Consider the following 57671-nt stretch of genomic DNA (forward strand, 5'->3'; position numbering starts at 1 on the left):
ATCACCATGACCTGGCAGGCATTCGTCAACGGCCAATGGCGAGATCAGGCAACCGGCGTTGAGTTCAGAGTGCCTGGTGCTATTCAGGGCGCACCGCTGCGTGTGGTAGCCAGCTTTAACGACCGCATGGGTGACGCTGAAACACTGGTGTCGGCACAAACTCAGGCGATCCTACCGCGAAATCAGGCCACGACCGGTGTGCCGGTAATTAACGACCTCACCCCAACTGAAAGCCTGACGCTGACCGCAGTGGTTTCAGGCATTGCTGACGCCGATGGTCTGAGCGGCGGTAATTTCACTTATCAATGGAGAATGAGTTCGCCAACCGGATTCGTCAACATTAACGGTGCGACTTCCGCCACCTATACGCCGGGTCAGGCTATGGTTGGCAGAACGTTGCAGGTGGTCGTTACCGTCGTCGACGATGAAGGCAACCCCCCTGTTGTCCTGACGTCGACCACCACCCAGCCCGTGGGCGATCTGATTGTGGGTACCAACGGGGCTAACACCCTCGTCGGTACTGCCTGGAGCGATATCCTACGCGGTGAAGGCGGTAATGACACCTTACTCGGCGGTGCAGGTGACGATCTGCTCATTGGCGGTGCGGGAAACGACAACCTCTCTGGTCAGGCGGGGCAAGATATTCTGCAAGGTGATGCCGGTAATGACACGCTTGATGGCGGGCTTGGTGCCGACAGTATGACCGGCGGCACGGGCGATGATACCTACATTGTTGATGATTTCGGTGATGTAGTTATCGAAGGTGTGAATGGTGGCACGGACGTTGTCCGAACCAACCTCAGCAGCTACGACCTCACCGATAACGTGGAAGAACTGGTATTTACCGGCAGCGGTAGTTTTATCGGTACCGGTAATGCCATTGCGAACACCATTACGGGAGGGACCGGTAACGATTATCTGTTCGGCATGGGCGGTAACGACCAGTTGTTTGGTGGTATCGGGAATGACTTCCTCGATGGCGGAGATGGCGCTGATAACCTGCAAGGTGGAGTTGGCAACGACGTCATGATTGGCGGCGCGGGCACGGATACCCTCTCCGGCGGTAGCGGGGACGATATTCTCAATGGTCAGGAAGGTAATGACATTCTGGACGGTGGTGCCGGTAGCGATATCTTTGCCTTTGGCGCCAACTTTGGGCAGGACCGAATTACCGGTTTTGACAGTAACCCCAACGGCGGGCAGGACTTCCTTGATCTCGTCTTGTTAGGTATCAACGCGGGTAATTTTGCCAGCAGCGTGTCTATCACCGGAAACAATGGCAACACCATTGTGACTATCGGTACAGATACCATCACATTGGTGGGCGTCAACTCAACCACCGTGAATATTGGTGACTTTTATCTGGAAATGCCCACTACCCTTGCCAGCAACAATGGCAATAGTTCATTGATCGTATAAGGAGAAGACTATGTCGCGCCAGCATACGCCAACAGAACTGAATGATGCATTAAAGGGAACGAAACCCACTTTTCTGATGCTGTTGTTTTTTAGTTGTGTGATTAATATGCTTATGCTGGCGCCGGCAATTTATATGCTACAGGTTTACGACCGTGTGCTGGTCAGTAAAAATACCACCACGCTGTTAATGTTAACCTTATTGATTGTCGGCTTGTACATCGTTATTGCCATGATTGAATCTGCCCGCGCGCAGGTTATGATCAGACTTGGCAACCGGCTTGATATAAAGCTAAGCCAGTTGGTCTTTAACGCAGCCTTTAAAAGAAAGATGGTTACCGGCGATAACAACCCGGCGCAATCTTTAGCCGAGCTGGATCAGGTTCGTCAGTTTCTTTCCGGGAATAGTTTATTCGCCTTACTGGATATTCCCTGGACGCCGATATATCTGTTCATCGCCTTTTTGGTCCATCCCCTGCTGGGATACCTTTCTCTCGGCGGAATAACGTTATTATTCATTCTGACGCTGGTATCTGAAATCTCTACCAAGCGCCCGATTCAGCAAGCGCACGCCTTAACCATTAACAATGCCAGCAAACTGAATAAACAGCTGCAAAACGCCGATGCCATTGAGGCGATGGGTATGCTCTCGACCCTGAAGTCCAACTGGCAGGAGCAACATAACAAAGTGCTGGCACTACAAACGCAGATTGCCGACAAAACGGCCGGGTTAAGTAGCCTCAGCCGCTTTGTGCGGGTGTTGCTGCAATCTATTGCGCTGGGTGCCGGGGCTTTACTGGTGATCGGCGGCCATATTACTCCGGGCTTGATGATCGCCGCCTCGATCATTCTTGGCCGCGTCCTCAACCCGGTAGAACAAGTTATTGGCAGCTGGAAGCAGTTCGTGCAGTTTCGTAGCGCGTGGCATCAGCTCTCAACCTTGCTGAAGGAGTATCCGGCACCGAAAGAGGTACTGACCCTGCCGCGTCCGAACGGCAACATCAGCGTCGAAAGCGTCTTCGCCGCAGCCCCCGGCCAGCCTTCCCCGCTACTGCGTAATATCTCATTCCAGCTGGAGCAAGGTGAAGTTCTGGGGATTATCGGCCCCTCAGCCTCAGGGAAAACCTCGCTGGCAAAGGTTCTGGTTGGCGTCTGGAAACCGTTATCAGGGAAAGTCAGATTAGACGGCGCAGATATTTGTCAGTGGGATAAAGCGCTGCTGGGCCCGTCTATTGGCTATCTGCCGCAGGATGTGGAACTGTTTGACGGTACCATCGCGCAAAACATTGCCCGCTTCGCGCAGAATGACAGTGAGCTTATTGTCGCCGCCGCATTACTGGCAGGCGTTCATGAGATGATCCTGCGCTTGCCACAAGGTTATGACACGCTGTTGGGCGCAGGCGGATACCAGCTCTCCGGCGGGCAGCGGCAGCGTATCGGGCTGGCACGCGCCGTGTATAACAATCCTGCGTTCATCGTGCTTGATGAACCGAATGCCAATCTTGACGACGCGGGCGAAATTGCACTCGTTAAAGCCATCAATACCCTGCGTACACAGGGACAAACTACCGTCATTATCTCACACCGCCCGACACTGCTCGGCGTGGTCAATAAGGTTTTGCTGCTTAACGATGGCGCCATACAGGAGTTTGGTACCCGCGATCAGGTTTTTGCCCATTTGCGTCAGGCCAACGTACTGAAACCGGTGGCTACGCCTTCTCCATCCACGACTGAACAGCAACGTGAGGCCTGATGATGAAAAAGAATCCCCACAACACGGCATCTGCTGGTGTAGATACCAATATCTGGTCGCCGATTATCCGGGGCGTGATCGTCATTGTGCTTGGTGTCGGTAGTTTTATCCTCTGGGCCGTGCAAGCTCCATTAGATGCGGGCGTGGTCGCTGATGGTACGGTAACCGTATCGAGTAACCGCAAAACTATTCAGCATCTGAGCGGCGGTCGGGTAACGGATATCTTTATCAAAGAAGGCGACTTCGTGAAGAAAAATCAGGTTCTCGTCCGGTTGGATAAAATGCAGCTCGAAATGCGTTTTAGCGCGTTAAATGCCCAGTATATTTCTGCAAAAAGTATCGAAGATCGCCTGTTGGCAGAACGCGATGGTCTGGATGCGATCGTCTTTAATACGACGCTGACGCAGCAATTCTCTGGCAATAAACGGCTGACAGAAGTCAGAAATCTGCAGGCCAAGCTTTTCGATACGCGTCGCAAAACGATTCAGGACGAACTGTCGATGATTGAGGAGACGCTCGATGGTCTGGTTGGGCAAACGGATAATCTCAATAAAATAAAAGGCTATCGCGACCACCAGTTTTCTCTGATTAACCGGGAGTTGGGGGCTATTCGCGCGCTGAGCGAAAAGAACTATTACCCCAAAGCGCAATTACTGGTGCTGGAGCGCGAGGCGGCTGAAATATCTGGCAGCGTTTCAGAAGATATTCTTAATATTGCCAAACTGAAATCGCAGCAAAACGAATTAAAAATTAAAGCCTACCAGGTGCGTCATCAATATTTACGTGAAGTTGAGTCTGAACTGACGGAAAACCAAAAAGAAGTGGCAATGCTGGAGGATGAACTGGTGTCCACCCGTCACGAGCTGGATAACACCGAGATCCGCTCACCGATTAACGGTATCGTGCTGGATGTTAAAGTCAGTACCGTGGGCGGCGTCATTCAACCCGGCGAACATCTTATGGATATTGTCGCCGCCGGACAACCCATGCAAATTGATGCCAAAATACCCGTGCATGCCATTGATAAACTGGTCCCCGGCTTAACCGTTGATGTGCTTTTCCCTGCCCTTAACCATGCCCTGTTGCCGTCGGTTCCGGCCCGGGTTCTGACTATCTCGGCGGACCGCTTAATTGATGAAACCACTCAGCAGCCATACTACCTTGCGGAAGTACAGGTTTCAGCAGAGGGCGCGCGTTTGCTGGGCGATTACAAAATTAAAGCGGGAATGCCCGCCAGCGTGACGATCAAGACCGGTGAACGAACCCTGATGAGTTACCTGTTTAAACCGTTGATTGCCCGTCTGGAACTGGCTTTTAAAGAGTATTGAGCCATCCATTGCCGGTATGGCGTACGGCTTGTCGCGCCATACCGCTTTCTGCCGTTGCTGGCAGCTTTGCTTTCTTGTAACCTTCTTCCCGTCACACTACTGACAAAATCTGGAACCACTGAACTGGACTTCATATGAATGCTCATATTTCTAAAGACCCTTTACATGGCGTAACGCTTGAAATGCAGGTCAATTCCCTGGTTGAACGTTATGGTTGGGCTGAACTGGCGCAACACATTAATATCAACTGCTTTAAAAATGAACCGAGCGTTAAATCCAGTCTGAAGTTTCTGCGCCGTACGCCGTGGGCGCGGGCAGAAGTTGAAGCGCTGTACCTTGATTCGCTGCATGACCTGGCCTCAAACAACACCCCCGAACCGGCCTTCGATCCCTGGGCTAACAGCCGCAATAAAAAGAAATAAGAGCAAAATCAGATGGCAGCATCCGGTTTCTTTTCAGGAAATTATCAGAAAAAACTGGCGAATATTCTCGCCCGTTCTCGTGCCAGACTACCGCTGACCAACATGAAATGGTTTGCTGTACTTGTGGGCAGTATGTTGTTACTTGGCAGCTGTTCTTCACAACCGCCCGGCCCCAAAACCACTCCGCTACCTCCGGTGAGCAAACCACAGCAGAGCAAGGAGCCAGTGCGCGGGATCTGGCTGGCCACGGTTTCTCGTCTTGACTGGCCGCCTATCTCATCCGTGAACATCAGTTCGCCTGCCGTACGCATCAGCCTGCAGCAAAAAGCGCTGACGGATAAGCTGGACAACCTGAAACGGCTTGGTATTAACACCGTTTTTTTCCAGGTTAAGCCCGATGGGACCGCATTGTGGAAGTCAAAGATCCTACCGTGGTCAGATACCCTGACCGGTACGATTGGCCAGGATCCGGGTTACGATCCGCTGCAGTTTATGCTCGATGAAGCGCATAAACGCGGAATGAAAGTTCATGCCTGGCTTAACCCCTACCGCGTGTCCGTAAACACCAAACCTTCGACGGTCACTGAGTTAAACAGCACGCTGTCACAGACACCGTCCAGCGTATACGTCCTGCATCGGGACTGGATCCGCACTGCGGGCGAGCGTTTTGTGTTAGACCCCGGTATTCCCGACGTGCGCGACTGGATCACCAGCATCGTGGCGGAAGTGGTTGAGAATTACCCGGTTGACGGCGTGCAGTTTGATGATTACTTCTATACCGAATCTCCCGGCTCTGCGCTCAACGACAGCCAGACCTTCAGAAGATACGGCCAGGGATTCGCCTCCAAGGCTGACTGGCGTCGCGATAACACGCAACGGCTGATTGCCCAGGTTTCGCGGACCATCAAGAAACTCAAGCCTGAGGTTGAATTCGGTGTCAGTCCTGCGGGCGTGTGGCGCAACCGTTCGCACGATCCAGCGGGCTCCGACACGCGCGGCGCGGCAGCGTATGATGAGTCGTATGCAGACACCCGCCGTTGGGTGCAACTAGGTTTGCTGGATTACATTGCACCGCAACTCTACTGGCCTTTTGCCCGCGACGCAGCGCGTTACGATGTACTGGCAAAATGGTGGGCAGATGTCGTGAAATCAACCAACACCCGCCTCTACATTGGTGTAGCGCTGTATAAAGTTGGTGAACCATCGAGAAAAGAGCCGGACTGGACGGTAAAAGGCGGTGTGCCGGAACTGAAAAAGCAGCTCGATTTAAACGAATCCGAACCGTACATCAACGGCACGATCCTGTTTCGCGAAGATTATCTTAATCAACCTCAAACGCAGGAAGCCGTGACCTATATTCGTAATCGTTGGGGACGTTAATAGTTGTCCTGAGTGGGAAGTCTGAGCCAGACGCTCACGTAGCGGGTAAATTTCCCCACAAAAACGCCGGCGAACATGCCGCCTGTAATGATAGCCAGAGCGCTCATTGCGGGTTGACGTAAAACGTCGGGAGCAATGGCGTTAAGTACGCCAAGAACGTACTTAACGCCGAATGCCAGCAGCATAAATGGCAATGCGGAATAATCTGCCGGACGATGAATACTCCGCGGTGCGCTACTGCGGCTCAAACGGTCTGGGTTAATTAATATGTAGCCAATTATCGCGCCGCTGATAATACCTATCGTCCACTGGATATAGGTAATGAGGGTCGGGTCGCGATAAGTGATTAAATCGTAGATATCCCAGAACAGAAAAATAGCCGGGATCAGCGCCAGCTTTTCCAGCGTGACGGTGGCGGGTGTTCTGGCTTTAATCCCTCTGTAAAGTAGAAAGGCAAACAGCAGATACACCCAAACTGGCGTGTGTTCCAGCATACCCAAGACAAATTCAGCCATAACATTGCCCCGCTCAGATTTAATTCTTCGCTAAGTGTAGCGGCTGTATCTGCGTTACCGGGACATTAACCGACGGACATTATCATCAATTTGTTTCTGAATCGTCTTCAGCGTGGATTGCGTTATCTGATCGTGGTATTTGTCCCTGGCGATAGCGCTCAATGCCGTGGCAAAGTGACAGACTTTTTCGATTATGCCGTTCACATGGTCAGCAGATAACTCAGCTTCCTGAACGCCAAGCGACTGAAGGTGCTTTCTTTCGATATCCAGCGCCTCTCCCAGTACGTCCATTTGGTGATACCCGCCAGGCCCTTCGCACCAGGTGACATCGTAAGCCGGAGCCAGAGTCCAGTTTCCATCGGCTGACATTAAATAGGCAAAATTCTTCGGATGATCGTCGCGGTTGTTAAAAGCCACGTTGAAAACCACGCGTTCGAACGCTTTTGCCTTTTCTCTGACATCATTGGTACAAATCTGCGTGGCGCGCAGAAAATCCCGGTAGTCTAAAGCGCCGGGTATCTGGTAATTTGCCCCGGTAAGTGCCGCCAGGCTCTGCATAGGAATACGTATCGACTGGTCACGGTCGAAACGGCGAGTGGCAAATGCCGCCTGTCCGCCGGGCAGATTGAAATACGCAGTATCGGGCGTGGTGATCCCACATTGGCGCAAGCATTCAGCATAAACCGCTTCGATGGCACATACCTCAGCATGCTCATGCCTGGCGGGAAATTTTATCAGCCAGCTTTCGCTCCCGGGTAGCGGCGCCGTGGTGAATTTAGGCGTGACAGTGTCACGATAAAGTAACGCCTTAGGCCTTGCTCCCTGTGGCGAACCGCCCATCTGGAGTAGTTTTTGCAAGAATTCCCCGCCTTCGCCGCTCAGGACTTCCTGAACCTCAGCGGCCAGTTGTGCGAGAGGAACATCCTCTTTTGACAGCGTCTCGGCATCTGACTGAACGGGCTGGAATGTCATGGCGCCCATCGCGTTGTTGCCGACCCAGGTTAAGCGCTCCAATGGACCAATGCGTGCTGCGTTGAGCCCGCGGCGTTTAAATAGTCGGTCCATCAACAGCATACCCCAGCCATCTGGAAGCGAATCATAGACTGGCCCAGGTAATCCCAGCTGATGAGCCGGGAAATCCCTGCGTAAACGGGGACCGTTCAGCGGTAACATCAGTCGGGACAGTTCCAGCCCCTTACGTAAGGCCTCTTCACTGTATTCAAAGGCGATCAACGGACGTCCGGTCAGGGCTGTGGAAGACACCAGTTTGCCCCACAGCCATTTCTCACCCCAGCCTTCATAGAAGACATCAACTTGCTCAGGCATCAGAATTTTTCCTTTTGATCCGCTGACGTGCCGCGCTCTTTTCGTAACGCAAAATATCATCCAGACTATCAATCCTGGGTTTGAATAACCCCTCCAGCGCATCGCCATAGCCTAACACCATCGCGACTTTGACCAGATTCTCAAATCCTACATTTTTCCCCGCTTCCAGATTCGACACGGTATTCACACCGACCCCTGAACGCGCGGCAACATCAGCCTGCGTCATTTGCCGGGCGAGTCGTTCTTTACGCAATCTGTCGCAAAGTAGTTTGACGATATCGGCTGCAGTATTTAGCGTTAAATCCATAATATTGGCTCTTATTGGGATAAAAACGACTTTACACCCAATATTATAGAGTTAAGTGGGGAATGATTCAAAGTCTTATAAGACACAATAAAAAGGAGTTAAACCGGAAAATCTTGCTTAAGGGACATTATACTGGAGTTATCCGGGCGCAAGGTCTGCACCCGGAAATGATGCCGTTATCAGGCAACGGAAGACTCAGGTAGTCTGAATGACGAAACCAGCATTGCCAGTTGTTCCGCCTCCTCTTTCAGCGCCTGCGTCCGTGCTGCGGCATCATCAATTAATGAGGCGTTTTGCTGAACGGTGCTGTCCATCTCGGTAACGGCCAGCGTAACTTCGGAAACGCCCTTACGTTGTTCTTCACCCGCAACGCGTATTTCCCCCATCAACTGGCGCACCTGACGCACATTGTTGACCAGTTCTCCCAGACGCTCACCGGCATTGTGAATTTGCTGACTTCCGCTACCAACATGAGAAACGGATTCATCAATCAACGTTTTAATTTCCTGGGCGGCGGTGGCACTGCGCTGAGCCAGCGTGCGCACTTCGGAGGCCACGACGGCAAACCCTCTGCCTGCATCGCCCGCTCTGGCGGCTTCAACCGCGGCATTCAGGGCGAGAATATTGGTCTGGAACGCAATGCTGTCGATGACCGCGACAATTTCCACCATTCTGCCGGATGAGGCGCTGACGTTATCCATTGTTGAGATCACGCCCTGCATCACATCGCCGCAGCGGTTGGCCGTTTGCGCGGTGCTATCGGATAGCTCATCCGCCAGTTGTGTATTACTGGTGTTTTGATGAACGGTCGCATTTAACTGCTCCATAGCCGCCGAACTCTCTTCCAGCGCAGCGGCCTGCTGCGTTACGCGAGATGAAAGCTCCATATTACTGTCAGCCAGGCTAACGGCGTTATTCGCTACCACTGTGCTACTGCTTCTGACGGTGATCAGGATGGCTGAGATTTTATCGACGAACAGGTTAAACGCCTCGGCGATAGCCGAAATCTCGTCTTTGCCACGAACATCCAGACGACGGGTAAGATCGCCTTCTCCCTGCGCGATGTCATCAAGTGCCTGACGGGTATCATCGAGACGCGAAATAAGTCGACGAACCACCAGCCATGATCCCACCAGCAACAGCGTCATGATAGGGATCAATACTTCCAGAACGTCCTGCATCATCACTTTGGCAAGACCGACAATACGAGATTCCGGGGTTGCAAGTCCTACGACCCAGCCGGTATCTGGCATCGGGAACAGCATTACCTGTGACGCGGTATTCAGGACGTTGTCGTTTGCCAGCGTGATAGTTTTCACCCCATCTGTCGGGCGCAAAGATTTCAGACCGTTTTGCACCGGGATAAGCCACTGCGCGCTTTGCGCCAAATCGTTAATGGTTTTATATTTTGCCAGGTCGGCCTGCGGGAAATAGAGAATTTGTCCCTGCTTGTCTACCACAAATGCGTAACCACCGGTGCTGTTTCCCTGCTGCTGCATGAAAGTGGCGACGTTATCCAGACGGATATCAGTGGTAGCGACACCGGCAAACTTGCCCGCCTGTTGATAAGGCACGCTGCATGTCACCATGTTGACGCCTGAACTGGCATCCTGGTAAACGTCAGACCATAAACAGCTGTTTTGTGAATGGCCTTTGGCCAGGTGATACCAGCTTTCATTGTGGTATCCACTCGATCCTTCGACGTTATAATCATTGGAATACACCAGCTTTCCTTCAGCATTACGCGCCCAGAAAAAGCTTCTTTTCTCCACACCTGGGGTGAAGGCGTCTGGTTCTGGCCAGATGCCGCCGCCGGTTATAATCGAGTCTTTACCTTCACCAATAAGATGCGGAACAACGCTTTGGTACAGAGATTCATCGTTAGGCAACACTTCAGCCAGTCGCGACAGGCTGACGGTCTCACCTTCAATTCGGGACAATACGGTACTCAACTGACGGGTTAAACCTTGCCCTGTTTCTTCGATCAGGGCGGTGTTGATTTCAACGACGCGCGGCTGACCGCGCCAGAGCATAATCACCACGATAACAAGGGTCGTTACTGCAAGCAGCAGAATGCCGCCGATGGTTAAACGCGTTGAAATACGAGTAGGATACCAGGCCATACAAACTCCTTCTGCAAAAGGCTAACTTTTATCCAGTATCGGCACAGGCGTTTATATCTTTATAAAGTTTTCTTAAGTATTGCAAAACAAATAAGTGACAGCGTCACAAATAACAAAACCCAGCACTTTGGCTGGGTTTTAATAACGGTTTAATCTTATTTAGATAATTCTTTTTTGATTTCGTCTTTTATTTTACTTAATTCACTCTGCGGATGTTTCTTACAAAGTTCAACGGTCAGAGGAACTGCAGTCGTAACGGTTTCGTTATAGTCGACGTAGTCACCACCTTTGAAGTCTTCGTCTTCATTGAGCACCCAGAAGGCCACCGGAGCCATAGTTTGTGGGTTTAAATCAATAAACTCCTGGCAGTTCATGCCTTTCGGAGTCACTTCAGTTTTAGCGTTATCTGTTGCTGCATTGACGCTGACACTGGTTAACAGCGCTGCGACCAGAATACCTGCTGTAGAAAGGGAGAATTTATTCATTGTAGTACTCCATTTATAATATAAATAATATCTACACTTGCGCTTAACACCGTTAATGTAGCTCGCGAAAAATAATACCCCTACCGTCATAAGAATAAAGATTGCTGTTATTGATATGGCTGAAATTTATATTTCCCATTACTGATTCTTATGTCTGAGGGATAAATGTTGCCCACAATGTGATCGTTCCGACGAAATCAGCAGATTCATACCCCTCTTCCTCTACCGTTGCACCAAAACTGAACTACGCTGCACAAATGTTGATCATTGGTTAATGAATATCGGTTGGTTTTTAACAAAAACAGCCGGCGTGCCGCTGTTACGCACATGGCACGCGTCCTGCATTGTTAATTCGCTAACAGAAATACAGTATCTGACAGGCAACTAACAGCGAGAAGGTAATGACAGCCAAACCAGAGTTATTTACCCGCATAGAGCAAACCTTTAGCCAGCTGACGCCCAGCGAAAAGCGCGTGGCCGGGTGGCTGTTAGCCCATGCTGTGCAGATCCCATTTGAAACCGCAGATGGCATCGCCAAAGCAACCGGAACCAGCGGCATTACCGTCGGACGTTATCTGCGTAAACTGGGTTTTCGTAACCTGGAGGATGCAAAAGCCAGTCTGCGTGAACTGCCCGTTGTTCCGTATCAGCCCTGGGGAATGAATGAACGACTGGATTCCTGGCACCAGCAACAAAGCCTGCCGGATCGGGCACAGCAGTCGCTGTTACTGGAGATCGACGCCATTACCCACGTCTATCAACTTGCCCAGGGTGAGACGTTTCAACGCATTGCGCAGCAGCTGGCGCATGCGGAAGCCGTATACATCCTCGGGATCCAGTCCACCCGCGGGATCGCCAACGCCTTTTTTAGTCACCTGGAATACCTGCGACCTAAAGTCAGCTACTCCGAAGGCCTGTCCGGCAGTTGGGTTGAGTCGCTGAACTCGGGATTCAGCCAGCCTTACGTGGTTATTACCGATATGCGCGCCTACTCCGCTATTTCGCGACAATATTGCCGTGTCGCCACAGAGCGCTGTATTCCGCTGGCGCTCATTACCGATGTGTGGTGCCCATGGGCCAGGGATTATTCCATTGATTTACTTCAGGTAAAAACTGACACCGGGCATTTCTGGGACTCACTGGCACCGGTGAGCTGTCTGTTCAACTTATTACTTTCTGCGGTGGTGGCGCAACTGGGTGACGCCCTCGCAGGACGCCTGCAAACCAATCGCCAGTTACAACAACAATTTGGTCAATTCGAACAATAAACAGGAAACGTGCTATGTCAGAACTCCCAGAACTGGTCGATCTGTCGGTGATATTTCCGTCGCTGCATATCGATCTTAAATACGCTACTGCCGATAACATTACCGGCGCACCTATCTACCGGGAAGCGCGTTGTCTGTTGCACACTGAGGCGGTAACCGCGCTGGCTAAAAGCATCAGCATTGCGCAACTGGCCGGCCTGCAGCTTGTGGTGTACGACGCGTATCGCCCCCAGCAGGCGCAGGCGATACTGTGGAATGCCTGTCCCGACCCGCAGTATGTTGTCGATGTCGCAATTGGTTCCAATCACAGTCGCGGAACGGCCATTGACGTTACGTTGATGGACGATCGCGGCCATCTCCTTGATATGGGGGCCGGTTTTGATGAAATGCACGACCGTTCCCATGCCTGGCACCCGTCTGTACCTCCGGCAGCGCAGCGTAACCGCCTGCTGCTCAATGCCATTATGTTTGGCGGTGGTTTTGTCGGTATTAACAGTGAATGGTGGCATTTTGAATTACCTGATGCCGCTCGCTATCCGCTGCTTGACGATCAAATAGATTGTTACACTGTCACGCCTATAACAACACAACATCCCCTTTAATTCTGGAGCCTGGTTATGAAGACTACACCTGCGTTAAACGCGTTTTTCCGCCCCGCTCTGATAGCCGTTGCGTTAGCATTTGCCCTGCCCGCCGCACAGGCTGCCGTTCCCAAAGATATGTTGGTGATTGGTAAAGCCGCCGATCCGCAGACGCTCGACCCCGCCGTGACCATCGATAACAATGACTGGACGGTTACCTATCCCTCTTACCAGCGGTTGGTTCAATACAAAACCGACGGAGGTAAAGGATCCACGGAAGTTGAAGGTGATTTAGCCAGCGGCTGGAAAGCCTCTGACGATCAGAAAGAGTGGACGTTTACCCTGAAAAACGATGCCAAATTCGCCGACGGAACGCCGGTAACGGCAGATGCGGTAAAGCAATCCTTTGAACGTTTGCTCAAAATTGGTCAGGGACCTGCGGAAGCTTTCCCGAAGGATCTGAAGGTCGACGTCATTGATAACACCACGGTGAAATTTACCCTCAGCCAGCCGTTTGCCCCGTTTCTGTATACGCTGGCAAATGATGGTGCCTCAATCATTAACCCGGCCATCTTAAAAGAGCATGCCGCAGATGATGCCCGCGGATTCCTGGCGCAGAACACGGCAGGCTCTGGTCCCTTCATGCTGAAGAGCTGGCAAAAGGGACAACAACTGGTGCTGGTGCCGAACCCGCATTATGCCGGGGCGAAACCGGCATTTAAGCGCGTCTCAGTCAAAATCATTGGTGAAAGCGCCTCTCGTCGCCTGCAACTGTCACGTGGTGATATCGACATTGCCGATGCGCTTCCTGTTGACCAGCTTGCTGCTTTAAAACAGGAGGGCAAAGTGAACGTGGCGGATTATCCCTCATTGCGCGTGACCTATTTGTATCTCAACAACAGTAAGGCCCCGCTTAATCAGGTGGATTTACGCCGCGCCATCTCGTGGGCCACTGATTATAAAGGCATGGTCAACGGGATCCTGAGCGGCAACGGAAAGCAAATGCGTGGCCCGATCCCTGAAGGCATGTGGGGTTTTGACGACAAGGCCATGCAGTACAGCTTTGATGAAGCCAAAGCCAAAGCAGCGTGGGACAAAGTTGCCACCAAACCTGAAAGCCTGAGCTTCCTGTACTCCGATAATGACCCTAACTGGGAGCCTATCGCGCTCGCCACCCAGGCAAGCCTTGGCAAACTGGGCATTAAGGTGAAACTGGAAAAACTGGCAAACGCCACCATGCGCGACCGCGTGGGCAAAGGCGATTACGACATTGCCATTGGCAACTGGAGTCCGGATTTTGCCGACCCGTACATGTTTATGAACTACTGGTTTGAGTCAGATAAGAAAGGCTTGCCGGGTAACCGTTCGTTCTATGAAAACGGTGAGGTCGATAAACTGCTGCGCAGCGCGTTGGCCACAACCGATCAGGTGGCCAGAACCAATGACTACCAGCAGGCGCAAACCATCGTGATTGATGAAGCGGCCTACGTCTATTTATTCCAGAAAAACTATCAGCTGGCGATGAACAAAGACGTCAAAGGATTTGTATTCAATCCCATGCTGGAACAGGTCTTCAATATCTCCACCATGAGTAAATAAGCCACGTTTATGCGGAGCCGCTCTGGCTCCGCAAGGGGAAGCTAATGACGTTCTGGAGTATTTTACGCCAGCGATGCTGGGGACTTATTCTGGTGGTTATCGGTGTTTGCGTAATCACCTTTATTATTTCACACCTGATACCTGGCGACCCCGCGCGGCTGCTGGCGGGCGATCGCGCCAGTGATGAAATTGTCGAAAATATTCGCCAACAGTTGGGGCTGAATCAGCCGCTGTATGTCCAGTTTTTTCGCTATGTCAGCGATATTTTTCACGGCGATTTAGGCATATCCATTCGCACCGGGCGTCCGGTACTGGATGAGCTGCGCATTTTCTTCCCCGCGACCCTTGAATTGGCTTTCTGCTCTTTGTTGCTGGCGCTGGTGATAGGTATCCCGCTGGGTATTTTATCTGCGGTCTGGCGTAACCGCTGGCTTGATCACCTTGTTCGGCTAATGGCAATTACCGGTATCTCCACGCCTGCATTCTGGCTGGGGCTGGGGGTTATCGTGCTGTTTTACGGTCATCTGCAAATTTTACCCGGCGGTGGGCGTTTAGACGACTGGCTGGATCCACCTGCTCACGTCACCGGTTTCTACCTGATTGATGCTCTGCTGGAAGGCAACGGCGAAGTCTTTTTCAATGCGCTTCAGCACCTGATTTTGCCATCGCTGACATTGGCTTTTGTACATCTTGGGATCGTTGCCCGTCAGATTCGTTCCGCCATGCTGGAGCAACTGAGTGAAGATTACATTCGCACCGCCCGCGCCAGCGGGCTGCCGGGCTGGTACATCGTGTTGTGCTATGCATTGCCTAACGCACTTATCCCATCAATCACCGTCCTCGGCCTGGCGCTGGGCGATCTGCTATACGGTGCGGTATTGACCGAAACGGTCTTTGCCTGGCCTGGCATGGGCGCCTGGGTGGTGACCTCAATTCAGGCACTCGACTTCCCGGCGGTAATGGGATTTGCGGTGGTGGTCTCGTTCGCCTATGTGCTGGTCAACCTGGTGGTGGATTTACTCTATCTGTGGGTAGACCCTCGAATTGGACGTGGAGGTGCTGAATGATGCTCACACAAGAAACACCGACCGCCCCTCAGACTGCACGCCGCCGCACGGACTGGGCCAAACTGTTCTGGATGATGAAAAGTAGCCCGCTGACGCTGGTTGGCGGGGTCATCATCGTATTGATACTGCTGCTGATGGTGCTGTCGCCGTGGATAACACCCCACGATCCGAATGCCATCAATTTGAGTGCGCGCCTGCTGCCCCCGTCAGCCGCTCACTGGTTTGGAACCGATGAAGTCGGTCGCGATCTGTTCAGCCGCGTTCTGGTAGGAAGTCAGCAATCTGTCGTTGCGGGTCTGGTGGTAGTGGGTATCGCCGGGGGATTGGGCTCACTGCTGGGTTGCTTGTCGGGTGTCATGGGCGGGCGTGCCGACGCGATAATTATGCGGATGATGGACATTATGCTGTCCATTCCTTCGCTGGTGCTGACGATGGCGTTGGCCGCCGCGCTGGGCCCCAGCCTGTTTAACGCCATGCTGGCGATTGCAATCGTCCGTATCCCATTCTATGTACGCCTCGCCCGTGGTCAGACGTTAGTGGTACGCCAGTTTACTTTTGTACAGGCTGCCCGGACCTACGGCGCTTCACGCTGGCATCTGATTAGCTGGCACATTTTACGCAATTCTCTGCCGCCGCTCATTGTGCAGGCATCACTGGATATCGGCAGCGCGATCCTGATGGCCGCCACGCTCGGGTTTATCGGTCTGGGCGCCCAGCAGCCCAGCGCTGAATGGGGGGCGATGGTCGCAATTGGCCGCAATTACGTGCTTGATCAGTGGTGGTATTGTGCTTTTCCCGGCGCCGCCATTCTGATTACCGCCGTGGGCTTTAATCTCTTTGGCGATGGTATTCGCGATCTGCTGGATCCGAAAGCCGGAGGAAAACAGTCATGACACAACCCGTACTGGAAATCGAAGATTTGCATCTGAGTTTCCCCGGCTATAAAGCTGACGTGCATGCGCTGAACCATGTATCACTGCACATCAACCGCGGAGAAATCGTTGGTGTGGTGGGTGAATCCGGTTCCGGTAAGTCCGTGACCGCCATGCTCACCATGCGTCTGCTACCGGAGGGGAGCTATCGTATTCACCAGGGACGCGTTTCGTTGCTGGGTGAAGATGTGCTCAACGCCAGTGAGAAACAAATGCGCCAATGGCGCGGCGCACGTGTCGCAATGATCTTTCAGGAGCCCATGACGGCACTGAATCCGACCCGCCGTATCGGCCAGCAAATGGTGGAGGTGATCCGCCATCATCAGGCGTTAAGCCGCACGGATGCCCGCCAGAAAGCCGTCGCTCTACTCGAAGAGATGCAAATCCCGGACGCGCCGGAGGTCATGAAACGATTTCCGTTTGAGCTTTCCGGCGGTATGCGCCAACGCGTGATGATTGCGCTAGCCTTTTCGTGCGAGCCGGAGCTTATCATTGCCGATGAACCGACCACTGCACTGGACGTCACGGTGCAACTGCAGGTGCTGCGTTTGCTGAAGTTAAAAGCGCGCGCCAGTGGAACAGCCGTGTTATTTATCAGCCATGATATGGCGGTGGTTTCACAGTTATGCGACCGGTTGTATGTCATGTATGCCGGGAGTGTGATTGAGAGTGGCCCGACGCAAACCGTTATTCAACGCCCGACACACCCCTATTCCATCGGCTTGCTGAAATGTGCACCGGAACACGGCGAACCGCGCACATTGCTGCCCGCCATTCCCGGCACCGTGCCGAACCTAACCTGCTTACCTGCCGGATGCGCGTTTCGCGACCGCTGCTTTGCCGCTGGTCCTCGTTGTGAAGAAACGCCGGCGTTAAGTAGTCAGGGAGGTGCAGATCAACAATCTGCCTGCTGGTATCCGCAACTGGAGACAACACATGTCTGATTTTTTACTGGCGCTGCAGGATGTTCATGTCAACTTTCCTGCGCGTAAAAACTGGCTTGGCAAGGTTACGGAACGGGTGCATGCGCTCAACGGTCTGGATTTACAGATTCGCCAGGGTGAAACGCTGGGGATTGTTGGCGAATCCGGCTGTGGAAAAAGTACGCTGGCGCAACTGTTGATGGGCATGTTGAAACCCAGCCAGGGAAGCTATTCTCGCCGTGGTGATAAGCAGCATAACGGTATGCAAATGGTCTTTCAGGACCCTCTTTCATCGCTCGATCCGCGCTTACCGGTGTGGCGGATAATTACCGAACCGGTGTGGATCCAAAAACGGAGCCCGGAGCGTGAACGACGCATGCTTGCCGAGGATTTGGCACGGCAGGTGGGCATTCGTCCTGAATATCTCGACCGCTTGCCGCACGCGTTTTCTGGTGGACAGCGCCAACGTATTGCTATTGCCCGGGCGCTATCGTCAGAGCCGGATGTTATCGTCCTTGATGAACCCACTTCAGCGCTGGATATCTCCGTGCAGGCGCAAATTCTCAACCTGCTGGTGTCGCTACAGGCGCGCAGAAACCTGACCTACGTATTGATATCGCATAACGTGTCGGTGGTCCGCCATATGAGCGACCGTGTGGCGGTGATGTACCTCGGGCAAATTGTTGAGCTGGGCGATGCCCAACAGGTTCTCACTCATCCCGCCCATCCGTACACACGATTATTGCTGGACTCGGTACCTAAAACGGGCGCACCGCTGGCGGAAGATTTGGTGTTACGTAAGACTGAGCTTCCGGGAAACCGAACGTTGCCCCAGGGCTGCTTTTTCCGTGACAGATGTCCATTGGCAACCCACGGTTGTGAGAAGAAACAGGCATTGCTGAAGAGTGATACCGGATGTGACGTTCGCTGCTGGCGGGCGGTTACATGACCTGAGCCGTTGAGAAAAGTCAGGTGCGATACGCCTTTTTCAGTGAATCCACCAGCACCTCGGAAGCGGTAGATAATTTATGATGCGCCGAACGCAAAACCCCGATCCGACGCTGGATCACCGGCGTATCCAGATCGATACAGGTTGCGCCTAACTCTGTCATTTGCGTGCGGCATAGTGCAGGTACGGCGCTACCGCCCAGACCGTTAGCCACCAGACGGCCAACGGTTACCAGCTGATGGCTCTCCAGCGCTACTTCCAGCGTATGTCCGCTTTGCACCAGTTGTTCTTCCAGCATCAGCCGCACGGCGGACGGGCGTTGCAGGGTGATAAAATCCAGCGTCAGCAGTTCGCGCCACGCAATACGATCCCTGTCTGCCAGTCGACAGGTTGGCGGCACAATCGCGATAAAACGATCCACGCCGAGCGGCGTGAAATGCAGATGTCCCGAATAGTCCGGCTCGAAGGCTATGCCCATCTCGACCCGCCCTTCACTGACCATTTCAATCACGTGTTCATTAATTACATCGTGAACCGTTACGTTGATACCGGAATAAGAATCACGAAATGTTTTCAGTACCGATGGCAGGACGTTAGCGGCAAATGAGGGCATGGCGGCGATCGATATTTTACCGCGCTGCAGCGTAAAGCGCTGGCGCATGGCTTCTTCCGTATTCTCCCAGTCCGCCAGCAGCTGTCGCCCCATATTCAGCAGCGTTTCTCCCTCCTGCGTCAGGGTCACTTTGCGAGTTGTTCTTAACAGTAACGCCCCGCCCAGCGAATCTTCCAGTCCTTTAATCGCCAGGCTTAACGCGGGTTGCGACATATTCAGTCTTTCGCTGGCATGAGCAAAATTCAGAGTGTGAGCTACCGCTAAAAACGCGCGTAACTGTTTGATGCTCATTCCCATTTCGCATTCCTTTAACTTGTTGAATACCTTTAATTAACATTAAATTGATAAAAAAACCCAATGAGTGAGTCACAAATTTAAAATTAACAAATCATTTTTCACCCCCAATGATGTCGGCAAGGACAACTGGGGAGGCAAGTGTATGGCTGGACTGGATAAACGTGTTGCCACTTATCAAGAGGCGCTGGAAGGACTGACCGACAACATGACGCTGCTGGCAGGTGGTTTTGGTCTATGTGGGATCCCTGAAAACCTGATTACCGAAGTACGCCGTCGGGAGGTTCAGGGACTTACCGTTGTATCAAACAACTGTGGCGTGGATGGCTTTGGCCTTGGCGTGCTGCTGGAAACGCGTCAGGTGCGCAAAGTGGTCGCGTCCTATGTGGGGGAAAACGCCCTGTTTGAGAAACAGGTGCTTAACGGCGAACTGGAAGCCATCCTGACGCCACAGGGTACGCTGGCAGAGCAGTTGCGCGCGGGCGGCGCGGGGATCCCGGCATTTTTTACCGCGACCGGATATGGAACCCCCGTGGCGGAAGGTAAAGAGGTTCGCGAGTTTGCCGGACGCCCTTACATCCTTGAGCAGGCGATAACCGGTGATTTTGCGTTGGTTAAAGGCTGGAAAGCCGACTGGTACGGCAACATCATCTATCGCCACACCGCACAGAATTTTAATCCGCTGATGGCCGCCGCCGGGCGCATTACCGTCGTGGAAGTCGAAGAGATTGTCCCTCCCGGAGAACTGGACCCTGCTGCGATTCACACTCCCGGAATTTTCGTTAACCGCATCATTCAGGGGCAGTTTGAAAAACGTATTGAACAACGCACCCTGCGCCAGAAAGGAGCCTGACCATGTTAACGCGTGAACAAATGGCGATGCGCGTCGCCCGCGAGCTGCGCGACGGATACTACGTCAACCTTGGGATCGGCATTCCCACGCTGGTGGCAAATTACATCCCTGATGGCATGGATGTGATGCTGCAATCAGAAAACGGTTTGCTGGGTATGGGCCCGTTTCCCACAGAAGACGAAATTGATGCCGACATGATCAACGCCGGGAAACAGACTGTGACGGCGCGCAAAGGCGCGGCGATTTTCGACTCGGCACAATCCTTCGCCATGATCCGCGGCGGCCACGTTGATCTGACGGTGCTCGGTGCGTTTGAAGTCGATGTTAACGGCAATATCGCCTCATGGATGATCCCCGGGAAAATGGTGAAAGGCATGGGCGGCGCGATGGACCTGGTTGCCGGAGCCGACAATATCATTGTGGTAATGACCCATGCTTCCAAAAGCGGTGAGTCCAAACTGCTTCCCGCCTGCACCCTGCCGCTAACCGGCGTGGCCTGCATCAAACGTGTGCTTACCGACCTGGCTCTGCTGGAAATTGCCGACGGTGCGTTCATTCTGCGTGAACGCGCACCGGGCATTAGCGTGGATGAGATTGTCGCCAGAACAGCAGGCAAGCTGATCGTTCCCGAAACTGTCCCCGAAATGCACTTTAGCTGAGGAGCTGACCATGCAGGATGTTGTCATTGTCGCGGCAACGCGCACCCCGATTGGCAGTTTTCATGGCGCGCTGGCACCACTTTCCGCGGTTGAGCTTGGTTCAGTGGTGATCCGTTCGCTGCTGGAAAAAACGGCTGTGGTGCCTGAGCAAATTGATGAGGTGATTTTAGGTCAGGTTTTGACTGCGGGCTGCGGCCAGAATCCAGCCAGACAAACGGCGTTACGGGCAGGACTGCCGGTCACCACGCCCGCGTTAACCATCAACCTGCTGTGTGGCTCAGGTTTGAAGGCGGTGCATCAGGCGGTACAGGCGATTCGCTGTGGCGATGCGCAAATCGTGATCGCCGGAGGCCAGGAGAGCATGAGCAATGCGCCCTATTTTCTCGACGGCGCGCGGGCCGGTTTGCGGTTGGGTCATGCCAGTATGAAAGACAGCGTGGTGCATGACGGCCTGTGGGATGCGTTCAACGACTATCACATGGGTATTACTGCCGAAAATCTGGCGGATAAGTTCGTAATCAGTCGTGAGCAGCAGGATGCTTTTGCCCTGCACTCCCAGCAAAAAGCCGCCGCCGCCATTGAAGCGGGTCGTTTTAACGCGGAAATCACGCCGGTTAGCGTCCCGCAGGGCAAAAAGCCGCCACGTGTGGTGGATCGTGACGAACAACCTCGTCCGGATACTCAGGCCGAAAAGCTGGCGCAGCTCAAGCCCGCGTTTCGTCCGGGTAACGGCACGGTGACCGCCGGAAATGCCTCATCCATCAATGATGGCGCCGCCGCGGTGATGTTGATGAGCGCCGCCAAAGCCGCAGAACTCAATTTGCCGGTGCTTGCCCGGGTGGCAGGCTACGCGGTTTCTGGCGTCGATCCCGCCATTATGGGGATTGGGCCGGTAGAAGCGTCACTCCAGTGCCTGAAGCGTGCTGGCTGGACGCTAAATGACGTGGATCTTATCGAAGCCAACGAAGCCTTTGCCGCGCAAGCGCTGGCGGTTGGTGAATCCCTGAACTGGGACAGCAACCGGGTAAACGTGAACGGCGGTGCGATTGCGCTGGGACACCCGATTGGCACATCAGGTTGCCGAATTCTGGTGACGCTGCTGCATGAAATGGCGCGTAGCAACGCAGCCAAAGGATTGGCCACGCTGTGCGTAGGTGGTGGTCATGGGGTGGCGCTGGCGGTAGAACGTCCGCAGGGAGTAGCTCATGCAAAGTAAGCCTATCTGCGTTCTGGGCGCGGGGTTAATGGGTGTCGGCATTGCTACCCACTTCGCCCGTTTTGGTTACGATGTCTGGTTATATGATACCGATAGCAGCCGAATTGCAGAAATAAGCGCCGTAGCCGGCGGTATTCTGGATGAGCTGATTGTCACCGATCAATTTGCAATTGGTGAAAAAACGTCGGTCGTAGCCCGCCTGCACGGCACAACCTCACTACAGGATATTGCCGCATGCCGGTTACTGATTGAAGCGATCCCGGAGCGGCTCGAACTCAAACACGCACTGTATGCGCAACTGGAAGCGCTGATCGCGCCGGAGGCCGTTATTGCCAGTAATACCAGCGGCCTGCCGCCGGATGCGCTGGCAGAAAAACTCGCCCATCCTGAACGGTTGCTGATCGCCCATTTCTGGCACCCGCCACATTTTATTCCGCTGGTCGAAATTGTACCTGGCACCGCAACGAAGCCGGAGTATCTCCATGAATTGCAACAAAAACTGATCGCGATGCAACTTGAGGCGGTGGTGCTCGACCGCGCAGCACCAGGATTTGTTGGCAATCGACTGCAGTTTGCCCTGCTGCGTGAAGCGCTACATATCGTTAAAAGCGGCATCGCCAGCGCAGAAGTGGTTGATCAGGTGATGCGCGCCTCGCTCGGACGTCGCTATGCAATGGTCGGTCCGCTGGAGGCTGCTGATATGACCGGACTTTCTACGGTGCAGGACATTTGTCGGCATCTGCTCCCGGAACTGGCAACCGGTAGCGACATGATGACGCTGGTCGCTGACAAGGTTGCCAACGGTAATACCGGTGTGCGCAGTGGTCAGGGTTTTTATCACTGGGATGATTCGCGCAAGGAATACATCCAGCAACGCAGAGAGCATCAGCTGCGATTTGCCCTGAAGCCATAACGTCACTTTCTGTACCCCAATATAATAATAAGGAGTCATGATGAGTGTATTAATCGCCCTGGCAGCGCTGGGCCTGCTGATGCTGGCAGCCTATCGCGGATACAGCGTCATTCTGTTTGCCCCCATCGCAGCATTAGGTGCTGTATTGCTTACCGAACCCAGCGCCGTCGGCCCTGCCTTCACCGGCCTGTTTATGGAAAAAATGGTCGGTTTTGTGAAGCTGTACTTCCCGGTGTTCTTGCTGGGGGCAGTGTTTGGCAAGTTAATCGAGTTATCTGGATTTTCACGTTCCATTGTTGCCGCCGCTATCAACATCCTCGGTCGTCGTCATGCCATCCCGGTGATTGTGCTGGTATGTGCGTTGTTGACCTACGGCGGCGTATCGCTGTTTGTGGTGGCCTTTGCGGTGTATCCGTTCGCGGCTGAACTGTTCCGTCAGAGCAATATTCCTAAACGCCTGATCCCGGCAACCGTTGCGCTGGGTGCCTTCTCCTTCACCATGGATGCCCTGCCAGGTACGCCGCAAATCCAGAACATTATTCCGACCAGCTTCTTCGGTACCAACGCCTGGGCCGCGCCGTGGCTGGGTTTGATAGGTTCCGTATTTATCATCATTGTTGGTCTGGTTTATCTCGAACGTCAGCGTCGTAAAGCACAGGCTAAGAATGAGGGGTATGGGACTGAACTGTTAAACGAGCCGGAAACGCCGGATAACATTAATCTGCCGAACCCGATCATCGCGATCTCTCCGCTGATCCTGGTTGGGGTATTTAACCTGCTGTTTACCCGCTGGATCCCACAATGGTATGGCGCCACGCATCAGCTTGAACTTCCGGGCCTTGCCAAGCCGATTACCACCGAAGTCGGTAAAATCACCGCTATCTGGGCAGTGGAAGCGGCGCTGATTTCTGGGATCCTGCTGGTGGTGCTCTTCGGCTACCGCAACATAAAAGGTCGCCTGGCGGAAGGCAGCAGAACGGCGGTTGGCGGCGCGATCCTCGCGGCGATGAACACCGCGTCAGAGTACGGTTTTGGCGCAGTGATCGCCGCCCTGCCAGGTTTCCTTGTACTGTCAAAAGCACTGGCGGCTATTCCTGACCCGCTGCTCAATGAAGCTATCAGTATTACTACGCTCGCCGGGATCACCGGTTCGGCGTCTGGTGGGATGAGTATTGCCCTTGCCGCCATGTCTGACACCTTTATCGCGGCCGCTCACGCTGCCAATATCCCACTTGAAGTCTTCCACCGCGTGGCGTCTATGGCCAGCGGCGGTATGGACACCCTGCCGCATAACGGCGCAGTCATTACCTTATTAGCTATCACCGGTCTCAGCCATCGTCAGGCGTATGGCGGAATTTTTGCTATTACCGTCATTAAAAGTCTGGCCGTACTGTTTGTCATCGGCGTCTTCTATACCACCGGAATTGTTTAAGGAGAATCATCATGAACTTAACGGGAAAAACCGCCCTGGTTACCGGCTCGACCAGCGGTATCGGATTAGGTATCGCACAGGTGCTGGCGCAAGCGGGCGCCACCCTGATCCTCAACGGGTTTGGTGATGTGGATGCCGCCAAAGACGCTGTTGCCCAATATGGCAAAACGCCAGGCTATCATGGCGCGGATCTGAGCGATGAAGCGCAAATTGCCGACATGATGCGCTATGCCGAGAGCGAATTCGGCGGTGTTGATATACTGGTCAATAACGCGGGGATCCAGCATGTATCCCCGGTGGAAACCTTCCCGGTTGATAAATGGAACGCGATTATCGCTATTAATCTCTCTTCCGTTTTTCACACCACGCGTCTGGCGCTTCCTGGTATGCGCGCGCGAAACTGGGGGCGCATCATTAATATCGCTTCTGTTCACGGCCTGGTGGCTTCAAAAGAGAAATCCGCCTACGTAGCGGCGAAGCACGGCGTGGTGGGATTCACCAAGACCATCGCACTGGAAACCGCGCAGACAGGTGTCACCTGCAATGCGCTGTGTCCCGGTTGGGTGCTCACACCGTTGGTCCAGCAGCAGATCGATAAGCGTATTGCCGAAGGCGCAGAGCCTGAGGCTGCGCGTGACGCCCTGCTATCGGAAAAGCAACCGTCGCGCGAATTCGTCACGCCGGAACAGTTAGGTGAGCTGGCACTATTTCTGTGTTCAGACGGTGCGGCGCAGGTGCGCGGCGTGGCGTGGAATATGGATGGCGGTTGGGTAGCGCAATAACATCATCAGGTGCCGGATAAGACTGACTTACATCCGGCACAGTCGTAGGCCGGATAAGACGCAGTCGCATCCGGCGCGCCATGATTAAGACTTCAGCTGATAATCCAGCGTAATATCCGCGTTCAGTACCTGCGATACCGGGCATCCGGCTTTTGCTTTCTGGATGATGCCGTCAAACGTGGCGGCGTCTATCCCCGACACGCTCACCTGGCTATGCAACGCGACTTTAGTTATCGCAAACCCGGCATCTACTTTATCCAGAGAAACATCGGCAGTGGTATCAATGGCATCTGGTGTAAACCCTGCTTCGCCCAGCATCAGCGAAAGTGCCATCGAGAAGCAGGCAGCATGGGCCGCGCCAATCAATTCTTCAGGATTGGTGCCTTTCACACCTTCAAATCGTGTATTAAACCCATACGGTTGCTGATTCAACACGCCACTTTCGGTCGACACAGTGCCTTTGCCGCGCTTAATGTCACCTTCCCAGTGTGCCTGACCTTTCTTATGGATAGTCATTACCGCTCTCCTGTGTTGTCGTCGGAGTTACTAGTATAGGACGGCTGAGAAAAAGCATGTTACATACGGGATAGTTCTCATTTGCCGCTTAAGCATTGACCTTTCAGATAAAATGACCGACCATCCAGAAAGCCGTTATGTTGAACATCGGCTTTTTATCAGGTTGTATTTCGTCCGTTCTCATACGGGCTCGCCCTTGAAACCAGTAACAGGATTAAGGAGTTAGAATGAAATCGAACCGTCAGGCCCGTCATATTCTCGGACTGGACCACAAAATCTCAAATCAACGTAAAATCGTGACCGAAGGTGACAAAACCAACGTGGTCAATAATCCTACTGGAAGAAAGCGCCGCACTGACGGCAAGTAGCCTTTCGCACGTCTGACTGAGTAACGAGATAAACACCATTGCAACCGCAGTGGTGTTTTTGCTTATAAAACCCCTTAACCCATTCACAATGCTTTATACTTCGCCCGTTTCCCTGGCGGACAGGCCACATACGATCATAAAGAGCGCCAGGGACGGTTATTCAAAAAAGAGTGAGTGACATGGAAAACGAAACCAAAAAACTGCGTTCCCTTTACATCCCCTACGCTGGCCCGGTACTGCTGGAATTCCCTTTACTGAATAAAGGGAGCGCCTTCAGTGTGGAAGAACGCCGTAACTTCAACCTGCTGGGGTTACTGCCGGAAGTGGTCGAGACGATTGAGGAACAGGCTGAACGCGCCTGGATCCAATATCAGGGATTCAAAACCGAAATCGACAAACATATTTACCTGCGCAACATCCAGGACACCAACGAAACCCTGTTTTACCGACTGGTGCATAATCACCTGGATGAAATGATGCCAGTTATCTATACCCCAACGGTCGGCGCGGCCTGTGAGCGTTTCTCTGAGATTTATCGTCGTGCGCGCGGCGTGTTTATCTCTTATCAGAACCGCCACAATATGGACGATATCCTGCAAAACGTCCCTAACCACAATATCAAGGTCATCGTTGTCACCGATGGCGAACGTATTTTAGGTCTTGGCGATCAGGGGATCGGCGGGATGGGTATTCCAATCGGTAAACTGTCGCTATATACCGCATGTGGCGGAATTAGCCCGGCCTATACTCTTCCGGTGGTACTGGACGTGGGGACCAACAACCAGCAACTGCTGAACGATCCGTTGTATATGGGCTGGCGCAATCCGCGTATCACTGATGATGAATACTACGAATTCGTTGATGAATTCATCCAGGCCGTGAAGCATCGCTGGCCGGACGTGCTGTTGCAGTTTGAAGATTTCGCCCAGAAAAACGCTATGCCACTGCTGACCCGTTATCGTGATGAAATTTGCTCGTTTAACGACGATATTCAGGGCACCGCGGCGGTTACTGTCGGTACGCTGATTGCGGCTAGCCGCGCGGCCGGTAGCCAGTTGAGCGAACAGAACATCGTCTTCCTCGGCGCAGGTTCCGCCGGTTGCGGGATCGCCGAGCAGATCATTGCGCAGATCCAGCGTGAAGGTCTAAGCGAAGAAGCGGCGCGTCAACGCGTATTCATGGTCGACCGCTTCGGCCTGTTAACAGACAAAATGCCGAACCTGCTCTCCTTCCAGACCAAACTGGTGCAAAAACGCGAAAATCTCCAGCATTGGGATACCCAAGAAGATGTGCTGTCGTTGCTCGATGTGGTCCGCAACGTTAAGCCGGATATCCTGATTGGCGTTTCCGGACAAACCGGCCTGTTTACCGAAGAGATCATCCGCGAAATGCACAAGCATTGTCCGCGTCCGATCGTCATGCCGTTGTCCAACCCCACTTCCCGTGTTGAAGCTACACCACAGGATATTATCGCCTGGACCGAAGGTAACGCGCTGGTTGCGACCGGTAGTCCGTTCGCACCGGTACTGTGGAAAGATAAAATTTACCCAATCGCCCAGTGTAACAACGCCTATATCTTCCCGGGTATCGGCCTGGGTGTGATTGCGTCTGGCGCGTCGCGCATCACTGATGAAATGCTGATGTCGGCAAGTGAAACGCTGGCGCAGTATTCACCGCTGGTGCTCAACGGTGAAGGTCTGGTGCTACCGGAACTGAAAGATATTCAGACCGTTTCTCGCGCCATTGCCTTTGCCGTCGGTAAAATGGCTCAGCAGCAAGGTGTGGCAGTGAAAACCTCCGCCGAAGCGCTGCAACAGGCGATTGACGATAATTTCTGGCAGGCAGAATATCGCGACTACCGTCGTACTTCTATTTGACGGTTTGCCCGGCGGCACACTGCTGCCGGGCGTTCAACACTTGCGCTTTTGCGTAACTTACGATTACACTTTCACCACCGATTAACATTCTGAAAAACAAAAGGAGGATACTTATGCTGTACTGTGAACGTTTTATCGTTTCACATGCTTTTGGCGATCGCCAGTGCTCAAGCGTTATCGGTATCGTGCTGCGATAACTTCTGCTTGAGCGAAGCTAACTTCTAAATCCCCTTCTCTCGGGCTTACCGGGTTATCGTCAGCGATGTTTGACGAGGCGTTTTCACGCCTGTAACTCTTGAGTAAGCAACAATGAGCACATTACTAACCGCACAATCCTTACACGTTGATACGGCATTCGGCACGCTATTCGACGATCTTTCCTTTACCCTGAAAAAAGGCGACCGCATCGGGCTTATCGGTTACAACGGCTGCGGCAAAAGCACGCTGTTAAAACTGCTCGATGGCACGATCTCGCCCACCAGTGGGGCAATCTCGCAGGCGAATCACTGCCATCTCGCGCGTGTAGAACAACATCTACCTGACGATATACTGCCGCTTACGCTGCAGGAAGCCGTTCTCGCTCAACTTCCCGAGCATGAACGCGCAGCTCAGCAGTGGCGGGTTGAAGCACTGCTTGCCGAAATGGGTTTTACGCCAGAGAATTTATCTCTTACAGCGCAAACGTTGAGCGGTGGCCAGCACACGCGCTTGCTATTAGCGCGGGCACTGATGCGTAATCCTGACCTGCTGCTGCTGGATGAACCGGGTAACCACCTGGATTTGCCTACATTACTGTGGCTTGAGCAGTTCTTACAGAACTGGTCTGGCAGTTTTGTGGTGGTCTCCCACGACCCGCAGCTGCTGGACGCGGTGACTCACGGAACCTGGATCTTGCGCGATCGCACCCTGCATGCCTTCGATCTACCCTGTAGCGCGGCGCGTCAGGCTCTGGCAGAAAGAGATGTCAGCGATGCTCTGCGCCACAAGGCTGAGCAAAAAGAGATAGACCGGGTGACTGCCAGCGCCAAACGGCTGGCTACCTGGGGGCGGGTCTACGACAACGAAGATCTCTCCCGCAAGGCCAAGCAGATGGAAAAACAGGTACAGCGCCTGAAAGAGGTGCAAACAGAAGTAACGTCAGGAAGTCAGTGGACACTAACATTGCAGGGTGATGCCCTGCGTGCAGATCGTTTGCTGGAGATGACCAATCTGTCTGTAGCCCCTGCTCCCGGTGCAGATACACTGTTTTCCATTGCCGGTATCCGGTTAAAAAGCGGCGATCGCGTGGCGATTGTCGGGCGTAACGGTTGCGGGAAATCATCGCTGTTAAGGCTTATCTGGCAACAGTTTCAGTCACAGCTGGCATCGCCTTCATTGGTGTTACACCCGCGCGTTACCCTGGGTTATTACGACCAGACGCTGCATCAGCTTGCCGATAACGATTCATTGTTTGACGCGCTGGAAGCGTTTGCCCCGCAGCCAGAGATTCGCAAGATGGCGCTGATTAGCGCGGGATTTCCGTGGGTTCGTCATGCGCAGCGAGTCAGCACGTTAAGCGGCGGTGAGCGCTCCCGGTTACTATTTGTTGGGCTGACGCTTGCGCGCTACAGTCTGCTGATGCTCGATGAACCGACCAACCATCTGGATATGGAAGGCAAAGAGGCGCTGGCAGAAACGCTACAAAGCTATAACGGCGGCGTGTTGCTGGTCAGTCACGACCGGCAGCTTATCAGCCAAAGCTGCAACCGGTTCTGGCTAATCGACAATGGCGAACTCAGTGAATGGCACGATCTGGAGGCGGTCAATGCGCGTATTCGGGAAACGTCCGCGGAGATAACCGTTCCCAAAACGGCGGTCGAAGCGAAAACTGAAATAAGCGGTGACAGCGATAGATTGCTGGAACAACTTCTCGATCTGGAGCAGCGTCTGGCCGACGATCTCGCCCGCAAGCCGAAACATCAAAAACCGTTGTTACAGGCGCAATGGCGTAAAGAGATTGAACGTCTGAACGCACAACTGGAGTAACCTTTATTGCCGGATGGCGCAAGCTTATCCGGCCTACATCAGCAAAATGTGCGTGTAGGCCAGCCATCCGGCAATTCTTGCGTGACGCTTTCCAGTTATTCCCCTTCTCCCTTTTTCTTTTTGCACATTCGCCGCACAATTTTAAATATCGCAATCTTGGTGTTGCGTTTAACGGAACATTGATGGTAGTGTTCCTCTTGAAGGAACAAGGATGATACGGATGATCATGAACTTCAGGCACAAGGGATTGCGCGATTTGTTTCTTCATGGACGAACATCAGGCGTTATGGCGAAACATGTCCGACGATTACGCCGTTATTGATGCGGCAAGCAAGGTTACAGATATCAATATGCCCGGTTATAAGCTACATCCTCTGGTGGGTGAACGCGACGGCATATGGGCAATTTCTGTTTCAGGTAACTGGCGTATTACGTTTGAATTCGTCAATGGCGACGCGTACATACTGGATTACGAGGACTATCATTGATGAAGATGGCAAATCATCCCCGTCCTGGGGATATCATTCAGGAAGCGCTGGAAGAACTCAATGTCAGCCTGCGCGAGTTTGCCAGAGCTATGGAGATTGCACCGTCAACGGCAAGTCGACTATTAACCGGGAAAGCGGCTCTGACGCCTGAGATGGCGATTAAACTCTCCGTAGTGATTGGCAGTTCACCCGAAATGTGGTTAAACCTGCAAAATACCTGGAGTCTGGCAGAGGCCCAAAAAAGCGTGGATATTTCACGTCTGCGTAAGCTGGCGGTACAGTGATATAAATGCCGGATAAACTTTTGTCATCCGGCATACCATTTATTGCTGCGGTTTTTTCTCTTTCCAGGCATCCCAGGCCTGTTTGATCTCTTGCTTTGCCGTAGCGGCGTCATTGAAACCGTTTAATTCGACCTTCTTGCGCCCTTCCGGCAGATCTTTGTACACGCGGAAGAAAGATTCCAGACGTTGAACTTCAATCTTGGGCAGATCGCTTAACTCTTTGATGTCGTCATAAGTGGGGTCAATTTTACTGGCCGGAACGGCGACAATTTTGTCGTCCTTTTCACCGCCGTCGATCATCTTCAGGACGCCAATAGCGCGCAGCTTAATCAACGTTCCCGGAGCAAGCGGCGCACGGGTATAAAAAATGACGTCCAGCGGGTCACCGTCACCGGCTAAAGACTGGGTGAGTGAACCGTAGTTGGCGGGATAGGCAACCGGCATTGACTGGAAGCGATCGGCAACGATAAAACCGGTTTTGGCGTCGGTTTCATATTTAATCATTCCACCTGCAGGAATTTCGGTTACGGCATAAAACTCTTCCGGGTTGTTCTCCGGCTGAGGAAATTCGAGGATGTTCTGTGCCTGAGCTGAAGCACAAAGAAACACGCTGACTGCGAGTAATTTTTTCACCAGATGCATTGTCTTTTAACTCTTCTATTATCGGAAAGACAACACCTTACGTTCAGCAGATGACAGAAACATGACGTTTTTTTGGCAAAAAAATGGCGCTACCGATGTAGCGCCATTGCGTAGAGGGAACATCAGGGATTAGTTAACCCCCTCCTCGCTCTCTTTTTTCGCTTCTTGTCTTTCAACTTCGCGATACCAACGTGGGTGATGTTTCTTCGCCCAACGACGGCTCACTTTCCCTTCGACCATGCCTTTAATCGATCCTTTCACCCAGAACGCCATATACATATGGATGAGGATGGCGTGCATCAGGATAATCCCCGCAGCCGCATGGATCAGCAGGCTATAGCGCACGACCTGCATCGGGAAGAACTGCGCAAAGTACGGACGCCAGATAATGATACCGGTAATCAGCAGCACGAAAATCATGCTCATAATCGACCAGAACATCATTTTCTGCCCGGCGTTGTATTTGCCCACATCCGCCACTTTGTGTTCATTGCCTTTCAGTACTTCCACAATGTTTTTCAGCCACGGAATATCTTTCTTATCCGGGATGTTGTGGTGCACAAAGCGTACAAACATGAACATCAGTGCCACGAAGATCAGTATGCCGAAGAACGGGTGCAAAATGCGTCCCATCTGCGGCGTACCGAAGGTTTGCGTCAGCCATTGCAGAGTCGGGAAGAAAAATGAAATCCCCGACAGCGCTACCAGGAAGAAGCAGATCACCACCGTCCAGTGACAGGCGCGGTCGATAAATTTCGTGCGCACAATCATTTTCGACTTACTCATGATGATCCTCCTCGTCGTCGTCCACTTCCTTATTCGGACCAATACCAATGTAGTGGTAAATCAGTCCGGCGAAGGTGGCGATAAATCCGGCAGCGGCCAGCGGCTTCAGCGCCCCTTTCCACAGATTGATAGAGGTATCTATCTGCGGGTCTTTTGGCAGGCCGTGATACAGTTCAGGCTGGTTGGCATGATGCAGAACGTACATGACGTGCGTGCCGCCCACACCTTCCGGGTTGTAAAGACCGGCATGTTCAAAACCGCGTGCCTTCAGTTTGGCCACACGCTGTTCACCCATTTCCAGCATTTCCTGCTTGGTGCCGAAATGTATTGCCCCGGTCGGACACGTTTTCACGCAGGCAGGTTCCTGCCCGACGCTGACACGGTCCACACACAGCGTACATTTATACACGCGGTTATCCTCTTTATTGAGGCGCGGAATATTAAATGGACACCCGGCAATACAGTAGCCGCAGCCAATGCAGTGCTCTGACTGGAAATCGACAATCCCGTTGGCGTACTGGATGATGGCCCCGGCAGACGGGCACGCCTTCAGGCAGCCCGGATCTTCACAGTGCATACAGCCGTCTTTACGAATCAACCACTCCAGCTTGCCGTTCTGTTCGGTTTCGGTAAATCGCATCACCGTCCAGGACTTGGCGCTGAGATCGGCGGGGTTGTCATAAACCCCGACGCAGTGGCCGACTTCATCGCGGATATCGTTCCACTCTGAACATGCCACCTGACAGGCCTTACAGCCTATGCAGGTGGAAACGTCGATCAGCTTCGCGACCTCTGCTTTGTAATCACGAGCCTGAGGTGGCGGCGTGATGGAGTTTGTTGCGGACCGTTTGATGATGTCCTGCGTTTCCATAGACATATGTTCGCCTCCCTTACGCCTTCTCGATGTTAACTAAAAACGCTTTGTATTCCGGCGTTTGCGAGTTTGCATCACCGACGTTCGGCGTCAGGGTGTTGGCGATAAAGCCTTTACGCGCGACTCCTTCAAAGCCCCAGTGGATTGGGATCCCAACCGTTTCTACCTGCTGACCGTTGACGTTCAGGGTACGCAGACGACGAGTGACCACGGCAACTGCGCGAATAAATCCACGTTTGCTGCTGACTTTCACGTGATCGCCGTTGTTGATCCCCTTCGCTGCCGCCAGCGTTTCGCTGATTTCCACAAACTGCTCCGGCTGGGCAATCGCATTCAACAATGCGTGCTTGGTCCAGGTATGGAAATGTTCGGTCAGACGATAGGTCGTCCCGACGTACGGGAAGTCCTGTTTCGTGCCCATACGAAGTTTATCCGCCTCGTACAGACGCGCTGCCGGGTTGGAGATCACATTCGGGTGCAGCGGGTTAGTGCCCAGCGGCGTTTCCATCGGCTCGTAGTGTTCCGGGAACGGACCTTCCGCCATCTTATCGATAGCAAACAGACGCCCCAGCCCTTCCGGCTGCATGATAAACGGATTGGTGCCACTGCCCGGTGCCGCGGTATTGAAGTCCGGGATATCGTTCCCCGTCCACTTCGTACCGTTCCACTGGATAAGCATGCGTTTTGGATCCCACGGTTTACCCTGCGGATCCGCCGAAGCGCGGTTATACAGCACGCGACGGTTTAGCGGCCATGCCCAGGCCCAGCCCAGCGTATTCCCGAGACCTGACGGGTCGGCGTTATCGCGATTGGCCATCTGGTTGCCCTGCTCGGTCCAGCTACCGGTATAAATCCAGCAGGATGATGACGTAGAACCATCATCGCGCAGCAGCGCAAAGCTGTTGAGCAACTGACCTTTTTTCGCAACCAGCACGCCGTTGGCATCATAGAGATCTTCCAGCGCATAGCCGTTGTTCTCTTTCGCCACTTCTTCGGAATGCGGTTCGTCCGGCTGCTTATAGTTCCAGCTCATTTTCAGAACGGGTTCTACAGCTTTACCGCCTTCAGTGCGATACATGTCGCGCAGGCGGTGGTAAATACCGGCAAGGATCTCGCCGTCGTTGCGTGCTTCTCCAGGGGCATCCTGACCTTTCCAGTGCCACTGCAGCCAGCGGCCGGAGTTGGCGATGGAGCCGTCTTCTTCCGCAAAGCAGGTAGAAGGCAAACGGAAGACTTCGGTCTGAATCGACGCAGGATCAACGTCGTTTGATTCACCGTGGTTCTGCCAGAACGTTGAGGTTTCGGTCACCAACGGATCGATAACCACCAGATACTTCAGTTTGCTGAGGCTCTGCACCACTTTGTTTTTGTCCGGGAAGGACGCAACAGGGTTAAAGCCCTGACAGATGTAGCCGGTGACTTTCCCGCTATCCATCATGTTGAAGTATTTAATGACGTCGTAGGACTGATCCCACTTCGGCAGCCACTCAAAGCCCCAGTCATTTTCTTTCTGCGCTGCATTGCCGTAGAAAGATTTCATCAGGCTGACGAAGAACTTCGGATAGTTGCCCCAGTAGTTAACCTGATCGGCCAATGTCGCTTTTGGCGTGTTTGCGGCCAGATAGGTTTGCAGGTCTGTCTGTTTCTCTGACGGCAGCGTCAGGTAGCCCGGCAGGCTGGTAGAGAGCAGACCTAAGTCGGTTAGCCCTTGAATGTTGGAGTGACCGCGCAAGGCGTTGACACCGCCACCTGCCATCCCCATGTTGCCGAGCAGCAACTGGATCATCGCCATGGTGCGGATGTTCTGTGCCCCGACGGTATGCTGAGTCCAACCCAGCGCGTACAGGAACGTGGTGGTGCGATCGGCTGCACTGGTGGAAGCCAGCACTTCGCAGACTTTCAGGAAGTCTTCTTTCGGCGTACCACAAATGTTTTCCACCACATCCGGCGTGTAGCGGGAAACGTGCTGTTTTAGCAGGTTCCAGACACAGCGAGGATGGCTTAACGTTTCATCGCGTTTCGCGTAGCCGTTTTCATCGAACTGGTAGTTCCAGGACGATTTATCGTATTGGCGTTTTTTCGCGTCATACCCGCTGAACAGACCGTCTTCAAAAGCATAGTCATCCCGCACCAGCAGGCTGGCGTTGGTGTAATGCTTAACGTATTCAGCGTTAATTTTGTTGTTTTCAATCAGGTACAGCAAGACGCCGGACAGGAACGTAATGTCCGTGCCGGAACGAATTGGCGCATAGATATCCGCCACCGAAGCTGTACGTGTAAAACGAGGGTCAACAACAATCAGCGTGGCATCATTGTTGTTTTTGGCTTCCATCGCCCAGCGGAATCCCACTGGATGTGCTTCAGCGGCGTTACCACCCATCACCATCACGACGTTAGCGTTTTTAATATCAACCCAGTGGTTGGTCATCGCACCGCGACCAAATGTTGGAGCAAGACTTGCTACCGTTGGTCCGTGTCAGACGCGCGCCTGGTTGTCTACTGCCAGCATGCCGAGTGAGCGCACAAATTTTTGCGTCAGCATACCGGTTTCATTACTTGCCGCAGATGCACACAGCATCCCGGTTGAAAGCCAGCGGTTTACCGTTACGCCCTGCTCATTCTTCTCAATAAAGTTGGCGTCACGGTCAGTTTTCATCAGCTTCGCGATACGGGTGAATGCTTCATCCCAGCTGATACGCTGCCATTTGTCGGAACCTGGTGCACGGTATTCCGGGTAACGCAGACGGTTTTCACTGTGCACGTAATCCAGTAATCCTGCGCCCTTAGGACATAATGCCCCACGGCTCACCGGATGATCCGGATCCCCTTCAATATGGTAAATCGACTCTTTGGCGTTTTTTGCTCCATCTCCCAGGCTATACATTAATAGCCCGCAACCTACGGAACAGTATGTGCAGGTGTTTCGGATCTCTTTGGCGCGTAAAAGCTTATAGTTTCGCGCCTGAGCCAGTGCCATTTTGGGTGCAAAACCCAGAGCAGCTACTGTTGTTCCCGCCATACCGCCCGCGCAGATTTTAAAAAATTGTCTGCGGCTGACGTCCATTGCTTTCCTCTTTTTTGCAGGGATTCGTACAGGACATCTCTCAAATCGCGCCAGCGCGGCATAATTGAAAGATGACATGTACAACTTCGCGACGAAACTATCAGCTATATCCATATTTTTTTTGCGTCAAATCAATAACGAAACGGTTCCGCTACTAAATAGTGCACTTTGTTTAACCTTTGTACCTATAAGGGGGTAGATAAAAGGTAATTAGTTAGCGCGCTACGGTGTAAAAGTGCTATAAATTTCAGCTTAAATTTTTACCAGCACCATGGACAGACAATCAGAATGACAAAACATAAAGCGACGTTAATTGGGCTCATTGCCATCGTGCTCTGGAGCACGATGGTCGGGCTAATGCGTGGGGTAAGTGAAGGACTGGGTCCTGCAGGTGGCGCAGCAATGATTTTTTCGTTAAGTGGCCTGTTGCTGATTTTTACCGTTGGCTTTCCGAATATCAGAAAAATTCCTGTGCGTTATTTAATCGCGGGTAGCGTGCTTTTTGTTACCTATGAAATATGTTTAGCGCTGGCTCTCGGTTATGCGGCTACTCGTCACCAGGCTATTGAAGTCGGTATGGTCAATTATCTCTGGCCGAGTCTGACGATATTGTTTGCTATTTTATTTAATGGTCAAAAAACAACCTGGCTGGTGATCCCTGGATTAATTATCGCACTGACCGGGGTTTGTTGGGTATTGGGTGGCGAAAATGGCCTTAATCCTGGTGAAATTATAAACAACGTTGCCAGCAGCCCGCTGAGCTATTTCCTCGCCTTTCTTGGCGCATTTATCTGGGCAACGTATTGCACGGTGACCAATAAATACGCAAAAGGCTTTAACGGTATTACCGTATTCGTTTTACTAACGGCTGCAAGTTTGTGGGTTTACTATTTTATGACTCCGCAACCAGAAATGATTTTCAGCACTTCGGTGAGTATTAAAATGTTCTCGGCGGCATTAACGTTAGGATTTGCCTATGCGGCGTGGAATATTGGCATTTTGCATGGCAACGTGACCATCATGGCCGTAGGTTCCTATTTTACCCCAGTGCTATCCTCCGCTCTGGCTGCTGTGTTACTCAGCGCCCCGTTGTCGCTATCTTTCTGGCAGGGTGCATTGATGGTTTGTGCGGGTTCGCTACTTTGCTGGTTGGCAACACGCCGCGCCTGAAAAAAATCCGGGTTTTATCGCGCAAATCTAAAACCCGGCTACACTGTAATCAAATTAATGAATAATAAATGTTCATTCCACTTGTGGTTTATGTTTATTTTTGTTTAATTTAATGTTAAATAATTGGTGATTAATCAACTCCCGAAAATATTGCATGCTTATCTATATTCCTCAGTATGTATATATTATACCTGCGTGACTAACGCCATTTAAACCATAGACGGCACAATAGTCCCCTACGTAAATATACCCATTCAGATTTGTCACATATAAAGATTAATACAATCAGCTATATTATGTAGATCTGGATCACACAAATTCAAATATTTCGCAATATTATGAAACTTATTATTGAACTTATACCACTGCGTCATTTAAAAATAGTTTGCCATTGACGAACCCCTTCGTTTAGCAATGGTTTAGGAAACACACCAAGAAAAAATTATAAGGATTATTTAGAATGAAACTTAAATTAGTTGCAGTGGCAGTGACTAGCCTGTTGGCGGCAGGTGCGGTAAACGCAGCTGAGGTATATAACAAAGACGCAAACAAACTGGATATCTACGGTAAAGTTCACGCTCAGCATTACTTCTCTGACGACAACGGCAGCGATGGCGACAAAACCTACGCGCGTCTGGGCTTCAAAGGCGAAACTCAGATCAATGACCAGCTGGTTGGTTTTGGTCAGTGGGAATATGAATTCAAAGGTAACCGTACTGAATCCACCGGTGGTTCCAACAGCGACAAAACTCGTCTGGCATTCGCTGGTCTGAAATTCGCTGAATACGGTTCTTTCGACTACGGTCGTAACTACGGCGTAGCATACGACATCGGCGCATGGACCGACGTCCTGCCTGAGTTCGGTGGTGATACCTGGACCCAGACTGACGTATTCATGACTGGCCGTACTACTGGCGTTGCAACCTACCGTAACACCGACTTCTTCGGTCTGGTTGAAGGTCTGAACTTTGCTGCTCAGTACCAAGGCAAAAATGACCGTGACAACCTGAAAGAAGCTAACGGTGACGGCTTCGGTCTGTCTACTACTTATGAGTACGAAGGCTTCGGCGTAGGTGCTACCTATGCGAAATCTGACCGTACCGACAAACAGTCTGTAGGTAACGGCGGTTTCATGGCTTCCGGTAAAAACGCTGAAGTATGGGCTGCTGGTCTGAAATATGATGCGAACAACATCTACCTGGCAACCACCTACTCCGAAACCCGCAACATGACCACCTATGGTGGCTCCGGTGTTACTGGTATTGCAGATAAAGCACAGAACTTTGAAGCTGTTGCTCAGTACCAGTTCGACTTCGGTCTGCGTCCGTCCATCGCTTACCTGAAATCCAAAGGTAAAGACATCAACGGTTACGGCGACCAGGATCTGGTTGAATACGTAGACCTGGGTGCTACTTACTACTTCAACAAAAATATGTCCACCTTCGTTGATTACAAAATCAACCTGCTGGATGACAACAACTTCACCAATGCAGCGAAAGTGTCAACTGACAACATCGTGGCTGTTGGTCTGAACTACCAGTTCTAATTTTGTTGTAGTCTGAATACAAAGCCAGTCCTCCAAGGGCTGGCTTTTTCTCTTAATGTAGACTCGGTCATAAGGAGTATGCCGTGCAGACATTCACTGGTCGTTGTCTTTGCGGACAGAGTCATTTTACCGTTGACGTCGAAATGCTGGATGTCTATGCCTGCCACTGTACGCTGTGTCAGAAATGGTCAGGCGGCATCGCCATGTATCTGGAAGCCAGCGCTCACCCGCTGATGTCGCCAGAATCGGCAGAACCTTCGCACTTTCCTTCTTCAAATCGTGGTGAACGGTTCTTCTGTTCCGGCTGCGGATGCCCACTGTGGTTTACGTTGACGGACAGCGATCGCTACTTTATTCCATGGACACTTCTGGAACTTAATGAGGTAGATCGCCGCCGCCTGATATTAGCGGCAGAGATCTATACGGAAACGCAACCTGCGTTCTGGAGACTGACGGGGCAATACGCTCGACTGAGTGGGAAAGAAGTCGAAGAGATGGATTACCCCTGTCATTTAGCTCACTAGTTATTAACGTTGTACCTTTGCCAGACTGAACCACATTCCTATCGCTAATATGATAAGCATGCTGCCGGCGCTGCTTAAGGCCACGCTATGTGACCAGGTGAACGCTTCTCTGGCAGCCGTCAGCAATGCCTCACTCAGTGACGACGGGAGCGAGTGCGCCAGTTGTACCGCCTCCCCCATTGACGATGTGGCTCGTTCTACTTCCTGCGGATTAAGTCCGGCTGGCGGCAGAATCGATGCAGAAAAGCTACGACTCAGCAGTAAGCCAAAGATAGCGATCCCAAGTCCTGCCCCTAGTTCATAAGCCATTGTCTCGATGGCGCCAGCGGCCGCGGCTTTTTCCGCCGGCGCTGCTGCCATGATGGCCGCCGTTGAAGCCAGGAGCGCACTGGCGGCGCTGAAGCCGAGCAAAGCCATCAACATCCAGGCTTGTATCTGTTGGCTACTGAAATCCGTCATCGCCAGGCCGTAAAAACTGACGGCGCTCAGTGCCATGCCCGCCGTTGCCACACAACGTAATCCCAGGCGTGAAACCAACATACCGGCAATCGGTCCGCTGAAACCACTTGCCAGCATCACAGGCAGCATGAACAATCCAGCCTGATACGGTGTTAAACCGTGAACAAACTGTAGTTCCTGAGCCATCAGCAACTCAAAACCCACCAGCGTTATCATCGCGGTCATCGCCATCACTACACCGCTCAAGATAATGCGATGCGTGAACAGACGCATATCAATCATCGGGCGAGCTGCCGCAAGCTGGATACGGACAAACTGCCACAACAGTAAAGCGCCGGTTAACAGCGTCAGGGCGATGGCAACGGTCGCCGTATGCCCTTTCAGCGCGGTTTTAGCGCTGTAAACCAACAGCAGAATGGCAACAATCAGCATTATCGCATGACCAAAATTTAACGATTGATCGCGACGTCCAGCCTGACGCGGCACTAAGCGTGCGGTTAAAGCCATTACCACCAGGACAATCGGCACATTAATTAAGAATACGGACCCCCAGTAGAAGTGCTCCAGCAGCATCCCGCCAACCAGTGGGCCAAACGCCGCACCGCCGGAACCGACCGCCGCCCAGACGCCGAGCGCCATATTTCGATGCCGTTGCTCAGAGAACGTGGCGCGAATACCCGCCAGCGTTGCCGGAACAATCATCGCCGCGCCAATCGCCAATACCGCCCGGGTGGCAATCAGCCAGCTTGCGCTATGAGCAAAAGCGGCCGCCAGCGATGCGAGACCAAATAATCCACCGCCTAACAGCAGCAGACGTTTAAAGCCGATGCGATCGCCCAGCGCACCCATTGGCAATACCATTCCGGCCATTACCAGGGAATAAATATCAATGATCCACAGCAGCTCGTTACCACTGGCACCCAGCGTCATACTCAGCGTGGGCGCGGCAACGTGCAGCACCGTTGCATCAATCGCAACAGGGATGTAGACCAGCACAATAATGACTAACGTTAACCACTGACGAAACATAAAACTCCCTAACGAAACCAAAACTGGACACATGTCCAGCTTTAGCGATCCTACGGAAAATTGAACATATGTCCAACTTTTTGTTAGACTGCGATCTATACGGGTACAGGAGGAATGATGAGCTATCTAAATCGGGATGAACGTCGGGAAGTAATTCTGCAGGCGGCAATGCATGTCGCACTTGAAGAAGGATTTTCCGCCATGACGGTTCGACGCATTGCTGCAGAGGCTCACGTCGCGACGGGCCAGGTACATCACCATTTCGCCTCTGCCGGCGAACTCAAATCCCAGGCATTTGTGCGCCTTATCCGCACTCTACTTGATGCCGAACTGGTCAGCGAAGACGCCAGTTTCCGTGAGCGACTGCATGCGATGCTAGGCAGTGAAGATGGTGGTCTGGAACCCTATATTAAGCTATGGCGTGAAGCACAGGTTGTTGCGGGTAAAGATCCGGAAATTAAAAGCGCCTACCTGTTGACCATGCGAATGTGGCACGAAGAAACCGCCAACATCATTACACAAGGACAGAAAGCCGGTGAGTTCTCATCCGCGCCTGATGCCGCCGACGTCGCATGGCGCTTAATCGCATTAGTCTGCGGCCTGGATGGTATGTACATATTAGGTATTGAGGAAATGGCCGATCCTGCATTCGATCGTCATCTTGATCGTATGATAACGCAGGAGTTATTTATTTAATGTAATAGATGGATTAACAATACATCTTTTATGTTTACAATTGGTAACACTTAAGCAACGTGTAATTCTCCCATCACGCCGCGTTATTGCGCTTTTTTATCTATTCTTTCAGTCAATATTCCTAAAACTTTTCAATAGTTTCTAAAAAGAAGCCGCGCGGCGCTGCATGCGTTTATTTCTTTTTCATGAACGGCATGTGCATGGAGAATAATATGTCATCATCAAATGAGAAAAATAATCGTTATCTTTTAACTGACTGGAAACCAGAGAACCCCGGCTTTTGGGAAAATAAAGGCAAGCACATTGCGCGCAGAAACCTCTGGATATCAGTGAGTTGCCTGCTTCTTGCGTTTTGCGTTTGGATGCTGTTCAGTGCCGTAGCCGTCAATCTGAATAAAATTGGTTTTAATTTCACCACCGACCAACTGTTTTTATTAACGGCATTGCCATCTCTTTCTGGTGCAATATTACGCGTACCCTACTCCTTTATGGTACCTATATTTGGTGGTCGTCGCTGGACCATTTTTAGCACGATTATTCTGGTTATTCCCTGCGTCTGGCTCGGATTTGCCGTGCAAAATACCGCTACTCCGTTTGGAGTATTTATAGTCATTGCGCTGATGTGCGGATTTGCAGGCGCTAACTTTGCCTCCAGCATGGGCAATATCAGCTTTTTCTTCCCCAAAGCGAAGCAAGGCAGCGCGTTAGGCGTTAACGGTGGTCTCGGCAACCTCGGCGTCAGCGTGATGCAGTTGATCGCGCCACTGGTGATCTTTCTGCCCATATTTACCTTTTTGGGCGTACAGGGCGTACCGCAAGCTGACGGCTCGTTATTGTCGCTGGCCAATGCAGCATGGATATGGGTGCCGTTACTGCTGATAGCCACCGTGGCAGCGGGCATGGGAATGAACGACATTGCCAGCTCGAAGGCCTCAATTGCCTCTCAGTTGCCGGTCCTCAAGCGTTTTCATCTGTGGTTATTAAGTCTGCTGTATCTCGCCACCTTCGGTTCATTTATCGGTTTTTCGGCAGGCTTTGCCATGCTGGCGAAAACCCAGTTCCCCGACGTGAATATCCTGCAACTGGCGTTCTTCGGCCCCTTCATCGGCGCGCTTGCACGATCGGCGGGTGGTGTTATCTCTGACAAGTTTGGTGGTGTGCGTGTCACCTTAATTAACTTCATCTTTATGGCACTGTTCAGCGCCCTGCTGTTTCTCACTTTGCCCGGCTCGGGCGAAGGTAGCTTTATCGCGTTTTACCTGGTGTTTATGGGCTTGTTCCTGACCGCGGGTCTGGGCAGCGGTTCAACCTTCCAGATGATTGCGGTGATCTTTCGCAAAATCACAATTTATCGGGTGAAGCTGCATGGTGGTACCGAAGAACAGGCTCAGCGGGAAGCGGTAACCGATACCGCCGCCGCCCTGGGATTTATTTCCGCTATTGGCGCAGTGGGGGGCTTCTTCATTCCTAAAGCGTTTGGCTCATCGCTGGCGTTGACCGGCTCTCCGGTGGGTGCCATGAAAATATTCCTCGTGTTTTACATCGTCTGCGTGCTGGTGACCTGGTTGGTCTATGGCCGTAAATCACAAAAAAAATAACAAAATGGATACCGCAGGATCGGACATTTAGGTAGGTCGGATCAGGCCTGGAGTTCGATTCACCGTCGGCAATATTATCGAAGCAGGAGTTATGTCATGAGTAAACTGTTAGACCGCTTTCGCTACTTTAAACAAAAGGGCGATACGTTTGCCGAGGGGCACGGGCAAGTGATGCACACCAACCGGGACTGGGAAGACAGCTATCGTCAGCGCTGGCAGTTCGACAAAATTGTGCGTTCTACCCACGGCGTTAACTGTACCGGCTCATGCAGCTGGAAGATCTACGTTAAAAACGGGCTGGTGACCTGGGAAACGCAGCAAACCGACTACCCGCGTACTCGTCCTGACCTGCCAAATCATGAGCCCCGTGGCTGTCCACGCGGCGCCAGCTACTCGTGGTATCTCTATAGCGCTAACCGCCTGAAATATCCCCTGGTGCGTAAACGCTTAATCGAATTGTGGCGCGACGCCCTCTCCCGCCAGCCCGATCCGGTGCTGGCCTGGGAATCCATTATGAACGACCCGCAAAAATGCCAGAGCTACAAGCAGGTACGCGGGCGCGGTGGATTTATCCGTTCGAACTGGAAAGAGCTTAATCAGCTGATTGCTGCCGCCAACGTCTGGACGGTGAAAACCTACGGCCCGGATCGCGTGGTCGGCTTCTCCCCGATCCCGGCGATGTCGATGGTTTCCTATGCCGCCGGCACTCGCTATCTCTCGCTAATCGGCGGAACATGTCTGAGTTTCTATGACTGGTACTGCGACTTACCGCCCGCGTCACCGATGACCTGGGGCGAGCAGACCGACGTTCCTGAATCCGCCGACTGGTATAACTCCAGCTATATCATCGCCTGGGGTTCTAACGTGCCGCAGACTCGTACCCCGGATGCGCACTTTTTCACAGAAGTACGCTACAAAGGCACCAAGACGATTGCCATTACGCCGGATTACTCGGAAGTCGCCAAACTGTGCGATCAGTGGCTGGCACCCAAACAAGGAACAGACAGCGCGCTGGCAATGGCGATGGGCCACGTCATCCTGAAAGAGTTCCACCTCGACAATCCCAGCGATTATTTCCTCAATTACTGTCGTCGCTATACCGACATGCCGATGCTGGTTTTACTGGATGCCCGCGAAGATGGCAGCTACGTGCCTGGACGCATGATGCGTGCTTCAGACCTTGTCGATGGTCTGGGCGAAAGCAACAATCCAGAGTGGAAAACGGTAGCCTTTAACAGCGCTGGCGAACTGGTTGTCCCGAACGGATCTATCGGTTTTCGCTGGGGGGAAAAAGGCAAATGGAACCTGGAACCACTGGCGGCTGGCGCTGAAACTGAACTTTCTCTTTCGCTGCTTGGTCAGCATGATGAAGTGACCGGCGTGGCATTCCCCTATTTTGGCGGCAACGAAAACCCACATTTTCGCAGTGTAAAACAAGAACCGGTGCTGATCCGTCAACTGCCGGTAAAACATCTTACCCTCGCTGACGGTAGCCGTTGCCCGGTGGTGAGCGTCTATGATCTGGTGCTGGCGAATTATGGCCTCGATCGTGGTCTGGATGACGTTCATAGCGCGCAAGATTACAGCGAAGTGAAAGCCTACACCCCGGCCTGGGGCGAGCAAATTACCGGTGTGCCACGCCGTCATATCGAACAGATCGCCCGTGAGTTTGCCGATACGGCGCACAAAACGCATGGCCGTTCGATGATCATTCTCGGGGCTGGCGTCAACCACTGGTATCACATGGATATGAACTACCGTGGGATGATTAATATCCTGGTGTTCTGTGGTTGTGTGGGACAAAGCGGCGGCGGCTGGGCGCACTATGTGGGTCAGGAGAAATTACGACCGCAAACCGGTTGGTTGCCGCTGGCCTTTGCGCTGGACTGGAACCGACCACCGCGTCAGATGAACAGCACTTCGTTTTTCTATAACCACTCCAGCCAGTGGCGTTATGAAAAACTCACCGCGCAGGAACTCCTCTCTCCGCTGGCCGACGCGTCGAAGTTTAGCGGACATTTGATTGACTTTAACGTGCGGGCTGAAAGGATGGGCTGGCTGCCGTCTGCGCCGCAGCTTAACCTCAACCCTTTGACTGTTAAAGCAAAAGCCGAACAAGCAGGGCTATCTCCTGCGCAATACACCGCACAGGCGCTGAAGTCAGGTGATATTCGTTTTGCCTGCGAACAGCCAGATAACGGCAAAAACCATCCGCGCAACCTCTTCGTCTGGCGCTCTAACCTGCTCGGCTCCTCCGGTAAAGGGCATGAATACATGCTCAAATATTTGCTGGGTACCGAAAGCGGGATCCAGGGGGAAGCGCTCGGTTCAAGCGAGGGTATTAAACCTGAAGAGGTTGAATGGCAGTCGGCGGCGATAGAGGGCAAGCTCGATCTGCTGGTCACGCTCGATTTCCGTATGTCCAGTACCTGTTTGTTCTCCGATATCGTTCTGCCAACCGCTACCTGGTATGAAAAAGACGATATGAATACCTCGGATATGCATCCGTTTATTCACCCGTTGTCTGCGGCGGTTGACCCGGCATGGGAATCGAAGAGCGACTGGGAAATTTATAAAGGCATCGCCAAAGTATTTTCTGAGGTTTGCGTCGGACACCTTGGACAAGAAACGGATGTGGTATTGCAACCGCTGCAACACGACTCTCCGGCAGAGCTGGCGCAGCCGTTTGACATTCAGGACTGGCGCAAAGGCGAATGCGATCTCCTCCCGGGCAAAACGGCACCGAATATCGCCGTGGTGGAGCGTGACTACCCCGCCACCTACGAACGCTTTACTTCACTTGGCCCGCTCATGGACAAACTCGGTAACGGCGGGAAAGGTATTGCGTGGAATACCCAGGCGGAAGTCGATTTCCTCGGCAAGCTGAACTACACCAAGCGCGAAGGCCCGGCAAAAGGCCGCCCGCTGATTGACACCGCGCTGGATGCCTCTGAGGTGATCCTTGCCCTGGCACCGGAAACAAATGGTCAGGTGGCGGTGAAAGCCTGGGAAGCGCTGGGGGCGATGACCGGACGCGACCATACGCACCTGGCGTTGAACAAAGAAGACGAAAAGATCCGTTTTCGCGATATCCAGGCGCAGCCGCGCAAAATCATCTCCAGCCCCACCTGGTCCGGGTTGGAAAGTGAACATGTTTCCTATAACGCAGGCTATACCAACGTCCACGAGCTGATCCCATGGCGTACTCTGTCCGGTCGCCAGCAGCTGTATCAGGATCACGCGTGGATGCGAGCGTTCGGTGAAAGTCTGGTGGCGTATCGTCCACCTATCGATACCCGCAGCGTCAGTGAAATGCGCGAGGTTCCGCCTAACGGCTTCCCGGAAAAAGCGCTCAACTTCCTGACGCCGCACCAGAAATGGGGGATCCACTCCACCTATAGCGAAAACCTGCTGATGCTGACGCTGTCGCGCGGCGGACCGATTGTCTGGATCAGTGAAACCGATGCCAAAGAGCTGGGCATTGAGGATAACGACTGGATCGAAGCCTTCAACGCCAACGGTGCGCTCACCGCGCGTGCAGTGGTGAGTCAACGCGTGCCACCGGGAATGACCATGATGTATCACGCTCAGGAGCGAATCATGAATATCCCTGGCTCAGAGGTGACCGGGATGCGCGGCGGGATCCATAACTCGGTGACCCGCGTCTGCCCGAAACCCACGCACATGATAGGTGGCTATGCGCAGCTGGCATACAGCTTCAACTATTACGGTACGGTCGGCTCTAACCGCGATGAGTTCATCATGATTAGAAAAATGAAAAATATTAACTGGCTGGATGATGAAGGTCGCGATCAGGTACAGGAGGCAAAAAAATGAAAATACGCTCACAGGTAGGCATGGTTCTTAATCTGGATAAGTGCATCGGCTGCCACACCTGCTCCGTCACCTGTAAAAACGTCTGGACCGGGCGTGAAGGGATGGAATATGCGTGGTTTAACAACGTCGAGACTAAACCGGGGATTGGTTATCCAAAAAACTGGGAAGATCAGGAAGAGTGGCAAGGCGGCTGGGTTCGCGATGTTAACGGCAAGATAAGACCGCGTCTGGGCGGTAAGATGGGCGTCATCACCAAAATTTTCGCCAACCCGGTAATCCCGCAAATCGATGATTACTATGAGCCGTTTACCTACGATTATCAGCATCTGCATAGCGCGCCGGAAAGCAAGAATCAGCCCACCGCGCGTCCGCGTTCGCTGATCGATGGTAAGCGGATGGACAAGATTATCTGGGGTCCAAACTGGGAAGAACTGCTCGGCGGCGAATTTTCAAAACGCGCCCGCGACCGTAACTTCGAGAAGATGCAAAAGGAGATGTACGGCCAGTTCGAAAACACCTTCATGATGTATTTACCGCGCCTGTGCGAGCACTGCCTGAATCCAAGCTGTGTCGCCACCTGCCCAAGCGGTGCTATCTACAAGCGTGAAGAAGACGGCATTGTGCTGATCGACCAGGATAAATGTCGCGGCTGGCGCTTGTGCATCAGCGGCTGTCCGTACAAAAAAATCTACTTTAACTGGAAGAGCGGTAAGTCAGAGAAGTGCATTTTCTGCTATCCGCGTATTGAGTCTGGCCAGCCGACGGTATGTTCGGAAACCTGCGTTGGACGTATCCGTTATCTCGGCGTATTGCTGTACGACGCCGACCGCATCGAAGAAGCGGCCAGCACCGAGCATGAGACCGATCTCTATGAGCGTCAGTGCGATGTATTCCTCAATCCGCACGATCCGGCGGTTATTGAAGAGGCGTTAAAACAAGGTATTCCGCATAACGTCATCGAAGCGGCCCAACGTTCGCCAGTCTACAAAATGGCGATGGACTGGAAGCTGGCGCTGCCGCTGCACCCGGAATATCGCACCCTGCCGATGGTCTGGTATGTACCGCCATTGTCACCGATTCAGTCGGTCGCCGACGCGGGCGGACTGCCGCACAATGGCAACATTTTGCCGGCGGTTGAGTCGCTGCGAATTCCGGTTCAGTACCTCGCCAACATGCTCAGTGCGGGTGATACCGGTCCGGTGCTGCGCGCGCTGAAACGTATGATGGCCATGCGCCACTATATGCGTGCGCAAACAGTGGAAGGCGTGACGGACACCCGCGCGATTGAGGAAGTAGGTTTGACCGTTGAGCAGGTTGAAGAGATGTATCGCTATCTGGCCATCGCCAACTATGAGGACCGCTTTGTGATCCCGACCAGCCACCGTGAAATGGCGCGCGATGCCTTCCCGGAGAAAAACGGCTGCGGATTTACCTTCGGTGACGGCTGCCATGGCTCAGATACCAAATTCAACCTGTTTAACAGTAGCCGTATCGATGCAATCGACATCACCGAAGTGCGCGATAAAGCGGAGGGTGAATAATGCAAATCCTGAAGGTTATCGGCCTGCTGATGGAATATCCCGACGAGCTGCTGTGGGAGTATAAAGACGACGCGCTGGCGCTTGTGGCCAGCGATGCCCCCATGCTTACCGAATTTAGCCAGGGATTGCTCAATGCGCCACTGCTGGATAAACAAGCGGAATGGTGCGAAATCTTTGACCGGGGCCGGGCCACCTCTCTGCTGTTGTTTGAGCACGTGCACGCCGAGTCCCGTGACCGGGGTCAGGCGATGGTTGATCTGCTGGCGCAGTATGAAAAGGTCGGGCTACAGCTCGACTGCCGCGAACTACCGGATCATCTGCCGTTGTATCTGGAGTATTTGAGCGTGTTGCCGGAGGACCAGGCCAAAGAAGGACTGCAGAACGTTGCTCCGATTCTGGCTCTGTTGGGCGGGCGCTTAAAACAGCGCGGTACGCCATGGTATCAACTGTTTGACGCCCTGCTGCTGCTTGCCGGAAGCCCTCTTTCAAGTGACAGTGTCACTAAGCAGGTTGGTGCTGAAACCCGCGATGATACCCGTCAGGCGTTGGATGCGGTGTGGGAAGAGGAACAGGTGAAGTTTATCGAGGATAACGCCACCGCCTGCGACAGTTCACCGTTACAAAACTATCAACGACGCTTTAGCCAGGACGTGGCGCCGCAGTATGTCGACGTCAGCGCGGGAGGCCCGAAATGATACAGTACCTGAACGTCTTTTTTTACGATATCTACCCGTACCTGTGCGGTACGGTGTTTATCCTCGGCAGTTGGCTACGCTATGACTACGGGCAATACACCTGGCGCGCCTCTTCCAGCCAGATGCTGGACAAACGCGGCATGGTGCTGTGGTCAAACCTGTTCCACATCGGCATTCTGGGGATCTTTTTCGGTCACCTGTTCGGCATGCTAACGCCGCACTGGATGTATGCCTGGTTCCTGCCGATTGCGGTGAAACAACAGATGGCGATGATTGCCGGTGGGCTTTGTGGCGTACTGACGCTGGTTGGTGGCGCAGGTTTGCTGGTGCGGCGTCTGACCAACCCGCGCATTCGTGCAACGTCTTCCACCGCTGATATTCTGATCCTTTGCGTTCTGCTGATTCAGTGTATCCTCGGCTTAACCACCATCCCGTTCTCCGCACAGCATCCTGACGGCAGTGAAATGCTGAAACTGGTTGGTTGGGCGCAGTCAGTGGTGACCTTCCAGGGCGGCGCATCTGCACATCTGGATGGCGTGGCGTTGATTTTCCGTGTGCACCTGGTTCTGGGGATGACTATCTTCCTGCTATTCCCGTTCACCCGTCTGGTCCACGTATGGAGTGCGCCGTTTGAGTACTTCACTCGCCGCTATCAAATAGTGCGTTCCCGCCGATAATTGAACTCTGATGCCCGGTAGCGCTTGCGCTTACCGGGCCTGCATCGCTATCCCGCTTTTTGTACGTTATGATGCTTCTCCATTTCAGGGAGAACGCTAATGAAACCACAGGTTTACCACGTCGATGCCTTTACCTCGGTCCCTTTTCGCGGCAATTCAGCAGGTGTGGTTTTACATGCTGATGGACTGAGTGACGCGCAGATGCAGCTCATCGCTCGCGAGCTGCGTCATTCAGAAACCGCATTTCTGCTGACCAGTGACGACAGCGATGTTCGCATCCGCTATTTCACCCCGACGGTCGAAGTTCCTATCTGTGGGCATGCTACCGTCGCCGCGCATTATGTGCGGGCCAAGGTGCTGGGTCTGGGCAACTGCACGGCCTGGCAAACCTCGCTGGCCGGACGTCATCGGGTGGATATTGACGCTACCGGGAACGACTATCGCATTAGCCTTGAGCAAGGTGAACCGGGTTTTGAACCTCCGCTGGAGGGCGCTGTTCGTACTGCGATTCTCGATGCGCTGCACCTGAGCGAAGACGATATGCTGGCAGGCTTACCCATTCAGGTTGCCACGACCGGACATTCGAAAGTGATGATTCCACTGAAACCCGAGGTGGACCTTGACGCCCTTTCCCCTGATTTACCGGCTTTGACCGCCATCAGCCAGCAAATTGGCTGTAACGGCTTTTTCCCTTTTCAAATCCGCGAGGGCGAAAATGCCACTGATGGCCGCATGTTTTCACCTGCTATTGGTATTGTGGAAGACCCGGTTACCGGCAATGCCAACGGTCCAATGGGCGCGTGGCTGGTCCACCATGGGCTGATGGCGCATGATGGGAAAACGTTACGTGTTCAGGGGCATCAGGGCCGTGCGCTCGGGCGCGACGGGATTGTTGATGTGACGGTGACTATCCGTGAAAACCAGCCGGAAAAAGTCACCATTACCGGTTCGGCGGTGATCCTGTTTCACGCAGAATGGGCGATAGATTTTTAATTGTTCCCGAAGGCCGGATAAGGCGATGACGCTGCATCCGGCATGACTTCCGATGCCCCTATTTCCCCGCCTCAGGATGCGTATCAAACGCCGCCATGACCGTCGCCAGCTCATCTTCGGTAAATCCATGCTTCACGTCATCCACACCCAGTCCAAATCGTTCTTGCAACAACGCATACAAACTGGCGACGTCAGGCAAATTAATCTGCTCTACCGCATGTCCATCCTGATAATGGGTAAAGTGAAAATTGGTTAACGTTAATTTCCCGCCGTCGGGCAGATGACGGCACATCAGCAGATGATGGCGAAAATGTGATTGCGGCCAGTGTGCGGACCAGAAGTTGCCCATCAGATAATCGCTCTGATGCTGCACGACCAGATCGAAACGATACATTGACTGCCAGTGTTCGTGATGACGGAACTGGAGGATCCAATCTTCACCTTCCTGAATCAGCCGATATTCGCCGTGTGGCGTCTTCTGCTCAGTGTTGGCCTGCAGACGAATTGGTGCTGTCAGCGTTTGCCCGCCAAAGCCAACGTCGGCGATCCACTGTTCACCCTGTAATTCAATCAGCAACAAACGATGCGTGCGCGGCGGCAGACTTGACGGATTTGCCAGTACCACGCGACCGAGAAGGCTACGTACGTTAAAACCGATTTCGCGTAACGCGCGCTCAAACACGCCATTCTGTTCAAAGCAATAACCGCCACGACGCGCCGTTACCAGCTTCTCTTCCAGCGACAAATCGTCAAGCTGCATCTCTCTTGGCAATAATACGTCCAGGTTTTCAAAGGGAATTGCGCTGTTGTGCAGTAGATGTAGCGCTTGCAAGGTTTCAAGGTTGACGTTGGCCGAACCTGACCAGCCAATACGGGCAAAATAAGCGGTTAAAAAAGGCGTCATACGGAGTTCCTGTTCGATTAATGCAGTACTTATAACGTATTTTTCGTTTTACGCTGTCGATTTTGTGCGTTGTTAATTCCTGTGAGGCGACAAAATCGCTAATACCGTTAATATCTATGTTTATTGTGGTGTGTTATCTCTCAGCCAAGGAGCATCCATGAGCCATTTTCGTCCGATCGAATTAAAACATGCCAGCCGGCTACTCAATCATGGCCCAACGATATTGATAACCAGCCGGGATGAGCATACCGAGCGGCGAAATGTGATGGCTGCGGCATGGTCAATGCCCGTGGAATTTGAGCCGCCGCGGGTAGCAATTGTTGTTGATAAGACCGCCTGGTCGCGGGATCTCATTGAACGTAGCGGTAAATTCGGCATCGTTATTCCGGGTATCGCCGCCGTCAACTGGACCTGGGCCGTAGGCAGCGTTTCCGGTCGCGTGGAAGATAAATTCAACTGTTACGGCATTCCCGTGGTGCAAGGACCCGTGCTAGGTTTACCGCTGATAGAAGCGAAATGTCTGGCCTGGATGGAGTGTCGCCTGTTGCCAGCCACGGCGGCACAGGAAAAATATGACACTCTGTTTGGGGAAGTGGTCTCCGCTGCCGCTGATGAGCGAGCCTTCGTGGAAGGACGCTGGCAGTTTGATGATGGCAAGCTCAATACTCTGCATCACCTTGGGGCCGGAACGTTTATCTCCAGCGGGAAACGTATTATCGCAGGTGAATGATAGTATGCTAACGGATGGCAGTTCTGCTCTGTCATCCGCAACTGTTTTCTTAAAACCTCTGAAAAACCAGTTAGATAAATTACTCTGCCTTCCTTGCCTAATCATTCATGTGAATTATAGTTAATCTTGCACTAACTCAAATACCTAATCAAAACGCTATCCGTCAAAGCAGCATCCCCAACTGTACTTTTGAAGTGTCAGAGAGGTTTTACGATGCAACTTAATAGAATCGCACAAAGTTTTATACTTGCTGGGTTACTCACATCGTTTTCTGTTCCCCTTATGGCCGCTGAAGCCCCCAAAGACGCTACAGCCGCCACGCAACAAGCCAACAACGCGCTTTACAATCAACTGCCCTTCTCCGATAACACCGACTTTACCGACGCCCACAAAGGCTTTATCGCCCCACTCCCGCAGGACGTGATCAAGGGCGAGCAGGGAAATGTTATCTGGAATCCGCAGCAGTACGCGTTCATCAAAGAAGGCGATAAAGCCCCGGATACGGTAAACCCGAGCCTGTGGCGTCAATCTCAGTTGATCAACATCAGCGGGCTGTTTGAAGTAACGGATGGCGTTTACCAGATTCGTAACCTCGATCTGTCAAACATGACCATTATTGAAGGTAAAGAAGGCATCACCGTTGTTGACCCGCTGGTCTCGGCAGAAACGGCCAAAGTCGGGATGGATCTTTACTTTAAAAACCGCGGTAAAAAACCGGTTGTTGCAGTGATTTATACCCACAGCCACGTTGACCATTACGGCGGCGTACGCGGCGTTGTCGATGAAGCCGACGTTAAAGCGGGCAAAGTGAAAGTTTATGCGCCAGCCGGCTTTATGGAAGCCGCGGTCGCTGAGAATATCATGGCCGGTAACGTCATGAGCCGCCGCGCGAGCTACATGTACGGCAACCTACTCAAACCTGATGCCAAAGGCCAGGTCGGCGCGGGACTGGGAACCACGACCTCCGCGGGAACCGTTACCCTGATTGCGCCAACAAATATCATTGAGAAAGATGGACAAAAAGAGGTCATCGATGGCCTGACCTATGACTTCATGCTGGCCCCGGGTTCCGAAGCACCGTCGGAAATGCTGTGGTACATCGAAGAGAAGAAACTGATTGAATCCGCAGAAGATGTTACCCACACCCTGCACAACACCTACTCCCTGCGCGGAGCCAAAATTCGTGAGCCGCTGCCGTGGTCCAAATACATCAACGAAGCGATTGTGCGCTGGGGTGATAAAGCCGAAGTGCTGATGGCGCAGCACCACTGGCCAACCTGGGGTAATGACAAGGTGGTCAGCCTGCTGAAAAGTCAGCGCGATCTGTATCGTTACATCAACGACCAGACGCTACGCATGGCTAACGAAGGTCTGACCCGCGATGAAATCGCTGCCAACTTTAAGCTGCCGGACTCACTGGCACATACCTGGGCTAACCGCGGTTACTATGGCTCCGTGAGCCATGACGTAAAAGCGACCTATGTGCTCTATCTCGGCTGGTTTGACGGCAACCCGGCAACGCTGGATGAGCTGCCGCCGGAAGAGTCTGCGAAGAAATTTGTCGACTACATGGGTGGTGCGGACGCCATTTTGCAGAAAGCAAAAGCCGACTATGACCAGGGCAACTACCGCTGGGTGGCACAGGTGGTAAGCAAAGTGGTGTTTGCCGATCCGAATAACCAGGCAGCACGTAATCTGGAAGCAGATGCGCTTGAGCAACTGGGTTATCAGGCTGAATCCGGCCCGTGGCGTAACTTCTACCTGACAGGCGCGCAAGAGCTGCGTAACGGCGTGGTCAAAGGCCCAACCCCGAATACCGCCAGCCCGGATACTGTTCGTGCTATGACGCCGGAAATGTTCTTCGATTATCTGGCAGTGCATATTAATGGACAAAAAGCGGGTGATGCGAAGTCAGTGTTTAACATCGATCTTGGTAGTGATGGCGGTAAATATAAGCTTGAGCTGGAGAATGGCGTCCTGAACCATACCGCCAATGCCGAAGCGAAAGATGCCGATGCTACGATCACGCTTAATCGCGATACGCTGAACAAAATCATCCTCAAGGAAGTGACGCTGAAACAGGCACAAGACAGCGGTGACGTGAAGATAACCGGTGACGGCGCCAAGCTTGATGCCATGCTCGGCTATATGGATAAATTCGAATTCTGGTTCAACATCGTTACGCCATAAGCACAACGAAAACGGGCGGAAATCCGCCCGTTTTTTCTTACATACTGTAGCCAGGTTTTTTAATTAATCTCGCCATCTGCGGCGCAATTTCCGTATCCCACACGGCCTGCCACGCCTCTGGCTCAATTTCATTGAGCGCCACGCTGACTGAACTGTCTTTGCTTTGCAAATGACGAATAATAACCTCGGTAATATCCGCCGCCAGGGCGGTTTTCTGTTCGTCGGTAAGAGAGCGAGGAAAACATTTAATATCAACGTGCGGCATAGCAGATTCCTTATTGTTTTGGATTGCAGGTAACTTATGCGGACTCTCGTTCAACCAGATGAAAACCGACATCAATAATATCGTCTTCACGCGGAATTTGTTCGATACGATCGGCAAGCAGTGAGGCAGCACGTTGCCCGATGGCTCGTCTGTCGACGCTGACGGTGGTGATGGCTGGCCGATTGCTGGCAGCAAAATCGAGATCGCCAAAACCGATTACCGCTAACTCTTGCGGCACGCGTATACCGCGACTCTCGGCCTCCATGATCGCCCCCTGAGCTAACGTATCTGAGCTACAGACAATGACATCAAACTTGCGATCCGCCAATAGCTGCGCCAATCCAGTGCGTCCCAATGCCAGAGAGGCCGGAAGTGGGACGTCCACCTGTGCGTCAGCCGCAATACCATGACGACTCAACGCATCGCACAGTCCTTGTTTACGCTGGCCTGCCCGGCGATCGGCAGTCCATAACAACCCCGGACGTCGATAGCCTTTATTCAGCAGATAGTCTGCCACCGCTTGCCCGACCTTTTCATGCGAAAAACCGACCAGCATATCGATGGGTGTTGGGGTTAAATCCCAGATTTCCACGACCGGGATGGCCGCATTAAGAATCACTTTTTTCAGCTCAGCGGTATGATGAATACCGGTGAGTACTACACCATCCGGACGACGAGAAAGCAGCGTCGCCACCAGCTCCGCCTCTGTTTGCGGCGTATAACCCGACACGCAGAGCAAAATGTGGTATCCGCGTTCTGCCAGTTCATCACTTAATGACTGGATGGTATCGACAAACATATTGTTGTTAATTTGCGGAATAACCACGGCGATAAGCTTGCTGCGACGCGACGCCAGTCCCCCAGCCAGTGCGTTGGGAATATAGCCGGTGGCGCGCACCGCCTGCATCACTTTTTCAACCGTTTTCGGGCGCACCAGCTGCGGGGTATTCAACGCCCTGCTCACCGTCATGGGTGACAATCCCGCGGTACGGGCAACATCTTCCAGCGTGGGAGCGCGCGGTGGTTTGGGATTTTTCACTGTCGATGCCCTTGTCAAAAATCGCTGATTTATCCTGGCATTATTCATCATGATTTTGGCTATTGCCAGCGTTGCTCAGTGATAACGCAGGGAAAACAGCAGCTTAGTTAATTATCGCCACTCAAAATGATAGCGCAATCACAATGATTTGTGCATTTCTCCATAAAGTACTGGAATGTGACGTCGTTTATAATTTACCACCCTTCTCTCTCTGAATTTGTGAGCAATTGTTCAAATCGCAGTCAATTCGCTGGCGCAGTGATTGCGCTAACATTAAAAATGATAGCGCAATCATTTGTTATCACCAGGAGAGAACAATATGTCTTTAAGTGCCAATTCCGATGCCGTGACCTATGCCAAATCGGCTAACGCTAAAACCGCAGCAGAAACCGGTGACCGTATTGAATGGGTAAAACTGTCTCTGGCTTTCCTTCCTCTGGCAACACCCGTGAGCGATGCCAAAGTGCTCACCGGTCGCCAGAAACCGCTAACTGAAGTCGCCATAATCATCGCCGAGATCCGCAGCCGCGACGGGTTTGAAGGCGTGGGATTTAGTTACTCCAAGCGGGCTGGCGGCCAGGGAATATATGCGCATGCCAAAGAAATTGCCGATAACCTGTTAGGCGAAGATCCAAACGACATTGACAAGATCTACACCAAACTGCTGTGGGCTGGCGCTTCCGTGGGGCGCAGCGGCATGGCGGTACAAGCCATCTCCCCTATCGATATCGCATTATGGGATATGAAAGCCAAGCGTGCAGGATTGCCGCTGGCAAAACTGCTTGGCGCGCATCGGGACTCCGTGCAGTGCTACAACACCTCCGGCGGATTCCTGCATACGCCGCTGGATCAGGTGCTAAAAAACGTGGTTATTTCCCGTGAAAACGGCATTGGTGGTATCAAACTCAAGGTTGGTCAGCCAAACTGCGCTGAGGATATTCGCCGCTTGACCGCGGTGCGTGAAGCGCTGGGGGATGACTTCCCGCTAATGGTCGATGCCAATCAGCAGTGGGATCGGGAAACCGCCATCCGTATGGGACGTAAAATGGAGCAGTTCAATCTAATCTGGATTGAAGAGCCGCTGGACGCCTACGATGTTGAAGGCCACGCCCAACTGGCCGCCGCGCTTGATACCCCGATTGCCACCGGTGAAATGCTGACCAGCTTCCGCGAACATGAACAGCTGATCCTCGGCAATGCCAGCGATTTTGTGCAGCCCGATGCACCGCGTGTGGGAGGGATTTCACCGTTCCTGAAAATTATGGACCTGGCGGCTAAACATGGTCGCAAGTTGGCTCCACACTTCGCTATGGAAGTTCACCTGCATCTGTCCGCCGCTTATCCGCTTGAGCCATGGCTGGAGCATTTTGAATGGCTGAACCCGTTATTTAACGAACAACTTGAGCTGCGCGATGGCCGGATGTGGGTTTCCGATCGTCACGGTCTGGGCTTCAGCATCAGCGAGCAGGCGCGCCGCTGGACGCAATTAACCTGCGAGTTTGGCAAACGTCCTTAATTAATTTGGCGGGTAAGCAATACCCGCCATCCTCCCCTACAAAAACGCTCTCAACCTTATGAAAGGAGTGGGTGATGAACACAATAATAAAGCGTACAAAAGTGCGTTACGGCATTCTGATATTTCTGTTTCTTGCGACCGTATTTAATTACGCTGATCGCGCGACGTTATCCGTCGTGGCGCCGATTATGAGCAAAGAATT

At 52.7% G+C, this 57671-nt stretch carries 50 protein-coding genes and 2 pseudogenes (2 of these 52 cut by a window edge); 37 read left to right on the plus strand and 15 right to left on the minus strand.

Features of this window, described 5'->3' with window-relative positions:
* From BZK40_RS01705 to BZK40_RS01725, 5 genes are all read left to right on the plus strand, one after another.
* Positions 1–1419, plus strand: the 3' portion of a protein-coding gene (locus BZK40_RS01705) for a peroxidase family protein (RefSeq protein ID WP_079934039.1). The gene continues 3915 nt to the left of window position 1, outside the view; 1419 of the gene's 5334 nt are visible here — the last part of the coding sequence; its start codon lies off the left edge, out of view; its stop codon occupies positions 1417–1419.
* Positions 1420–1429: 10 nt separating this feature from the next.
* Complete coding sequence (locus BZK40_RS01710) at positions 1430–3169, plus strand: type I secretion system permease/ATPase (RefSeq protein WP_079934040.1); 1740 nt, start codon at positions 1430–1432, stop codon at positions 3167–3169.
* Positions 3169–4497: an HlyD family type I secretion periplasmic adaptor subunit gene (locus BZK40_RS01715; RefSeq protein WP_172111131.1), complete on the plus strand. Its 1329-nt coding sequence runs from the start codon at positions 3169–3171 to the stop codon at positions 4495–4497. The genes BZK40_RS01710 and BZK40_RS01715 overlap by 1 nt, the downstream gene beginning before the upstream one ends.
* A gap of 134 nt (positions 4498–4631) precedes the next feature.
* Positions 4632–4919 carry a VF530 family protein gene (locus BZK40_RS01720; RefSeq protein WP_079934041.1) on the plus strand — a complete coding sequence of 96 codons (288 nt, stop codon included), beginning with the start codon at positions 4632–4634 and terminating at the stop codon, positions 4917–4919.
* A gap of 12 nt (positions 4920–4931) precedes the next feature.
* Positions 4932–6299, plus strand: a complete 1368-nt coding sequence (locus tag BZK40_RS01725; RefSeq protein ID WP_048235369.1) for a glycoside hydrolase family 10-like protein — start codon at positions 4932–4934, stop codon at positions 6297–6299.
* Here BZK40_RS01725 and BZK40_RS01730 read toward each other — a convergent pair.
* From BZK40_RS01730 to hdeB, 5 genes are all read right to left on the minus strand, one after another.
* Complete coding sequence (locus tag BZK40_RS01730; RefSeq protein ID WP_071446395.1) at positions 6296–6814, minus strand: hypothetical protein; 519 nt, start codon at positions 6812–6814, stop codon at positions 6296–6298. The genes BZK40_RS01725 and BZK40_RS01730 overlap by 4 nt on opposite strands.
* Before the next feature lie 54 nt (positions 6815–6868).
* Positions 6869–8140 (minus strand): type II toxin-antitoxin system HipA family toxin, encoded by a 1272-nt coding sequence (locus BZK40_RS01735; RefSeq protein WP_079934042.1) that lies wholly within the window; start codon positions 8138–8140, stop codon positions 6869–6871.
* Positions 8133–8447 (minus strand): helix-turn-helix domain-containing protein, encoded by a 315-nt coding sequence (locus tag BZK40_RS01740; protein WP_032943458.1) that lies wholly within the window; start codon positions 8445–8447, stop codon positions 8133–8135. Before BZK40_RS01740 ends, BZK40_RS01735 begins: the two co-directional genes overlap by 8 nt.
* Before the next feature lie 179 nt (positions 8448–8626).
* Positions 8627–10570: a methyl-accepting chemotaxis protein gene (locus BZK40_RS01745; RefSeq protein WP_079934043.1), complete on the minus strand. Its 1944-nt coding sequence runs from the start codon at positions 10568–10570 to the stop codon at positions 8627–8629.
* A 155-nt stretch (positions 10571–10725) separates the two neighbouring features.
* Positions 10726–11055 (minus strand): acid-activated periplasmic chaperone HdeB, encoded by a 330-nt coding sequence (gene hdeB, locus BZK40_RS01750; RefSeq protein WP_003019999.1) that lies wholly within the window; start codon positions 11053–11055, stop codon positions 10726–10728.
* 401 nt (positions 11056–11456) lie between these two features.
* Between hdeB and BZK40_RS01755 the strand changes: the two genes are divergently transcribed.
* From BZK40_RS01755 to BZK40_RS01785, 7 genes are read left to right on the plus strand one after another with little or no spacing between them, the layout of a single operon-like run.
* A complete protein-coding gene (locus BZK40_RS01755) occupies positions 11457–12323 on the plus strand; it encodes a MurR/RpiR family transcriptional regulator (protein ID WP_003832990.1) in 867 nt (288 codons plus the stop codon).
* Positions 12324–12337: 14 nt separating this feature from the next.
* A complete protein-coding gene (ddpX, locus tag BZK40_RS01760; RefSeq protein ID WP_003832991.1) occupies positions 12338–12925 on the plus strand; it encodes a D-alanyl-D-alanine dipeptidase in 588 nt (195 codons plus the stop codon).
* Between the two features lie 15 nt (positions 12926–12940).
* A complete protein-coding gene (locus BZK40_RS01765; RefSeq protein ID WP_079934044.1) occupies positions 12941–14503 on the plus strand; it encodes an ABC transporter substrate-binding protein in 1563 nt (520 codons plus the stop codon).
* A gap of 44 nt (positions 14504–14547) precedes the next feature.
* Positions 14548–15570 carry an ABC transporter permease gene (locus BZK40_RS01770; RefSeq protein WP_008784784.1) on the plus strand — a complete coding sequence of 341 codons (1023 nt, stop codon included), beginning with the start codon at positions 14548–14550 and terminating at the stop codon, positions 15568–15570.
* A complete protein-coding gene (gene ddpC, locus BZK40_RS01775; RefSeq protein ID WP_008784785.1) occupies positions 15567–16463 on the plus strand; it encodes a D,D-dipeptide ABC transporter permease in 897 nt (298 codons plus the stop codon). The genes BZK40_RS01770 and ddpC overlap by 4 nt, the downstream gene beginning before the upstream one ends.
* Positions 16460–17446 carry an ABC transporter ATP-binding protein gene (locus BZK40_RS01780; RefSeq protein WP_071446392.1) on the plus strand — a complete coding sequence of 329 codons (987 nt, stop codon included), beginning with the start codon at positions 16460–16462 and terminating at the stop codon, positions 17444–17446. The genes ddpC and BZK40_RS01780 overlap by 4 nt, the downstream gene beginning before the upstream one ends.
* A complete protein-coding gene (locus BZK40_RS01785; RefSeq protein WP_032943466.1) occupies positions 17439–18374 on the plus strand; it encodes an ABC transporter ATP-binding protein in 936 nt (311 codons plus the stop codon). Before BZK40_RS01780 ends, BZK40_RS01785 begins: the two co-directional genes overlap by 8 nt.
* A gap of 19 nt (positions 18375–18393) precedes the next feature.
* Here the strand turns inward: BZK40_RS01785 and BZK40_RS01790 are convergent, their stop codons facing one another.
* A complete protein-coding gene (locus tag BZK40_RS01790) occupies positions 18394–19284 on the minus strand; it encodes a LysR family transcriptional regulator (RefSeq protein WP_003020016.1) in 891 nt (296 codons plus the stop codon).
* A gap of 142 nt (positions 19285–19426) precedes the next feature.
* Between BZK40_RS01790 and BZK40_RS01795 the strand changes: the two genes are divergently transcribed.
* Genes BZK40_RS01795 through BZK40_RS01820 form a run of 6 tightly spaced genes read left to right on the plus strand, consistent with a single transcriptional unit; the run spans position 19427 to position 25136 of the window.
* Complete coding sequence (locus BZK40_RS01795) at positions 19427–20134, plus strand: CoA transferase subunit A (RefSeq protein ID WP_079934045.1); 708 nt, start codon at positions 19427–19429, stop codon at positions 20132–20134.
* Positions 20135–20136: 2 nt separating this feature from the next.
* Complete coding sequence (locus tag BZK40_RS01800; protein ID WP_032943469.1) at positions 20137–20793, plus strand: CoA transferase subunit B; 657 nt, start codon at positions 20137–20139, stop codon at positions 20791–20793.
* Between the two features lie 10 nt (positions 20794–20803).
* A complete protein-coding gene (locus tag BZK40_RS01805) occupies positions 20804–22009 on the plus strand; it encodes an acetyl-CoA C-acetyltransferase (protein WP_079934046.1) in 1206 nt (401 codons plus the stop codon).
* The gene (locus BZK40_RS01810) at positions 21999–22922 is read left to right on the plus strand and encodes a 3-hydroxyacyl-CoA dehydrogenase family protein (RefSeq protein ID WP_079934047.1); all 924 of its coding nucleotides are present in this window, start codon (positions 21999–22001) and stop codon (positions 22920–22922) included. The genes BZK40_RS01805 and BZK40_RS01810 overlap by 11 nt, the downstream gene beginning before the upstream one ends.
* Before the next feature lie 37 nt (positions 22923–22959).
* A complete protein-coding gene (locus BZK40_RS01815) occupies positions 22960–24354 on the plus strand; it encodes a GntP family permease (protein WP_216350547.1) in 1395 nt (464 codons plus the stop codon).
* A gap of 11 nt (positions 24355–24365) precedes the next feature.
* The gene (locus BZK40_RS01820; protein WP_003833005.1) at positions 24366–25136 is read left to right on the plus strand and encodes a 3-hydroxybutyrate dehydrogenase; all 771 of its coding nucleotides are present in this window, start codon (positions 24366–24368) and stop codon (positions 25134–25136) included.
* 84 nt (positions 25137–25220) lie between these two features.
* Here BZK40_RS01820 and BZK40_RS01825 read toward each other — a convergent pair whose 3' ends face one another.
* Positions 25221–25652: an OsmC family protein gene (locus BZK40_RS01825; RefSeq protein ID WP_079934049.1), complete on the minus strand. Its 432-nt coding sequence runs from the start codon at positions 25650–25652 to the stop codon at positions 25221–25223.
* Positions 25653–25879: 227 nt separating this feature from the next.
* On the opposite strand from BZK40_RS01825, the gene sra reads away from it, so the two are divergent.
* From sra to BZK40_RS01850, 5 genes and pseudogenes are all read left to right on the plus strand, one after another.
* A complete protein-coding gene (gene sra, locus BZK40_RS01830) occupies positions 25880–26020 on the plus strand; it encodes a stationary-phase-induced ribosome-associated protein (protein WP_003833009.1) in 141 nt (46 codons plus the stop codon).
* 179 nt (positions 26021–26199) lie between these two features.
* Complete coding sequence (maeA, locus tag BZK40_RS01835) at positions 26200–27897, plus strand: malate dehydrogenase (protein ID WP_003833011.1); 1698 nt, start codon at positions 26200–26202, stop codon at positions 27895–27897.
* A 309-nt stretch (positions 27898–28206) separates the two neighbouring features.
* The gene (locus BZK40_RS01840; protein WP_079934050.1) at positions 28207–29922 is read left to right on the plus strand and encodes an ABC-F family ATP-binding cassette domain-containing protein; all 1716 of its coding nucleotides are present in this window, start codon (positions 28207–28209) and stop codon (positions 29920–29922) included.
* Positions 29923–30142: 220 nt separating this feature from the next.
* Positions 30143–30410, plus strand: a pseudogene (locus BZK40_RS01845) (type II toxin-antitoxin system RelE/ParE family toxin).
* Positions 30410–30694, plus strand: a complete 285-nt coding sequence (locus BZK40_RS01850; RefSeq protein ID WP_003833018.1) for a HigA family addiction module antitoxin — start codon at positions 30410–30412, stop codon at positions 30692–30694. The pseudogene BZK40_RS01845 and the gene BZK40_RS01850 overlap by 1 nt, the downstream one beginning before the upstream one ends.
* A 41-nt stretch (positions 30695–30735) precedes the next feature.
* On the opposite strand, the pseudogene BZK40_RS01855 reads toward BZK40_RS01850, so the two are convergent.
* From BZK40_RS01855 to fdnG, 4 genes and pseudogenes are all read right to left on the minus strand, one after another.
* A pseudogene (locus BZK40_RS01855) lies at positions 30736–31336 on the minus strand (inorganic diphosphatase); the annotation flags it as partial.
* A 129-nt stretch (positions 31337–31465) separates the two neighbouring features.
* Positions 31466–32122 carry a formate dehydrogenase-N subunit gamma gene (gene fdnI, locus BZK40_RS01860; protein WP_003020054.1) on the minus strand — a complete coding sequence of 219 codons (657 nt, stop codon included), beginning with the start codon at positions 32120–32122 and terminating at the stop codon, positions 31466–31468.
* Positions 32115–32999 (minus strand): formate dehydrogenase N subunit beta, encoded by an 885-nt coding sequence (gene fdnH, locus BZK40_RS01865; RefSeq protein WP_003833024.1) that lies wholly within the window; start codon positions 32997–32999, stop codon positions 32115–32117. The genes fdnI and fdnH overlap by 8 nt, the downstream gene beginning before the upstream one ends.
* A 13-nt stretch (positions 33000–33012) precedes the next feature.
* Complete coding sequence (gene fdnG, locus BZK40_RS01870; protein ID WP_095533095.1) at positions 33013–36060, minus strand: formate dehydrogenase-N subunit alpha; 3048 nt, start codon at positions 36058–36060, stop codon at positions 33013–33015.
* 288 nt (positions 36061–36348) lie between these two features.
* Between fdnG and yddG the strand changes: the two genes are divergently transcribed.
* From yddG to BZK40_RS01895, 3 genes are all read left to right on the plus strand, one after another.
* The gene (gene yddG, locus BZK40_RS01880; RefSeq protein ID WP_057069223.1) at positions 36349–37230 is read left to right on the plus strand and encodes an aromatic amino acid efflux DMT transporter YddG; all 882 of its coding nucleotides are present in this window, start codon (positions 36349–36351) and stop codon (positions 37228–37230) included.
* A gap of 460 nt (positions 37231–37690) precedes the next feature.
* Positions 37691–38776 carry a porin OmpD gene (gene ompD, locus BZK40_RS01890; protein WP_048214180.1) on the plus strand — a complete coding sequence of 362 codons (1086 nt, stop codon included), beginning with the start codon at positions 37691–37693 and terminating at the stop codon, positions 38774–38776.
* A gap of 83 nt (positions 38777–38859) precedes the next feature.
* Positions 38860–39300: a GFA family protein gene (locus BZK40_RS01895; protein ID WP_003833032.1), complete on the plus strand. Its 441-nt coding sequence runs from the start codon at positions 38860–38862 to the stop codon at positions 39298–39300.
* A 3-nt stretch (positions 39301–39303) separates the two neighbouring features.
* Here BZK40_RS01895 and BZK40_RS01900 read toward each other — a convergent pair whose 3' ends face one another.
* On the minus strand, positions 39304–40788 hold the full coding sequence (locus BZK40_RS01900) for an MFS transporter (protein ID WP_079934051.1): 1485 nt from the start codon (positions 40786–40788) through the stop codon (positions 39304–39306).
* A gap of 117 nt (positions 40789–40905) precedes the next feature.
* On the opposite strand from BZK40_RS01900, the gene BZK40_RS01905 reads away from it, so the two are divergent.
* The 7 genes from BZK40_RS01905 (at position 40906) to BZK40_RS01935 (ending at position 50825) form a co-directional block, all read left to right on the plus strand.
* Positions 40906–41484, plus strand: a complete 579-nt coding sequence (locus BZK40_RS01905; RefSeq protein WP_048214178.1) for a TetR family transcriptional regulator — start codon at positions 40906–40908, stop codon at positions 41482–41484.
* Positions 41485–41696: 212 nt separating this feature from the next.
* Positions 41697–43082 (plus strand): NarK family nitrate/nitrite MFS transporter, encoded by a 1386-nt coding sequence (locus BZK40_RS01910; RefSeq protein WP_057068225.1) that lies wholly within the window; start codon positions 41697–41699, stop codon positions 43080–43082.
* 96 nt (positions 43083–43178) lie between these two features.
* The gene (locus tag BZK40_RS01915; protein ID WP_008784806.1) at positions 43179–46919 is read left to right on the plus strand and encodes a nitrate reductase subunit alpha; all 3741 of its coding nucleotides are present in this window, start codon (positions 43179–43181) and stop codon (positions 46917–46919) included.
* The gene (gene narH, locus BZK40_RS01920; protein ID WP_008784807.1) at positions 46916–48460 is read left to right on the plus strand and encodes a nitrate reductase subunit beta; all 1545 of its coding nucleotides are present in this window, start codon (positions 46916–46918) and stop codon (positions 48458–48460) included. Before BZK40_RS01915 ends, narH begins: the two co-directional genes overlap by 4 nt.
* The gene (gene narW, locus BZK40_RS01925; RefSeq protein WP_079934052.1) at positions 48460–49155 is read left to right on the plus strand and encodes a nitrate reductase molybdenum cofactor assembly chaperone; all 696 of its coding nucleotides are present in this window, start codon (positions 48460–48462) and stop codon (positions 49153–49155) included. The genes narH and narW overlap by 1 nt, the downstream gene beginning before the upstream one ends.
* Positions 49152–49832, plus strand: coding sequence for a respiratory nitrate reductase subunit gamma (gene narI / locus BZK40_RS01930; protein ID WP_003833047.1), 681 nt, complete (start codon positions 49152–49154; stop codon positions 49830–49832). The genes narW and narI overlap by 4 nt, the downstream gene beginning before the upstream one ends.
* A gap of 99 nt (positions 49833–49931) precedes the next feature.
* Positions 49932–50825: a PhzF family isomerase gene (locus BZK40_RS01935; protein WP_079934053.1), complete on the plus strand. Its 894-nt coding sequence runs from the start codon at positions 49932–49934 to the stop codon at positions 50823–50825.
* 58 nt (positions 50826–50883) lie between these two features.
* Here the strand turns inward: BZK40_RS01935 and nhoA are convergent, their stop codons facing one another.
* Positions 50884–51729 carry an N-hydroxyarylamine O-acetyltransferase gene (gene nhoA, locus BZK40_RS01940; RefSeq protein WP_057068215.1) on the minus strand — a complete coding sequence of 282 codons (846 nt, stop codon included), beginning with the start codon at positions 51727–51729 and terminating at the stop codon, positions 50884–50886.
* A 157-nt stretch (positions 51730–51886) separates the two neighbouring features.
* Between nhoA and BZK40_RS01945 the strand changes: the two genes are divergently transcribed.
* Together BZK40_RS01945 and BZK40_RS01950 are read left to right on the plus strand one after the other, a co-directional pair.
* Positions 51887–52459: a flavin reductase family protein gene (locus BZK40_RS01945; protein ID WP_003833054.1), complete on the plus strand. Its 573-nt coding sequence runs from the start codon at positions 51887–51889 to the stop codon at positions 52457–52459.
* Between the two features lie 213 nt (positions 52460–52672).
* The gene (locus BZK40_RS01950) at positions 52673–54649 is read left to right on the plus strand and encodes an alkyl/aryl-sulfatase (RefSeq protein WP_057068212.1); all 1977 of its coding nucleotides are present in this window, start codon (positions 52673–52675) and stop codon (positions 54647–54649) included.
* A 37-nt stretch (positions 54650–54686) separates the two neighbouring features.
* On the opposite strand, the gene pptA is transcribed toward BZK40_RS01950, so the two are convergent.
* Together pptA and BZK40_RS01960 are read right to left on the minus strand one after the other, a co-directional pair.
* Positions 54687–54914, minus strand: coding sequence for a tautomerase PptA (pptA, locus tag BZK40_RS01955; protein WP_079934054.1), 228 nt, complete (start codon positions 54912–54914; stop codon positions 54687–54689).
* A 34-nt stretch (positions 54915–54948) separates the two neighbouring features.
* Positions 54949–55953 carry a LacI family DNA-binding transcriptional regulator gene (locus BZK40_RS01960; protein WP_172111133.1) on the minus strand — a complete coding sequence of 335 codons (1005 nt, stop codon included), beginning with the start codon at positions 55951–55953 and terminating at the stop codon, positions 54949–54951.
* Between the two features lie 319 nt (positions 55954–56272).
* Here BZK40_RS01960 and BZK40_RS01965 point away from each other — a divergent pair, with 319 nt between their 5' ends.
* Positions 56273–57469: an L-talarate/galactarate dehydratase gene (locus BZK40_RS01965; protein WP_032943493.1), complete on the plus strand. Its 1197-nt coding sequence runs from the start codon at positions 56273–56275 to the stop codon at positions 57467–57469.
* Between the two features lie 74 nt (positions 57470–57543).
* Positions 57544–57671: the 5' portion of an MFS transporter gene (locus BZK40_RS01970; RefSeq protein WP_008784815.1), read on the plus strand. It continues 1183 nt past the right edge of the window; the window shows 128 of its 1311 coding nt (coding positions 1–128); its start codon is at positions 57544–57546; the stop codon falls past the right edge of the window.

Source organism: Citrobacter portucalensis (assembly GCF_002042885.1).
Lineage (GTDB): Bacteria > Pseudomonadota > Gammaproteobacteria > Enterobacterales > Enterobacteriaceae > Citrobacter > Citrobacter portucalensis.

Coding starts and splice junctions, on each gene's coding strand:
- BZK40_RS01945 (WP_003833054.1), top strand. CDS start 51,887: ATGAGCCATTTTCGTCCGATCGAATTAAAACATGCCAGCCGGCTACTC.
- ddpC (WP_008784785.1), top strand. CDS start 15,567: ATGATGCTCACACAAGAAACACCGACCGCCCCTCAGACTGCACGCCGC.
- BZK40_RS01800 (WP_032943469.1), top strand. CDS start 20,137: ATGTTAACGCGTGAACAAATGGCGATGCGCGTCGCCCGCGAGCTGCGC.
- BZK40_RS01795 (WP_079934045.1), top strand. CDS start 19,427: ATGGCTGGACTGGATAAACGTGTTGCCACTTATCAAGAGGCGCTGGAA.
- nhoA (WP_057068215.1), bottom strand. CDS start 51,729: ATGACGCCTTTTTTAACCGCTTATTTTGCCCGTATTGGCTGGTCAGGT.
- BZK40_RS01725 (WP_048235369.1), top strand. CDS start 4,932: ATGGCAGCATCCGGTTTCTTTTCAGGAAATTATCAGAAAAAACTGGCG.
- BZK40_RS01735 (WP_079934042.1), bottom strand. CDS start 8,140: ATGCCTGAGCAAGTTGATGTCTTCTATGAAGGCTGGGGTGAGAAATGG.
- BZK40_RS01785 (WP_032943466.1), top strand. CDS start 17,439: ATGTCTGATTTTTTACTGGCGCTGCAGGATGTTCATGTCAACTTTCCT.
- BZK40_RS01965 (WP_032943493.1), top strand. CDS start 56,273: ATGTCTTTAAGTGCCAATTCCGATGCCGTGACCTATGCCAAATCGGCT.
- yddG (WP_057069223.1), top strand. CDS start 36,349: ATGACAAAACATAAAGCGACGTTAATTGGGCTCATTGCCATCGTGCTC.
- narH (WP_008784807.1), top strand. CDS start 46,916: ATGAAAATACGCTCACAGGTAGGCATGGTTCTTAATCTGGATAAGTGC.
- BZK40_RS01935 (WP_079934053.1), top strand. CDS start 49,932: ATGAAACCACAGGTTTACCACGTCGATGCCTTTACCTCGGTCCCTTTT.
- BZK40_RS01805 (WP_079934046.1), top strand. CDS start 20,804: ATGCAGGATGTTGTCATTGTCGCGGCAACGCGCACCCCGATTGGCAGT.
- BZK40_RS01820 (WP_003833005.1), top strand. CDS start 24,366: ATGAACTTAACGGGAAAAACCGCCCTGGTTACCGGCTCGACCAGCGGT.
- maeA (WP_003833011.1), top strand. CDS start 26,200: ATGGAAAACGAAACCAAAAAACTGCGTTCCCTTTACATCCCCTACGCT.
- ddpX (WP_003832991.1), top strand. CDS start 12,338: ATGTCAGAACTCCCAGAACTGGTCGATCTGTCGGTGATATTTCCGTCG.
- BZK40_RS01780 (WP_071446392.1), top strand. CDS start 16,460: ATGACACAACCCGTACTGGAAATCGAAGATTTGCATCTGAGTTTCCCC.
- sra (WP_003833009.1), top strand. CDS start 25,880: ATGAAATCGAACCGTCAGGCCCGTCATATTCTCGGACTGGACCACAAA.
- BZK40_RS01850 (WP_003833018.1), top strand. CDS start 30,410: ATGAAGATGGCAAATCATCCCCGTCCTGGGGATATCATTCAGGAAGCG.
- BZK40_RS01715 (WP_172111131.1), top strand. CDS start 3,169: ATGATGAAAAAGAATCCCCACAACACGGCATCTGCTGGTGTAGATACC.
- BZK40_RS01790 (WP_003020016.1), bottom strand. CDS start 19,284: ATGGGAATGAGCATCAAACAGTTACGCGCGTTTTTAGCGGTAGCTCAC.
- BZK40_RS01905 (WP_048214178.1), top strand. CDS start 40,906: ATGAGCTATCTAAATCGGGATGAACGTCGGGAAGTAATTCTGCAGGCG.
- BZK40_RS01950 (WP_057068212.1), top strand. CDS start 52,673: ATGCAACTTAATAGAATCGCACAAAGTTTTATACTTGCTGGGTTACTC.
- narW (WP_079934052.1), top strand. CDS start 48,460: ATGCAAATCCTGAAGGTTATCGGCCTGCTGATGGAATATCCCGACGAG.
- BZK40_RS01770 (WP_008784784.1), top strand. CDS start 14,548: ATGACGTTCTGGAGTATTTTACGCCAGCGATGCTGGGGACTTATTCTG.
- BZK40_RS01745 (WP_079934043.1), bottom strand. CDS start 10,570: ATGGCCTGGTATCCTACTCGTATTTCAACGCGTTTAACCATCGGCGGC.
- fdnI (WP_003020054.1), bottom strand. CDS start 32,122: ATGAGTAAGTCGAAAATGATTGTGCGCACGAAATTTATCGACCGCGCC.
- pptA (WP_079934054.1), bottom strand. CDS start 54,914: ATGCCGCACGTTGATATTAAATGTTTTCCTCGCTCTCTTACCGACGAA.
- BZK40_RS01825 (WP_079934049.1), bottom strand. CDS start 25,652: ATGACTATCCATAAGAAAGGTCAGGCACACTGGGAAGGTGACATTAAG.
- BZK40_RS01730 (WP_071446395.1), bottom strand. CDS start 6,814: ATGGCTGAATTTGTCTTGGGTATGCTGGAACACACGCCAGTTTGGGTG.
- BZK40_RS01815 (WP_216350547.1), top strand. CDS start 22,960: ATGATGAGTGTATTAATCGCCCTGGCAGCGCTGGGCCTGCTGATGCTG.
- BZK40_RS01840 (WP_079934050.1), top strand. CDS start 28,207: ATGAGCACATTACTAACCGCACAATCCTTACACGTTGATACGGCATTC.
- BZK40_RS01915 (WP_008784806.1), top strand. CDS start 43,179: ATGAGTAAACTGTTAGACCGCTTTCGCTACTTTAAACAAAAGGGCGAT.
- BZK40_RS01900 (WP_079934051.1), bottom strand. CDS start 40,788: ATGTTTCGTCAGTGGTTAACGTTAGTCATTATTGTGCTGGTCTACATC.
- fdnH (WP_003833024.1), bottom strand. CDS start 32,999: ATGTCTATGGAAACGCAGGACATCATCAAACGGTCCGCAACAAACTCC.
- BZK40_RS01720 (WP_079934041.1), top strand. CDS start 4,632: ATGAATGCTCATATTTCTAAAGACCCTTTACATGGCGTAACGCTTGAA.
- BZK40_RS01710 (WP_079934040.1), top strand. CDS start 1,430: ATGTCGCGCCAGCATACGCCAACAGAACTGAATGATGCATTAAAGGGA.
- BZK40_RS01740 (WP_032943458.1), bottom strand. CDS start 8,447: ATGGATTTAACGCTAAATACTGCAGCCGATATCGTCAAACTACTTTGC.
- BZK40_RS01755 (WP_003832990.1), top strand. CDS start 11,457: ATGACAGCCAAACCAGAGTTATTTACCCGCATAGAGCAAACCTTTAGC.
- hdeB (WP_003019999.1), bottom strand. CDS start 11,055: ATGAATAAATTCTCCCTTTCTACAGCAGGTATTCTGGTCGCAGCGCTG.
- BZK40_RS01910 (WP_057068225.1), top strand. CDS start 41,697: ATGTCATCATCAAATGAGAAAAATAATCGTTATCTTTTAACTGACTGG.
- BZK40_RS01810 (WP_079934047.1), top strand. CDS start 21,999: ATGCAAAGTAAGCCTATCTGCGTTCTGGGCGCGGGGTTAATGGGTGTC.
- BZK40_RS01765 (WP_079934044.1), top strand. CDS start 12,941: ATGAAGACTACACCTGCGTTAAACGCGTTTTTCCGCCCCGCTCTGATA.
- ompD (WP_048214180.1), top strand. CDS start 37,691: ATGAAACTTAAATTAGTTGCAGTGGCAGTGACTAGCCTGTTGGCGGCA.
- narI (WP_003833047.1), top strand. CDS start 49,152: ATGATACAGTACCTGAACGTCTTTTTTTACGATATCTACCCGTACCTG.